This is a genomic window from Streptomyces ziwulingensis (genome assembly GCF_039542605.1).
GTDB classification, from domain to species: Bacteria; Actinomycetota; Actinomycetes; order Streptomycetales; family Streptomycetaceae; genus Streptomyces; species Streptomyces ziwulingensis.
The window spans coordinates 57,672-101,109 of the sequence record NZ_BAABIG010000071.1 but is presented as its reverse complement, the minus strand read 5'-3'; the positions used below and the strand labels follow the sequence as shown (position 1 = coordinate 101,109).

The 43,438-nt window shown below is 71.5% G+C and carries 41 protein-coding genes, 2 tRNA genes and 1 riboswitch; of the genes, 27 read left to right on the top strand and 16 right to left on the bottom strand.

Going from position 1 to position 43,438, the window contains the following annotated elements:
- From ABEB00_RS29330 to ABEB00_RS29320, 3 genes are all read left to right on the top strand, one after another.
- The coding region (locus ABEB00_RS29330) for an AIM24 family protein (protein ID WP_345623516.1) at positions 1–848 on the top strand (848 nt) is incomplete at its 5' end.
- Between the two features lie 13 nt (positions 849–861).
- A complete protein-coding gene (locus ABEB00_RS29325) occupies positions 862–1,542 on the top strand; it encodes an AIM24 family protein (RefSeq protein WP_345623514.1) in 681 nt (226 codons plus the stop codon).
- Positions 1,543–1,559: 17 nt separating this feature from the next.
- Complete coding sequence (locus ABEB00_RS29320; RefSeq protein WP_345623513.1) at positions 1,560–2,315, top strand: AIM24 family protein; 756 nt, start codon at positions 1,560–1,562, stop codon at positions 2,313–2,315.
- 84 nt (positions 2,316–2,399) lie between these two features.
- Here ABEB00_RS29320 and ABEB00_RS29315 read toward each other — a convergent pair whose 3' ends face one another.
- Together ABEB00_RS29315 and ABEB00_RS29310 are read right to left on the bottom strand one after the other, a co-directional pair.
- Entirely contained in the window at positions 2,400–2,915 is a 516-nt protein-coding gene (locus ABEB00_RS29315) for an NUDIX hydrolase (RefSeq protein WP_345623512.1), read from the bottom strand.
- Positions 2,912–4,330, bottom strand: coding sequence for a zinc-dependent metalloprotease (locus ABEB00_RS29310; RefSeq protein ID WP_345623511.1), 1,419 nt, complete (start codon positions 4,328–4,330; stop codon positions 2,912–2,914). Before ABEB00_RS29310 ends, ABEB00_RS29315 begins: the two co-directional genes overlap by 4 nt.
- Positions 4,331–4,523: 193 nt before the next feature.
- Here ABEB00_RS29310 and ABEB00_RS29305 point away from each other — a divergent pair, with 193 nt between their 5' ends.
- The 4 genes from ABEB00_RS29305 (at position 4,524) to ABEB00_RS29290 (ending at position 7,655) form a co-directional block, all read left to right on the top strand.
- Positions 4,524–5,648 (top strand): SDR family oxidoreductase, encoded by a 1,125-nt coding sequence (locus ABEB00_RS29305; protein WP_345623510.1) that lies wholly within the window; start codon positions 4,524–4,526, stop codon positions 5,646–5,648.
- A gap of 55 nt (positions 5,649–5,703) precedes the next feature.
- On the top strand, positions 5,704–6,165 hold the full coding sequence (locus ABEB00_RS29300; protein ID WP_345623509.1) for a molybdenum cofactor biosynthesis protein MoaE: 462 nt from the start codon (positions 5,704–5,706) through the stop codon (positions 6,163–6,165).
- Between the two features lie 131 nt (positions 6,166–6,296).
- On the top strand, positions 6,297–6,470 hold the full coding sequence (locus ABEB00_RS29295; RefSeq protein ID WP_345623507.1) for a hypothetical protein: 174 nt from the start codon (positions 6,297–6,299) through the stop codon (positions 6,468–6,470).
- Between the two features lie 90 nt (positions 6,471–6,560).
- Positions 6,561–7,655: a YlbL family protein gene (locus ABEB00_RS29290; RefSeq protein WP_345623505.1), complete on the top strand. Its 1,095-nt coding sequence runs from the start codon at positions 6,561–6,563 to the stop codon at positions 7,653–7,655.
- 49 nt (positions 7,656–7,704) lie between these two features.
- On the opposite strand, the gene ABEB00_RS29285 is transcribed toward ABEB00_RS29290, so the two are convergent.
- Complete coding sequence (locus tag ABEB00_RS29285; RefSeq protein ID WP_345623503.1) at positions 7,705–8,247, bottom strand: PPA1309 family protein; 543 nt, start codon at positions 8,245–8,247, stop codon at positions 7,705–7,707.
- Between the two features lie 165 nt (positions 8,248–8,412).
- Here ABEB00_RS29285 and ABEB00_RS29280 point away from each other — a divergent pair, with 165 nt between their 5' ends.
- From ABEB00_RS29280 to ABEB00_RS29265, 4 genes are all read left to right on the top strand, one after another.
- Positions 8,413–11,370 carry a UPF0182 family membrane protein gene (locus tag ABEB00_RS29280; protein ID WP_345623566.1) on the top strand — a complete coding sequence of 986 codons (2,958 nt, stop codon included), beginning with the start codon at positions 8,413–8,415 and terminating at the stop codon, positions 11,368–11,370.
- A 52-nt stretch (positions 11,371–11,422) separates the two neighbouring features.
- A tRNA-Met gene (locus ABEB00_RS29275) sits at positions 11,423–11,496 on the top strand.
- A 230-nt stretch (positions 11,497–11,726) separates the two neighbouring features.
- Positions 11,727–13,544: a tetratricopeptide repeat protein gene (locus ABEB00_RS29270; protein ID WP_345623502.1), complete on the top strand. Its 1,818-nt coding sequence runs from the start codon at positions 11,727–11,729 to the stop codon at positions 13,542–13,544.
- A 60-nt stretch (positions 13,545–13,604) separates the two neighbouring features.
- Positions 13,605–13,678: transfer RNA gene (locus ABEB00_RS29265), tRNA-Met, on the top strand.
- A 131-nt stretch (positions 13,679–13,809) separates the two neighbouring features.
- Here ABEB00_RS29265 and ABEB00_RS29260 read toward each other — a convergent pair.
- On the bottom strand, positions 13,810–14,226 hold the full coding sequence (locus tag ABEB00_RS29260; RefSeq protein ID WP_345623501.1) for a Fur family transcriptional regulator: 417 nt from the start codon (positions 14,224–14,226) through the stop codon (positions 13,810–13,812).
- A 144-nt stretch (positions 14,227–14,370) separates the two neighbouring features.
- Between ABEB00_RS29260 and ABEB00_RS29255 the strand changes: the two genes are divergently transcribed.
- Positions 14,371–15,822 carry a catalase gene (locus ABEB00_RS29255; RefSeq protein WP_345623500.1) on the top strand — a complete coding sequence of 484 codons (1,452 nt, stop codon included), beginning with the start codon at positions 14,371–14,373 and terminating at the stop codon, positions 15,820–15,822.
- A 73-nt stretch (positions 15,823–15,895) separates the two neighbouring features.
- On the opposite strand, the gene ABEB00_RS29250 is transcribed toward ABEB00_RS29255, so the two are convergent.
- Together ABEB00_RS29250 and hisN are read right to left on the bottom strand one after the other, a co-directional pair.
- On the bottom strand, positions 15,896–16,294 hold the full coding sequence (locus tag ABEB00_RS29250) for a CBS domain-containing protein (RefSeq protein ID WP_345623499.1): 399 nt from the start codon (positions 16,292–16,294) through the stop codon (positions 15,896–15,898).
- Between the two features lie 164 nt (positions 16,295–16,458).
- On the bottom strand, positions 16,459–17,259 hold the full coding sequence (gene hisN, locus ABEB00_RS29245) for a histidinol-phosphatase (protein ID WP_345623498.1): 801 nt from the start codon (positions 17,257–17,259) through the stop codon (positions 16,459–16,461).
- Positions 17,260–17,411: 152 nt separating this feature from the next.
- Here hisN and ABEB00_RS29240 point away from each other — a divergent pair, with 152 nt between their 5' ends.
- The gene (locus ABEB00_RS29240; RefSeq protein WP_345623497.1) at positions 17,412–18,020 is read left to right on the top strand and encodes a TetR/AcrR family transcriptional regulator; all 609 of its coding nucleotides are present in this window, start codon (positions 17,412–17,414) and stop codon (positions 18,018–18,020) included.
- Positions 18,021–18,030: 10 nt separating this feature from the next.
- On the opposite strand, the gene ABEB00_RS29235 is transcribed toward ABEB00_RS29240, so the two are convergent.
- The 4 genes from ABEB00_RS29235 to ABEB00_RS29220 form a co-directional block, all read right to left on the bottom strand.
- The gene (locus ABEB00_RS29235) at positions 18,031–18,354 is read right to left on the bottom strand and encodes a DMT family transporter (RefSeq protein WP_345623495.1); all 324 of its coding nucleotides are present in this window, start codon (positions 18,352–18,354) and stop codon (positions 18,031–18,033) included.
- Between the two features lie 278 nt (positions 18,355–18,632).
- A complete protein-coding gene (gene rsgA / locus ABEB00_RS29230) occupies positions 18,633–19,643 on the bottom strand; it encodes a ribosome small subunit-dependent GTPase A (protein WP_345623494.1) in 1,011 nt (336 codons plus the stop codon).
- 11 nt (positions 19,644–19,654) lie between these two features.
- Positions 19,655–20,971, bottom strand: coding sequence for a 3-phosphoshikimate 1-carboxyvinyltransferase (aroA, locus tag ABEB00_RS29225; protein WP_345623492.1), 1,317 nt, complete (start codon positions 20,969–20,971; stop codon positions 19,655–19,657).
- Between the two features lie 204 nt (positions 20,972–21,175).
- Positions 21,176–21,898 (bottom strand): M50 family metallopeptidase, encoded by a 723-nt coding sequence (locus ABEB00_RS29220; RefSeq protein WP_345623490.1) that lies wholly within the window; start codon positions 21,896–21,898, stop codon positions 21,176–21,178.
- 50 nt (positions 21,899–21,948) lie between these two features.
- On the opposite strand from ABEB00_RS29220, the gene ABEB00_RS29215 reads away from it, so the two are divergent.
- The 10 genes from ABEB00_RS29215 (at position 21,949) to ABEB00_RS29170 (ending at position 31,948) form a co-directional block, all read left to right on the top strand.
- Positions 21,949–22,764 carry an SOS response-associated peptidase gene (locus tag ABEB00_RS29215; RefSeq protein ID WP_345623489.1) on the top strand — a complete coding sequence of 272 codons (816 nt, stop codon included), beginning with the start codon at positions 21,949–21,951 and terminating at the stop codon, positions 22,762–22,764.
- Position 22,765: 1 nt separating this feature from the next.
- Positions 22,766–23,449, top strand: coding sequence for an alpha/beta hydrolase family protein (locus ABEB00_RS29210; RefSeq protein WP_345623488.1), 684 nt, complete (start codon positions 22,766–22,768; stop codon positions 23,447–23,449).
- A gap of 257 nt (positions 23,450–23,706) precedes the next feature.
- On the top strand, positions 23,707–24,393 hold the full coding sequence (gene sigR / locus ABEB00_RS29205; RefSeq protein ID WP_345623565.1) for an RNA polymerase sigma factor SigR: 687 nt from the start codon (positions 23,707–23,709) through the stop codon (positions 24,391–24,393).
- Positions 24,390–24,725, top strand: a complete 336-nt coding sequence (gene rsrA, locus ABEB00_RS29200) for a mycothiol system anti-sigma-R factor (RefSeq protein ID WP_345623487.1) — start codon at positions 24,390–24,392, stop codon at positions 24,723–24,725. The genes sigR and rsrA overlap by 4 nt, the downstream gene beginning before the upstream one ends.
- A 112-nt stretch (positions 24,726–24,837) precedes the next feature.
- Positions 24,838–26,172 carry an HD-GYP domain-containing protein gene (locus ABEB00_RS29195; protein WP_345623485.1) on the top strand — a complete coding sequence of 445 codons (1,335 nt, stop codon included), beginning with the start codon at positions 24,838–24,840 and terminating at the stop codon, positions 26,170–26,172.
- Positions 26,169–27,425 carry an HD-GYP domain-containing protein gene (locus ABEB00_RS29190; RefSeq protein ID WP_345623483.1) on the top strand — a complete coding sequence of 419 codons (1,257 nt, stop codon included), beginning with the start codon at positions 26,169–26,171 and terminating at the stop codon, positions 27,423–27,425. The genes ABEB00_RS29195 and ABEB00_RS29190 overlap by 4 nt, the downstream gene beginning before the upstream one ends.
- A gap of 104 nt (positions 27,426–27,529) precedes the next feature.
- Complete coding sequence (locus ABEB00_RS29185) at positions 27,530–28,510, top strand: tetratricopeptide repeat protein (RefSeq protein WP_345623482.1); 981 nt, start codon at positions 27,530–27,532, stop codon at positions 28,508–28,510.
- A gap of 69 nt (positions 28,511–28,579) precedes the next feature.
- On the top strand, positions 28,580–29,230 hold the full coding sequence (def, locus tag ABEB00_RS29180; protein ID WP_345623480.1) for a peptide deformylase: 651 nt from the start codon (positions 28,580–28,582) through the stop codon (positions 29,228–29,230).
- Between the two features lie 259 nt (positions 29,231–29,489).
- A complete protein-coding gene (cyc1, locus tag ABEB00_RS29175; protein WP_345623479.1) occupies positions 29,490–30,575 on the top strand; it encodes an epi-isozizaene synthase in 1,086 nt (361 codons plus the stop codon).
- Complete coding sequence (locus ABEB00_RS29170) at positions 30,572–31,948, top strand: bifunctional albaflavenone monooxygenase/terpene synthase (RefSeq protein WP_345623477.1); 1,377 nt, start codon at positions 30,572–30,574, stop codon at positions 31,946–31,948. The genes cyc1 and ABEB00_RS29170 overlap by 4 nt, the downstream gene beginning before the upstream one ends.
- Positions 31,949–31,984: 36 nt before the next feature.
- On the opposite strand, the gene ABEB00_RS29165 is transcribed toward ABEB00_RS29170, so the two are convergent.
- Positions 31,985–32,950 (bottom strand): GlxA family transcriptional regulator, encoded by a 966-nt coding sequence (locus ABEB00_RS29165; RefSeq protein ID WP_345623475.1) that lies wholly within the window; start codon positions 32,948–32,950, stop codon positions 31,985–31,987.
- A gap of 102 nt (positions 32,951–33,052) precedes the next feature.
- Between ABEB00_RS29165 and ABEB00_RS29160 the strand changes: the two genes are divergently transcribed.
- Entirely contained in the window at positions 33,053–33,280 is a 228-nt protein-coding gene (locus ABEB00_RS29160) for a hypothetical protein (RefSeq protein WP_345623474.1), read from the top strand.
- Here the strand turns inward: ABEB00_RS29160 and ABEB00_RS29155 are convergent.
- The 5 genes from ABEB00_RS29155 to ABEB00_RS29135 form a co-directional block, all read right to left on the bottom strand.
- Positions 33,193–34,209, bottom strand: a complete 1,017-nt coding sequence (locus ABEB00_RS29155) for a ribonucleotide-diphosphate reductase subunit beta (RefSeq protein WP_345623473.1) — start codon at positions 34,207–34,209, stop codon at positions 33,193–33,195. The genes ABEB00_RS29160 and ABEB00_RS29155 overlap by 88 nt on opposite strands.
- On the bottom strand, positions 34,200–36,587 hold the full coding sequence (locus ABEB00_RS29150) for a ribonucleoside-diphosphate reductase subunit alpha (RefSeq protein ID WP_345623472.1): 2,388 nt from the start codon (positions 36,585–36,587) through the stop codon (positions 34,200–34,202). Before ABEB00_RS29150 ends, ABEB00_RS29155 begins: the two co-directional genes overlap by 10 nt.
- A gap of 122 nt (positions 36,588–36,709) precedes the next feature.
- A riboswitch (cobalamin riboswitch) is annotated at positions 36,710–36,834 on the bottom strand.
- Positions 36,835–37,012: 178 nt separating this feature from the next.
- Positions 37,013–38,623 carry a monocarboxylate uptake permease MctP gene (gene mctP / locus ABEB00_RS29145; RefSeq protein WP_345623470.1) on the bottom strand — a complete coding sequence of 537 codons (1,611 nt, stop codon included), beginning with the start codon at positions 38,621–38,623 and terminating at the stop codon, positions 37,013–37,015.
- Entirely contained in the window at positions 38,620–38,913 is a 294-nt protein-coding gene (locus ABEB00_RS29140) for a DUF3311 domain-containing protein (RefSeq protein WP_345623468.1), read from the bottom strand. Before ABEB00_RS29140 ends, mctP begins: the two co-directional genes overlap by 4 nt.
- 128 nt (positions 38,914–39,041) lie before the next feature.
- Entirely contained in the window at positions 39,042–39,806 is a 765-nt protein-coding gene (locus tag ABEB00_RS29135) for a GntR family transcriptional regulator (protein ID WP_345623466.1), read from the bottom strand.
- A 453-nt stretch (positions 39,807–40,259) separates the two neighbouring features.
- Here ABEB00_RS29135 and ABEB00_RS29130 point away from each other — a divergent pair, with 453 nt between their 5' ends.
- The 3 genes from ABEB00_RS29130 (at position 40,260) to ABEB00_RS29120 (ending at position 43,438) form a co-directional block, all read left to right on the top strand.
- A complete protein-coding gene (locus ABEB00_RS29130; protein WP_345623465.1) occupies positions 40,260–41,537 on the top strand; it encodes an extracellular solute-binding protein in 1,278 nt (425 codons plus the stop codon).
- 87 nt (positions 41,538–41,624) lie between these two features.
- Positions 41,625–42,611: a carbohydrate ABC transporter permease gene (locus ABEB00_RS29125; RefSeq protein ID WP_345623464.1), complete on the top strand. Its 987-nt coding sequence runs from the start codon at positions 41,625–41,627 to the stop codon at positions 42,609–42,611.
- Complete coding sequence (locus ABEB00_RS29120) at positions 42,608–43,438, top strand: carbohydrate ABC transporter permease (protein ID WP_345623462.1); 831 nt, start codon at positions 42,608–42,610, stop codon at positions 43,436–43,438. The genes ABEB00_RS29125 and ABEB00_RS29120 overlap by 4 nt, the downstream gene beginning before the upstream one ends.

The following is a 43,438-nucleotide window of genomic DNA, read 5'->3' as shown; positions in this document are numbered from 1 at the left end:
CACCGCCCCCCGGCTACGGCCAGCCCCAGGCCCCCCAGGCGCCCCACCCCCCGGGGCCGCCCGCCCCGCCCCCCGGCTACGGTCAGCCCCCGGTCCAGCAGGCCCCCTACGGCGCGCCCCAGGTGCCGCCGCAGGGCACGCCGCCCCAGGGCGTCCCGCAGAGCATCCCCCAGGGCGCACCGCAGGGCGCCGGCGTGGCCGCCGCGCTCCAGAAGTACCGGGAGACGCCCACCGGACAGCGCTGGACGCAGCAGAACCGCAAGCTCGTCCGCGTCGACCTCGGTCTCGGCGACCAGCCGGTGCTAGCCCGGCAGGGCAGCATGGTGCTCTACCAGGGCAAGGTCGACTTCGGCTACAAGGGCGCGGGCTTCGCCGGCCGTGTCGCGGGCAACGCCACCGGCCAGGAGATGCAGCTCATGCGCTGCACCGGCAAGGGGCAGGTCTTCTTCGCCGAGCAGTCCACGATGCTGCACCCCATCGAGCTCCAGGGGGACGCCCTCTGTGTCTCCGCCGAGAACGTCCTCGCCTTCGACGAGAGCCTGCGGTACGAGGTCCGGCGCATCGAGGGACACGGCATCCCCGGCGGCGCGCTGTTCACGATGCAGTTCCAGGGCACCGGCACCATCGTGGTGAAGACCCACGGCATGCCCGTGGTCCTGCCGGTCACGCCCACCACCTTCGCCGACTGCCACGCGGTCGTCGCCTGGTCGGCCGCCGCCCAGGTCGTCGTCTCCAGCCAGGTGCGGATGCGCCGCAACTCCTACCCCGGCGACACCGGCGAGAGCGTGAACCTGCAGTTCAGAGCCGCTCCCGGCAGCTTCGTCGTCGTTCAGCCGTACGAGATCTGAGGGAGCGCCCGACATGAACCAGCCGCTCGCGGACCACGCCCCCGCCCCGGTCTCCGCCCGCATGGAGAACCACGGCAACCACATGCTGAAGGTCGCCATGCAGACCGGGCACGACCTGTTCGCACGCGTGGGGTCGATGATCGCCTACGAGGGGTTCGTCCAGTACGAGCCCAACCCGCCCGCGGTCCGGCAGATCGCCAAGGACTGGATGACCGGCGAGGGCGCCCCCCTGATGAAGTGCTCCGGGGACGGCCTGCTCTACCTCGCCGACTACGGCGCCGACGTGGTCGTGATCAACCTCAACGGGGACGGCATCTCGGTCAACGCCACCAACCTGCTCGCCTTCGACGCCCACCTCACCTGGGGCGTGGAGCGGGTCAAGGGCCTGGCGAAGTTCGCCGGGCAGGGCCTGTGGAACACCAAGATCTCCGGGCCGGGCTGGGTCGCGCTGACCTCCCGGGGCAAGCCGATCGTCGTGGACTGCGGCGGCGGCGAGGACGAGACGTACGTCGACCCTGACGCGCTCGTCGCCTGGTCCCCGAACCTGAAGGTGAAGGGCAAGCGCAGCTTCAAGGCGCAGTCGCTGATCGGCCGCGGCAGCGGCGAGGCCTACCAGATGGCCTTCTCCGGTCAGGGCATCGTCGTCGTCCAGCCCAGCGAGGACAGCACCGACCGTCTCCGGGTCCGGGGCTGAGGGGGAGTACCGCCACCATGCAGAGCCCGATTTTCGCCTACAACGACCAGCAGACCCAGGAGCGCTGGAGCCTGCAGAACAAGCAGATGCTCCGCGTCACCCTGGAGGGCCACGACGACATCCTCGCCCGCAAGGGCACGATGGTCGCCTACCAGGGGCTCGTCGAGTTCGACGCCGAGTTCCAGGGCGGCAACCAGCGCCGCTCGCGGGCGCGCACCGGCGAGGGCCTGGACCTCATGCGCTGCCACGGACAGGGCACCGTCTTCTTCGCCAACCTCGCGCAGCACATCCATGTGATGGAGGTCGACCACGAGGGCCTCACCGTCGACAGCAGCTACGTACTGGCGATGGACTCCTCCCTGCACCACGAGGTCATCGCCGTCGACAGCCTGTACGGCATCTCCGGTTCGGGGAAGTACCAGCTCAACATCACCGGCAGCGGCCGGGTCGCGCTGATGACCTCGGGTGCCCCGCTGCTGATGCGGGTGACGCCCGACAGGTACGTCAACTGCGATGCCGACGCGATCGTCGCCTGGTCCACCGGGCTGCGCGTCCAGATGCAGGCCCAGACGCACTCCTCCGGGGTGTGGCGGCGCCGCGGCAGCACCGGCGAGGGCTGGGAGCTGAGCTTCATGGGCAGCGGCTTCGCCCTCGTCCAGCCCAGCGAGCTGCTGCCGCCGCAGAACGCCGCGATCGGCTCGGGCGCGGCCGCGCAGTTCGGCATGGGCCGGCAAGGGGCCCGCGGCCAGAACCAGGGCAACGCCTGGAGCTGAGCACAGCCGCCGGGCACAGAGAATCCGGACGGGCCGGGTAAGGGGCGACCGCCGTGGCGGTCGCCCCTTACCCGGCCCGGGGACTCAGAGCCTGGCGCGGGTCGCCGCCAGCAGGCGGACCACCGAGGCGTCCGCCACGTCCGCCACCTCCCCGTACCCGAACCAGCGCAGGTCGAGGGACTCGTCGCTGATCGCCTCGACGGCGTCCGGCGGGGCCACGGCCGCGTACTGGACGTCCAGGTGCCAGGCGCAGGGCGTGTGGTGCCGGTCCAGCCGCACCGGCCCACCGGGCAGCAGGGCCAGGCCCGCGATCCCCGACTCCTCGGTGCCCTCGCGCAGGGCGGACGCCGCCAGCGTCGGATCGCCCGGCTCGCAGTGGCCGCCCATCTGCAGCCACTTGCGCAGCTTGCGGTGCAAGGTCAGCAGGACCCGCTCGCGCGGCGGGTCGACCACCAGGGCGCTCGCCGTGAGGTGGCCGTCGCCGCACGCCTTCCACATGCCGTCCGGACGGGTCGCCAGATGGTCCAGGTAGACCTGGCGCAGTTCGTCCTGGCCCTCGTACCCCTTCAGCACGAGGACCGCGTCGTCGTACAGGCTCACTCCGTGCCGTCGCCCTCGGCCTCGCCCTTCTTACGCAGGTCGGGCTTGTCGGCGGCCTCGCCGAGCATCTTGTCCAGCTCGGAGAAGTCGAGCTGCTCGCGGTGGACGAAACCGTCCGGGTCGTCCAGGTCGGTGGCGGTCGGCAGCATGTCCGGGTGGGCCCACAGGCCGTCCCGGCCGTCGACACCGCGCGCGTCCGTCAGGGACGCCCACAGCCGGGAGGCGTCCCGCAGCCGGCGCGGGCGCAGCTCCAGGCCGATCAGCGTGGCGAAGGTCTGCTCGGCCGGTCCGCCCGAGGCGCGGCGGCGGCGCAGCGTCTCGCGCAGCGCGTCGGCGGAGGACAGCCGCGGCTTGGCGGCGGCGTGCACCACCGCGTCCACCCAGCCCTCCACCAGCGCCAGGGCCGTCTCCAGACGGGCCAGCGCGGCCTTCTGCTGCGGGGTGTCCTCCGGCTGGAACATGCCCTGCTGGAGAGCTTCCTGCAACTGCTCCGGGTTCTGCGGGTCGAACTGGCCGACCACGTCCTCCAGCTTGGCCGTGTCCACCTTGATGCCGCGGGCGTAGCCGTCGACCGCGCCGAACAGGTGCGAGCGCAGCCACGGCACATGGGCGAACAGACGCTGGTGGGCGGCCTCGCGCAGGGCGAGATACAGCCGCACCTCGTCCTTCGGCACGCCCAGGTCCTTGCCGAACGTCTCGATGTTCGCCGGCAGCAGCGCGGCCTTGCCGGCCGGGCCCAGCGGAAGGCCGACGTCGGAGGAGCCGACCACCTCACCGGCGAGCACTCCGACGGCCTGGCCGATCTGGGTGCCGAACATGGCGCCGCCCATGGAGCGCATCATGCCGATCAGCGGGCCGGCCATGGCCTGCATCTCCTCGGGCAGGACGTCGCCCATGGCCGCGCCGACGCGCTCGGCGACCGGGTCGACCAGTTCCTTCCAGGCGGGCAGGGTCGCCTCGACCCACTCCGCGCGGCTCCAGGCCAGCGCGGTACCCGCGCCGGAGGGCAGGGCGGTCGCGTCGTCCAGCCACAGGTCGGCCAGGCGGACGGCCTCCTGGACGGCGCTGCGCTCGGCGAGGCCGACGCTCGAGTCCTTCGTGCCGTCCGGGGCGCCCTGGGCCACGGTCTGGCGGGCGATCTGCTTGGCCATGTCCCAGTTCACCGGGCCGCCCTCGTAGGAGAGCATCTGGCCGAGCTGCTGGAACGCGGCCCCCAGGTCGTTGGGGTTCAGCGACCCGAACATGGCGGCGAACGGATTGTCCGCACCGGCGCCACCCGGGCCACCGGGCAGCCCGAGACCGAACGGGTTGGCCGGTCCCTGACCACCACCGCTCTGCTGGTCCTTCTTCTTGCCTTCGTCGCCGTCGTCCGGCTCCTCCGGCGGAAGGCCGAATCCGAATGGGGTGTCACTCACGGGGTTCCTCGGCTGGTAGGGCCGCCGGTTCTCTCCGGCGGCACGGCTGCCCGACATTCACCACCCAGCGTAGACACCCTGGGCGGATCGGGCCTCGGTGCTTCGCCGACTGACGGCCTGCGGCAGGATGGATGCCACCTGGTACGTACGCGTCACTCGCGACGGTACTGAAGACAACCGCTGGAGACGCCCGGTGAGTTCCCCAGATCCGCAGGTTCGCGCAGCGCGAAACCAGTCAACCGGCCCCGCCGGCCCCGCGGCGCGCGGGCCCGTCGTCGCGGTGACCGGCGCCGCCTCCGGCGTCGGCGCCCTGCTCACCGCGCGGCTCGCCGCGTCGGCGGAGGTCAGACAGGTCGTCGCCATCGACGAGCGGCGCGGGGAGTGCGCGGCGGCCCAGTGGCATGTCCTGGACGTACGGGACCCGGCCATCGCCGAGAAGCTGCGCGGCGCCGACGTGGTCGTCCACCTGGCGCTCGACCTCGACCTGGAGACCGACGCGGCCGCCCGGACGGCGTACAACGTCCGGGGGACGCAGACCGTCCTGACCGCCGCCGCGGCGGCCGGCGTGCACCGGGTCGTGCTGTGCACCTCCGCGATGGTCTACGGCGCGCTGCCGGACAACGAGCTGCCGCTGTCGGAGGACGCCGAGCTGCGGGCCACGGCCGAGGCCACCGGCGTCGGGGACCTGCTGGAGATCGAGCGGCTGGCCCGGCGGGCCCCGCGCGCCCACCCGGGGCTGAACGTCACCGTGGTCCGCCCCGCCGTCCTGGTGGGTGGCGGCGCCGACACCGCGCTGACCAGGTACTTCGAATCTCCCCGGCTGCTCGTGGTGGCCGGGTCGAGGCCCGCCTGGCAGTTCTGCCACGTCCACGACCTGTGCGGCGCGCTGGAGTACGCCGCGCTGGAGAAGGTCGACGGGGAACTCGCCGTCGGGTGCGACGGCTGGCTGGAGCAGGAGGAGGTCGAGGAACTCACCTCGATCCGGCGGATGGAGCTGCCGTCCGCCGTGGCGCTCGGCGCGGCGGCCCGGCTGCACCGCATCGGGCTCACCCCGTCCCCGGCCGGTGACCTGGCCTACACGATGTACCCCTGGGTGGTGAGCGGGAGCCGCCTGCACGACGCCGGGTGGCGGCCGAAGTACACCAACGAGGAGGTGCTCGCCGAACTGCTGGCCGAGGTCTCCGGGCGGCACACGGTCGCCGGGCGCCGCCTCGGCCGCAAGGACGCCACCGCGGCCGGCGCCGCGGGCGCGACGGTGGCGCTGCTGGGCGCGGCCGCGGTGGTGCGCCGGGCCCGCAAGGCCCGGCGGCGCATCTGAGGCACGGGCGGCGACGCTGTTCCTCGGCAGGCCGGCCGTGGGGCACGATGGAGGCATGGCACCCATGAACGACCACCCAGGTGAGCAGGTTGCGCAGGACCCCGTGAAGCTGGTCGCGGTCCGCGACACGCCGCTCTCCCTGGACGAGGTCTTCCGGGCCGTCGGGGACACCGCGGCCGGCGGCACCGCGCTGTTCGTGGGAACGGTGCGCGACCACGACGGCGGAGCCGACGTCGACAAGCTCGGGTACTCCTGCCATCCCAGCGCCGAGGCCGAGATGCGGCGGATCGCCGAGAAGGTCGTCGCCCGGTACCCGGTGCGCGCCCTGGCCGCCGTGCACCGGGTGGGTGACCTGGGCGTCGGCGACCTCGCCGTCGTCGTGGCCGTGTCCTGCCCGCACCGCGGGGAGGCGTTCGAGGCGTGCCGGATGCTGATCGACGACCTCAAGCACGAGGTGCCGATCTGGAAGCACCAGACGTTCTCCGACGGGACCGAGGAGTGGGTCGGCGCCTGCTGAGCGTCCCCGGGCCCGCACCCGCGTCGTTTCCCCCGGTTGCGTAACCGCACCCCCGGTACGAGCGTTGTCACTGTGAATGGTTAATCTGCTGATCAGTCAGTCGCGGACGCTCATGGGGTTGGGAGGTCGGCATGGCGGCTCTCGCCTGGTTGCTGATTCCGCTGGTGGCCGCGATCGCCGCGGGTCTGTGGGGCAGTTGGGCCCACCGGACCCGCAGGGCGCGCGGCGACGGCCCGGAACTGGACGGGTACGCCCGGTTCCGGGAAGCCATGGAGAAGCCCCCGCGCACCTCCTCACGCACCTGAGCGACGTGCCCGCCCGGCCCGTGCCCGGCACCGGCCGTGCTCGCACCGCCCTGACGGAGCGCTGACAGACCCGTCCCGTACTGTCGTGACATGCCACGCCGCACCGCGACGATGCTCGCCTCCACCCTGATGCTGATCGCGCTCCTGTGCGCGGGAGTCTTCATCCCCGTGCCGTACGCGGAGATGTCCCCGGGGCCGACGGTGAACACACTCGGTGACCACGACGGCGAGCCGGTGCTGCAGATCTCCGGGCGCAAGACGTACGAGGCCGGCGGCCACCTGAACATGACCACCGTCCGCGTCACCAGCGCCGACTACAAGATGAACCTCGTCGAGGCCGTGTACGGGTGGCTGGCCCACGACAACAAGGTCGTGCCGCACGACACGCTCTACCCGGACGGCAAGACGGAGGAGCAGTCCACCCAGGAGAACGCCGAGGAGTTCAGCCAGTCCCAGGAGAGCGCCAAGGTCGCCGCCCTGAAGGAGCTGGACATCCCCGTGCAGTCCTGGGTGGTGGTCTCCACCGTCGTCAAGGACTCCCCGGCCGAGGGCACGCTGCACGCCGGCGACGTGATCAAGGCGGTCGACGGCACCGCGGTCAAGCAGCCCGCCGACGTCGCGAAGCTGGTGACCGAGCACAAACCCGGCGAGGACGTCGTCTTCACGGTCGTGCCCGCCAAGGAGCAGGCCGCCGCCGAGAAGGAGAACCGGAGGACGACCGGCACCGAGGACATCAGGATCACCACGACCGCCTCCGCCGACACCGGCGAGAAGCGGGCCGTCGTCGGGATCTCGGCCGGGACCGACCACACCTTCCCGTTCACCATCGACATCAAGCTCGCCGACGTCGGCGGGCCGAGCGCCGGTCTGATGTTCGCGCTCGGCATCTACGACAAGCTCACCCCGGGCGACCTGACCGGCGGCGCCTTCGTGGCCGGCACCGGCACCATCGACGACGCCGGCGAGGTCGGCCCGATCGGCGGCATCGAGATGAAGACCGTCGGCGCCCGTGACAAGGGCGCCCAGTACTTCCTGACGCCCGCCGACAACTGCGCGGCCGCCGCCGAGGACACCCCCGACGGACTCACCCTGGTCAAGGTGGGCACGATCGACGACGCCCTCGGCGCGCTGAAGGACATCCGCGCCGGGGACACCGCCGACCTGCCGACGTGCGCCGCCGGGTGACCGCGCGGGCCGCGGCCCGCGCCGCCGTCCCGGGCGGCGTTTGGGAGGGCTACTCCTCGAACGTCGCCGTCAGCGCCTGAGCCAGCCCCGGCACCAGCTCGGAGCCGGTCAGGACCTCCGTCACGGAGTCCTTCTCCCGCAGCCGCAGCGCCGAGTCCCGGGTGCCGTCCCGCAGCACCGCGACCGTCAGCCGCACCTCCTGGCGGTCCGGGTGCCCGGCCACCCACGCCGTCAGCCCGGCCTCGTCGAGGCCGTCGGGGACCTGGGCCTCGGCCGACGGGGGCAGCATCAGGCGCTCCACGCTGAGCGCGCAGCCGGCCACCGCGTCGGGCCAGGCGATCGTGGCGAGGAACTCGTCCAGCGGCCGGTCCGCGGGAACCTCGTCCTGCTCGATGGGGGTGAGCCCGGCGGACTCGCCCTCCGTGTCGAGGCCGAGCTTGCGCGCCAGGGAGGGCTGCTCGGACTGGAGTCGTGCGGTGTCTACGAGAGCGAAGAAGCGGGCGGGCTGGTCCCAGCCGAGGCCGGAGACGTACTCGTCGATCTCGAGCACGGCCCGGGTGAGCGGGCTCGCCGCCATGGGGGTGTTGGACATGGTCACAATCCTCTCTCGTTCGGGGCCGGAATCGGGAACCGAGTAAACGATGAGTAAGTTGCATAAGTGTGGGTCCGGGAGTACGGGCCCGCGCGAGAGGCCCACGGACCCGAGGGCCAGACGGATTCAACAGCGAACTTCGAGGTGCGCACCTTGGCTTTCCAGATGCCGGACCGCGGCGGAGGCCCGACGGGGCCACGGATCAGAGTGGGCCGCCCGTCCCGGCGTGTCCGGACCCTGCTCATGACGCTGGGCGTGCTGGCCGTGCTGGCCATGGCGTTCACCATGTTCGCGGGCTTCTGGACGGACTGGCTGTGGTACCGGTCGGTCGACTACTCGTCGGTGTTCACGACAACCCTGTGGACCAAGATCGGGCTGTTCTTCGTCTTCGGCCTGCTGATGGCGCTCGCCGTCGGGTTCAACATCTGGCTGGCCCACCGCATGCGGCCGCCGCTGAGCGCGATGTCGATGGAGCAGCAGAACCTCGACCGCTACCGGATGGGCATCGCGCCCTACAAGAAGTGGCTGCTGCTCGGCATCACCGCCCTGGTGGGCCTGATCGCCGGCGCCTCGGCGTCCGGCCAGTGGCGGACCTGGCTGATGTGGGTCAACGGCGTGTCCTTCGGCCAGAAGGACCCGCAGTTCAAGCTGGACGTCGCCTTCTACGCCTTCGACCTGCCCTGGTACCGGTTCCTGCTCGGCTTCGGCTTCGCCGCCGTGATCCTCTCGGTGATCGCCGCCGCGCTCACCCACTACCTGTACGGCGGGCTGCGCGTCACCAGCCCCGGCGCGCGGGCCACGTCCGCGGCCACCGGCCATCTGTCGGTGCTGATCGGTGTCTTCGTCGCGTTCAAGGCGGTCGCCTACTGGCTGGACCGCTACGGACTGGCGGTGAAGTCCAGCGACTTCAAGGCCACGGACAACTGGACCGGCCTGCGGTACGTCGACGCCAACGCCTACCTGCCCGCCAAGACGATCCTGTTCTGCATCGCGGTCATCTGCGCGCTGCTGTTCTTCGCCACCATCTGGCGGCGCACCTGGCAGCTTCCCCTGATCGGCTTCGGCCTGATGGTGCTCTCCGCGATCCTGATCGGCGGCCTCTACCCGGCCATCGTGCAGAAGTTCCAGGTCCAGCCGAACGAGCAGGCCAAGGAAGCCCCGTACGTCGAGAAGAACCTCGCGGCCACCCGGGACGCCTACGGCATCGACGGCACCCAGGTCACCGACTACGACGGCAAGAGCGACACCAAGGACCTGACCAAGCTGCGGGACGACGTCGGCGACGCCGCCTCGGTCCGGATCATGGACCCGAACATCGTCTCGCCGACGTTCCAGCAGCTCCAGCAGATGCGTAAGTACTACGCCTTCCCGAACAACCTGGACGTCGACCGCTACACCGCCGAGGACGGCGCGGACCAGGACACCGTCATCGGCCTGCGCGAGCTGAACCTCGCCGGCGTCGACAAGCAGAACTGGATCAACAACCACTTCCGCTACACCCACGGTTACGGCGTCGTCGCGGCCAAGGGCACCGAGGTGGACGCCGAGGGACGCCCGGTCTTCACCGAGTCCAACCTGCCGTCCGAGGGCGACCTGCCCCGGTACGAACAGCGGATCTACTACGGCGAGAAGACCGGTACGTACTCGATCGTCGGCGGTCCCCAGAAGGAGATCGACTACTCCGACGACAGCGGGGAGAAGACCACCAGCTACAAGGGCGACAGCGGGGTGAACCTCTCCAACCCGGTCAACCGGGCCGCGTACGCGGTGGCGTTCAACGAGCCGCAGATCCTGTACTCCGGGGCGATCGGCGAGGGTTCGCGCATCCTGTACAATCGCACTCCCAAGGACCGCGTCGAGGCGGTCGCCCCGTGGCTGACCATCGACGGCGACGCCTATCCGGCGGTGGTGGACGGCCAGATCCAGTGGATCGTGGACGCGTACACCACCACCAACGGCTATCCGTACGCCTCCCGCACCACGCTCGGCGACACGACGGCCGACTCGCTGACCGCGGTCAACGACAACCGCGCGGTGGTCGCCCAGCAGAACCAGGTCAACTACATCCGCAACTCGGTGAAGGCGACCGTCGACGCGTACACCGGAGACGTCAAGCTCTACCAGTGGGACACCAAGGATCCCGTCCTGAAGACGTGGATGAAGGCGTTCCCCGGCACGGTGGAGTCCAAGAGCAAGATCTCCGGCGACCTGATGGCGCATCTGCGCTACCCGCAGGACCTGTTCAAGGTCCAGCGCGAGCTGCTCACCCGCTACCACGTGAAGGACGCCGAGACGTTCCTCAGCGGCAGCGAGGTCTGGCAGGTGCCGGACGACCCGACCAACAAGTCGGGCGACGCGGTGCCGCCGTACTACCTGAGCATGAAGATGCCCGACCAGCAGCAGCAGGCGTTCTCGCTGACGACCACGCTCACCCCCAACGGACGTGACAACCTCAGCGCGTTCATGGCGGTCGACGCCGAGGCGGGCACCGACGGCTACGGCAAGATCAGAATCCTGAAACTGCCGACCAGCACCACCGTCGACGGTCCCAAACAGGTGCAGAGCCAGTTCAACTCCGAACAGGACATCGCCGAGTCCATCAGGCTGCTCAGAGGCGGCGACTCGGAGGTGGAGTACGGCAACCTGCTGACCGTGCCGCTCGACGGCGGGCTGCTCTACGTGGAGCCGGTCTATGTGCGCGGCGGCGGACTGAAGTATCCGCTGCTGCGCAAGGTGCTGGTCACCTACGGAGGCCAGACGGCCTTCGAGGACACCCTGGACGAAGCCCTCAACAAGGTCTTCGGGGACGAGGGAGCCACCACCCCGGAGCCGCCCGACGAGGGCGACGACACCGGCGATCCGCCACCGACGTCCAGCGACCCCACGGTCCAGGAAGCGCTCGACGACGCCCAGGAAGCCTTCGACGCCGGCCAGAAGGCCCTGAAGGAGAACGACTGGACGGCGTACGGCGAGGCGCAGAAGGACCTGGAGGACGCGCTGAGCCGGGCCGAGGACGCCCAGGCCGAGGCGGCGAGCGGCGACGACAAGAACGGGGGCGGCAAGAGCGACCCGAGCCCCGCTCCGAGCGGCAGCCCCGGCAGCGGCGGCTCGGACAGCGGCTGACCAGGGCGTGAAGCACCCACCCCGCGCCGTGATACGGTTGTGAACACAACGGCGCGGGGTGGAGCAGCTCGGTAGCTCGCTGGGCTCATAACCCAGAGGTCGCAGGTTCAAATCCTGTCCCCGCTACTGAAGTCGATGCACATCGTGCAAGCGACAGCGAAGGCCCGGATCCCCCAGGGATCCGGGCCTTTGTGATGTGCGCACACATGTTCCGACGGGTGTGGACTGCCCTGTCGGCCACGGGAGTTGGGCGATCCGTGTTTGACTTGTCTCTCTGTGGGCATGTCGACAAAACGCTGAAGTGACCTCACTGACTGCGGTGTGCCGGGTGTACCCAGGTTGCGGGTGGTGCGACGATGGACGTTATGGGGGACATGGCAACTCTGTTCGAGACGGGGCGGTTTGTGCAGCCTTCCGGTCCCGAGAGGGCCGGGGACGAGGCCGGAGAAGCGGCCGACGAGGCTGCCGAGGAGGTGCGCCGGCGGTTCGCCGCCGGGGCCGGGGCCGGGGACGTCGAGGCGATGAGCGTCCTCGGGTCCATGCTGCTGCGCCGCGGCGATCTCGACGGAGCCGAGCCCCATCTGCGCGCCGCGACCGCGGCCGGCGACCGGGCCGCGGCCAACAACCTGGGCGTCCTGCTCCACCAGCGCGGATACGCCGACGAGGCGGCCGGCTGGTGGCGGATCGCCGCCGTCGCCGGCTCCGCCGCGGCGGCGCACGCGCTGGGCCGCCACTTCCGTGAGCGCGGTGACGAACCCGCCGCCGAGTACTGGCTGCGCCAGGCCGCCGAACAGGGACACGCCCTCGGCGCCTACGCCCTCGCCGACCTGCTGGAGCACCGCGGGGACGCGGCGGCCGGGCGCTGGATGCGGGCGGCCGCCGAACGCGGGCACCGGGAGGCCGCGTACCGGCTGGCCCGGGCGCTGGACCGGCGTGCCCCCCGGCCCGGGGACGACGACCGGAGCGCGGCGGACGAGGCCGAGCAGTGGTACCGGCAGGCCGCGGCGCGCGGACACCGCCGGGCCGCGCTGCACCTCGGGACCATCCTGGAGCGGCGCGGCGAACTGAAGGAGGCGGGCCGCTGGTACCTGACGTCCGCCAAGGACGGCGAGACGCGGGCCGCCTGCGCGCTGGGCTTCCTGCTGCGCGACGCCGGGGACAGCGAGAGCGCCGCGGTGTGGTGGCTGCGCGCCGCCCAGCAGGGCGACGGCAACGCGGCCAACGCGCTGGGCGCCCTGCACGCCGAGCGCGGTGAACCCCAGACCGCCGAGCGCTGGTACCGGGCGGCCATGGACGCCGGCGACGAGAACGGCGCGTACAACCTCGGGCTGCTCTGCGCCGAGCAGGGCCGCACCGCGCGGGCCGAGCAGTGGTACCGGCGCGCGGCCTACGCCGGGCACCGCGAGGCGTCCAACGCGCTGGCGATCCTGCTGCTCCAGAACGGCGACCGCAGCGGCGCCGAGCCGTGGTTCTCCAAGGCCGCCGAGGCGGGCAGCGTCGACGCCGCCTTCAACCTCGGCATCCTGCACGCCGGCCGCGGGGAGGAGGAGCCCGCGCTGCGCTGGTACGAGATGGCCGCCGCCGCCGGGCACACCGAGGCGGCGCTCCAGGTCGGCATGGCCCGGCTGCGGGACGGCGACGAGCGGGACGCCGAGCGGTACCTGCGCTGCGCGGCGGGGGGCGGCAGCGCCGAGGCCGCCTACCGGCTCGCCACGCTGCTCGACGCGCGCCGCCCGCCGGAGCCCGCGCACGAACTGGGGGAGACGGCGCACGAGAAGACCGAGTGCGAGGAGTGGTACGAGCGGGCGGCCGGCCAGGGGCACCGCCGGGCCCAGGTGCGGGTCGGCATGCTGGCCGCGGCGCGGGGCGACATGGCGGAGGCCGCGCGCTGGTACCGCGCGGCGGCCGAGGCGGGCTCCCGCAACGGCGCGTTCAACCTCGGCCTGCTGCTGGCCCGCGAGGGCAGCGAGCCGGAGGCGGCCGCCTGGTGGACGCGGGCGGCCGACGCCGGCCATGGGCGGGCGGCGCTCCGCCTCGCCCTCGTCTACGCGCGTCGGGGGGAACTGGCGGAGGGGAAGCGCTGGGCGGACCGCGCGGTCACCCTCGGCCCCCCCGAGGTGGCCAAGCGGGCGGCCCGGCTGCGGGACGCGCTGCGCGAGGAACTGTCGGCCTGACCGGCCATGACCACTGATTTGCCTCTCTCCGCGTCCTTGACGTAATGTTGCGTTCATCGCCGCGGGGTGGAGCAGCTCGGTAGCTCGCTGGGCTCATAACCCAGAGGTCGCAGGTTCAAATCCTGTCCCCGCTACTGAAGATCGAGGGCCGGAATCCGAAAGGGTTCCGGCCCTCGATCTGTCTGTCGCGCGTACCGGAGCCGCCGTGCGCACCCGGACATGAGAAACCCCGGCACGTGGGACGTGCCGGGGGGGGAGCGGGTCGTCAGGCCGTCGCGCAGTTCGGGCAGACGCCGCGGTACGTCACCTCGACGTCCGAGACCGCGAAGCCGAAGCGCTCCGAGTCCGGGAGGTCGGCCAGCGGGTTCCCCGCCGGATGCACGTCACGGATCGTGCCGCACTGGGCGCAGACCAGGTGGTGGTGCGGACGGTGCGCGTTCGGGTCGTAGCGCTTGGCGCGCTTGTCCGTCGCCACCTCAAGCACCTCGCCCAACGTGACCATCTCGCCCAGGGTGTTGTAGACGGTGGCCCGGGAGATCTCCGGCAGCTTGCCGACCGCCCTCGCGTGCACCTCGTCGGCGGTCAGATGGACGTGTTCACCGTCGAGCACCTCGGCCACGACGCGTCGCTGCGCGGTCATCCGCCATCCGCGTTCGCGCAGCCGTTCCAGAAGGTCGCTCATACGAACCAGCCTAACAGCAAGGGGAACGAGTCCCGAATGAGTGTGACTTTGGAGCCTTACTTGACTTAGACAATGTCCATTGTAGGATCGGTTACGGCTTCGGCCAAGGGACAGGAACAGCAAGTTATGGCGCAGGAGGCCCACGTGACTCAGGGACCGCTCACGACGGAGACCGGTGCTCCGGTAGCCGACAATCAGAACAGCGAGACCGCGGGGGCCGGCGGCCCGGTGCTCGTCCAGGACCAGCTCCTCCTGGAGAAGCTGGCCCATTTCAACCGCGAGCGCATCCCGGAGCGTGTCGTGCACGCCCGCGGCGCGGGTGCCTACGGCACCTTCACGGTCACCGCCGACGTCACCGAGTACACGAGGGCCGCCTTCCTCTCCGAGGTCGGCAAGGAGACGGAGACCTTCCTCCGCTTCTCCACCGTGGCCGGCAACCTGGGCTCGCCGGACGCCGTCCGCGACCCGCGCGGCTTCTCGCTGAAGTTCTACACCGAAGAGGGCAACTACGACCTCGTCGGCAACAACACCCCGGTGTTCTTCATCAAGGACGCCATCAAGTTCCCCGACTTCATCCACACCCAGAAGCGCGACCCGTACACGGGCAGCCAGGAGGCGGACAACGTCTGGGACTTCTGGAGCCTGTCGCCGGAGTCGACCCACCAGGTGACCTGGCTGCACGGCGACCGGGGCATCCCGGCCTCGTACCGGCACATGGACGGCTTCGGTTCGCACACCTACCAGTGGAACAACGAGGCCGGCCAGGCCTTCTGGGTGAAGTACCACTTCAAGACGGACCAGGGCATCAAGAACCTGACCGCCGCTGAGGCCGAGGTCGTCGCGGGCAAGGACCCCGACTCCCACCAGCGCGACCTGCGGGAGGCCATCGAGCGCGGCGAGTACCCGTCCTGGACGGTCGGCGTGCAGATCATGCCGGTGGCCGAGGCGGCGACGTACCGCTTCAACCCGTTCGACCTGACCAAGGTCTGGCCGCACGCGGACTACCCGGTCATCGAGTTCGGCAAGCTGGAGCTGAACCGCAACCCGGAGAACGTCTTCGCCGAGGTCGAGCAGTCGGTCTTCTCCCCGGCGCACTTCGTGCCCGGCATCGGCCCCTCCCCGGACAAGATGCTCCAGGGCCGCCTCTTCGCCTACGGCGACGCCCACCGCTACCGCGTCGGCATCAACGCCGACCACCTGCCGGTGAACCGCCCGCACGCCACCGAGGCGCGCACCCACTCCCGGGACGGCCTGCTGTACGACGGCCGCCACAAGGGCGCGAAGAACTACGAGCCGAACAGCTTCGGCGGTCCGTTCCAGACGGACCGGGCGCTGTGGCAGCCGGTCGCGGTCACCGGGGTCACCGGCGACACCGAGGCGCCGGTGCACACCGAGGACAACGACTTCGTCCAGGCGGGCAACCTCTACCGGCTGATGACGGAGGAGGAGAAGGAGCGCCTGATCGCCAACCTGGCCGGCGGCATCTCCCAGGTTTCGCGCGAGGACATCGCAGAGCGCGCGATCAACAACTTCCGTCAGGCGGACGGCGACTTCGGCAAGCGGCTGGAGGCCGCGGTCCAGGCCCTGCGCGGCTGACAGCACTGGACCGCTTGTCGCGGCGGCGGGCCGGTCCCCTCGTACACCGAGGGGACCGGCCCGTTTCGCGCGGTCAGACGGGTGCGGGGGCCGGCTGCCGGGCCGGTGCCCAGCAGCGGATGAGGTCGCGGACCGAGACGATGCCGACGGGTTCGCCGCCGTCGAGGACGATGAGGTGGCGGAACCCGCCGTGCGCCATCGCCTGGGCCGCCTGCTCCAGGGTCCACGAGGGCGCCGCGAACACGACGTTGTTGGTGGTGTGGGCGTGGGTGTGCTCGGCGTTCGGGTCCTGGCCGAGGCCGACGGAGACCAGGATGTCGCGTTCGGTGAGGATTCCGGTGCCGTCGGCGTCGGGATCGTGCACGACGGCCGCGCCGACGCGCCGGGCGGCCATCAGGGCGGCGGCCTGCCGCAGGGTGTGGTCGGGGCCGATGGTGAGGACGACCGTGCTCATGGCGTCGCGGACCAGCATGGGTGGAGCCACCTCCTGGAGTGATCCATGCGGTAGTTCATGGATTCACAAGCGCACAAGTGGGGGGACTCTCAGAGTGGCAGGCAAAGAGCGGGTCAACAAGGGGCCGGTCGGGACCGGCCGGGGACTGTCGTGATCCGACCGGCAGGCCCCGGGGGCCTGCCTCAGCGGCGGTCGCCGACGTGGTCGAGCAGTTCGTCGTGGAGCAGGCCGTTCGAGGCGGCCGCGTTGCCGCTGTGCGGACCGGGCCGGCCGTCCAGGCCGGTGAAGGAGCCCCCGGCCTCGGTGACCACGATCGAGGTGGCCGCCATGTCCCACAGCGACAGCTCCGGTTCGGCGCACAGGTCGACCGTGCCCTCGGCGACCATCATGTACGGCCAGAAGTCACCGTAGGCGCGGGTGCGCCACACCGAGCGGGTCAGGTCCAGGAAGCCGTTCAGCCGGCCCTGCTCCTCCCAGCCGGTGAGCGAGGAGTACGCGAAGGAGGCGTCGGCGAGCCGCGAGACCCGGGAGACGTGCAGCCTGGAGGCGGAGGTCAGGCTGCGGCCGGAGAAGGCGCCGTTGCCCTCCGCCGCCCACCAGCGGCGGTTGAGGGCCGGCGCGGAGACCACGCCGACGACCGGCCGGAACCCGCCCTCGCCCGCCTCCATCAGCGAGATCAGGGTGGCCCAGACGGGCACGCCCCGGACGTAGTTCTTGGTGCCGTCGATCGGGTCGATCACCCAGCGGCGCGGGCCGGTGCCCGCCACGCCGTACTCCTCGCCGAGGACCGCGTCACGGGGGCGGGCGCGCTGGAGGTGGTTGCGGATCCGCTCCTCGGCCGTCTTGTCCGCCTCGCTCACCGGGGTCATGTCCGGCTTGGTCTCGACCTTCAGGTCAAGAGCCTTGAAGCGGTCCATGGTCGCCGCGTCGGCGGCGTCCGCGAGGACGTGGGCGAGACGCAGGTCGTCGAGGTAGTCCGGCATGCGGCCACCGTAGCCGCCGCGGTCGGTGCGCGGCCACACGGGGCGGCGGGGCCGGTGCGCCGCGCCGGGCGGGCGGCGGGGACGGCACCCCTTGACAGGGTGTCCGGGCGCGTCAAATCTGAGCGCAGACGCTCGCCTTGAGGGAGGCGATGATGCCTGCAGCGCGGGACTCCCTGCTCGACGCCGCCTACGCGGCGCTGACGCGCCGGCCGTGGTCGGCGGTGCGGATGGTGGACGTGGCGGCGGCCGCCGGAGTGTCCCGGCAGACGCTGTACAACGAGTTCGGCGGTAAGGAGGGGCTCGCGCGGGCGCTGGTGCGCCGGGAGGCCGACGGGTACCTCGCCGGCGTCGAACGCGCCCTCGCCGCGGCGGCCGAGCCCCGCGAGCGGCTCACCGCGACCGCCGAGTGGTCCGCGTCGGCGGCGCACGGCAACGCGCTGGTACGGGCCCTGCTCACCGGCTGCTGGAGCGCGCGGCTGCCGGCCCCGGCGCTGGCGGCGGTGGCGTCCACCTCCGCGGTGCCGGCCCAGCGCCGGGCGGACGGCCCACTGCCCTCGCCCGGCGACTTCGTGACGCTGGTCCGGGACCGGGCCGTGGCGTCCCTGGCCGGGCCCGGCACCCCGCGCGCGGAGGTCGCCGAACTCTCCCGCACCTGCGAACTCGCCGTCCGCCTCGCCCTGTCCTGCGTCGCCGCGCCGCCCGGCGAGGGAGGCGTCGCCGCTCTCGTACAAGCCTGCCTGCCTCGGCGGTTGACGCCGTGACGGCCCGGGGTCAGTGGGCCGAGCCGGAGATCTGGAGGCCGATCACGCCGAGGATGACCAGGCTGATCGAGACGAGCTTGAGGACGGAGACCAGGTCGCCGAGGAAGACCATGCCGTAGATCGCGGTGCCCGCCGCCCCGATGCCGGTCCACACCGCGTAGGCGGGACCCACGTCGAGCTTGCGCAGCGAGAGGGTCAGCAGACCGAAGCTGCCGAGCGCGAACACGGCGAAGGCGACGGTCGGCCACAGCCTGCTGAAGCCGTGCGACAGCTTCAGGCACACGGCGAAGCCGGTCTCCAGCAACCCGGCCACTATGACCAGCAGCCACGCCATGTGTCGTCCTCCCGTGGGTCACCGAGAGGGCGACCGCTTTCGTCTGGCTTTGCTCGGGCTTGGTTCCGGCTTGGTGCGATTATGCACTTGCCGATCTCGCGCCGGGGCAAACAACGCGGAGGTCGGACGGGTTCCTTCCGAAGCGGCGCCGGGCCCGCCGCGCGACCGGTACGGGAGGTGGGCCGCCCGCCGCGAGAGCGGACACGGCGGGTCGGTCGCCCGCCGCGAGAGCGGATACGGCGGGTCGGTCGCCCCCCCGCGCGAGCGGCCACGGCGGGTCAGTCGCCCTCCGTGGCCTCCCGCGTCGCCAGCAGCCGGCGCAGCGAGTACAGCCGTGCCGGGTCGGCGTGTCCCTCGGCCACCCACGCGTCCAGCGCGCAGTCCGGCTCGTCGTGGCTGCACGCGCGGGGGCAGCCCGCCGTGCCGGGCACCAGGTCGGGGAAGGCGAGGATCACCCGCGACGGGTCGATGTGGGCCAGCCCGAACGACCGTACGCCCGGGGTGTCGACGACCCAGCTCTCCGGGTCCGCGAGCGGCAGCGCGAGCGCCGAGGTGGTGGTGTGCCGGCCCCGGCCCGTCACCGCGTTCACCTGGCCCGTGCTGCGCCGCCGGTCCCGCGGCACCAGCGCGTTGACCAGGGTCGTCTTGCCGACACCGGAGTGGCCGACGAAGGCGGTGATCTTGCCGACCAGATGCTCGTGCACCCGGTCGGCGGCGGCGCCCTGCTCCAGCTCCGCGCGGCTGGTGACGACGTAGGGGATGTCCAGGTCGCCGTAGAGCTCCAGGAGTTGGTCCGGCGGGGCCAGGTCCGACTTGGTCAGCACCAGCAGCGGGGTGAGGCCGCCGTCGAACGCCGCGACCAGGCAGCGGTCGATGAGGCGGGGGCGCGGTTCGGGGTCGGCGAGGGCGGTGACGATGGCGAGCTGGTCGGCGTTGGCGACGACGACGCGCTCGTAGGGGTCGTCGTCGTCGGCGGTGCGGCGCAGCACCGAGGTGCGCTTCTCGATGCGGACGATCCGTGCCAGGCTGTCCTTCTTGCCGGACAGGTCACCGACGATCGCCACCCGGTCGCCGACGATCGCCGCCTTGCGGCCCAGTTCGCGGGCCTTCATCGCCATCACGATCTGGCCGTCGACGAGGCAGGTCAGCCGGCCCCGGTCGACGGTGAGGACCATGCCCTCGGCGGCGTCCTCGTGTTTGGGCCGGATGTTCGTCCGGGGACGGGTGTTGCGGCGGCCCGGACGGGTGCGGATGTCGTCCTCGTCGGTGTTCTTGCCGTAGCGGCGCATGGCGGTGACCCCTATGCCCCGAGCATCCCGGCCCACAGGTGGGGGAAGTCCGGCAGGGTCTTCGCCGTCGTCGCCACGTTCTCGATCTCCACGTCCTGGACCGCGAGGCCGATGATCGCGCCGGCCGTCGCCATGCGGTGGTCCTCGTAGGTGTGGAAGACGCCGCCGTGCAGCGGACGCGGACGGATGTGCAGGCCGTCGGCGGTCTCGGTGACGTCGCCGCCGAGTTCGTTGATCTCCTTGGTGAGGGCCGCCAGGCGGTCCGTCTCGTGCAGGCGCAGGTGGGCCACGCCGCGCAGCGTCGAGGGGGAGTCCGCGAGGGCGGCGACGGCCGCGATGCCCGGGGTCAGCTCGCCGACCTCGCCGAGGTCCACGTCGATGCCGTGCACCGCGCCCGAACCGGTGAACACCAGGCCGCGGTCGGTCAGTTCGCAGGAACCGCCCATCTCGGTGAAGATCTCGCGCAGCCGGTCGCCGGGCTGGGTGGTGCGGGCCGGCCAGTCCGGGATCACGACCCGGCCGCCGGTCACCAGCGCCGCCGCGAGGAAGGGCTGGGCGTTGGACAGGTCCGGCTCGACGGTCAGGTCGCGGCCGAGCAGCGCGCCCGCCGTCACCCGCCAGACGTTCGGCTCGCCGCCCGACTCGGGGGTGTCGACCTGGGCGCCGACCGCGCGGAGCATGTCCACCGTCATCCGGATGTGCGGCATCGACGGCAGTGTCGAGCCGGTGTGGCGGACCTCGACGCCCTGGTTGTAGCGCGGGCCGGAGAGCAGCAGCGCGCTGACGAACTGGGAGGACGAGGAGGCGTCGACACGGACCGTGCCGCCGTCGATGCCGCCGGCGCCGTGCACGGTCAGCGGCAGCGCGCCGCGGCTGTCGTCGTCGATGCGGGCGCCCAGCACGCGCAGGGCGTCGATCACGCCGTGCAGCGGACGCTCGTAGGAACGCGGGTCGCCGTCGAAGCGGACCGGGCCGTCGGCCAGCGCGGCGACCGGCGGCAGGAAGCGCATCACGGTGCCGGCGTTGCCCACGTCGATGGTGGCGGGACCGTGCAGGGCCGCCGGGATGACCCGCCAGCACTCACCGCTGCCGTCCGGGCCGACGCCCTCCTCGATGCCCACGCCCAGCTCACGCAGCGCGCCGGCCATCAGCAGGGTGTCGCGCGAGCGCAGCGGGCGGCGCAGCCAGCCGGGCTCGGAGGCGAGAGCGGCCAGCACCAGGGCGCGATTGGTGACCGATTTGGACCCGGGCACATGGACGGTCGCGTCGACGGCTCCGCTCGCGTGCGGGGCGGGCCAGTGGGCGGTGTGCGCGGGGTTCAGCGTCATGGGCCCCACTTTAGTGGCTGAGACCGAACGGAGATCCTGATAAAAAACGCTGAAACCGGACCGAAACAGCGGCATGGTATGTGCCGTGCATTTATGCGAGCGCCCCTGACCGCGCCCCCAGTCGCGCTCCCGGCCGCGCCCCTCTCAGGGACCCCGGCCGCACCCCTGGCGGCGGCCCGCACCGGACGCCTGCGACGGTCCGGTTCACCACTCCAGCAGCCAGCGGCCCCCGCCGATCAGCGAGCACAGCGACACCGCGTGGAACAGGAAGAACCAGATGCCGGCCGGGGCGTGCGTCAGCCGCGCCAACTGGTCGGCGTCCGAGTCCCCGGCCCCGCCCCGGGCCCGCTTCGCCTGGAGTTCGAAGGCCGGACGCACCCCGCCGAGCAGCAGGAACCACACCACCGCGTACGCGAACGCCGCCTGCACCTGCGGACCGGCCAGCCAGGACACCAGCACGAAGGTGGAACCGGCGAGGACCACGGTCAGCGCCCCGTAGGCGTTGCGGATCATCACCAGCAGGGCGACCAGCAGCCCGGTGGCCAGCCACAGCAGCAGTGTGATGCGCCCCATGGCGAGCAGGGCGGCGCCGCCGAGGCCGAGCAGCGGGGGAGCGGTGTAACCGGCGGCGGCGGTGAGGATCATGCCGAGGCCGTGCGGCTTGCCGCGGCTCACCGTCAGGCCGCTGGTGTCCGAGTGCAGCCGGATGCCGGTGAGCTGCCGTCCGGTGAGCAGCGCCACCAGGCCGTGGCCGCCCTCGTGGGCGATGGTGACGGCGTTGCGCGCTATCCGCCACAGGGTGTGCGGCACGACCACCGCGAGCGCGGCGACCAGCGTCGCGATCACCACCCACAGGTCGGGGTCGGGCTGGGTGCCGGAGACCTCGTCCCACAGCGAGGTGACTGAGGCGATGGCGGTGCTGTTCATGTGCGGTGCGGGCCCCTCCCGTGTGCGCGGAGTCTGGCAGTGTGGCACGTATGTGCGGACGGTTTGCAGCCAGTCGTGGGCCCGAGGATCTCGCGGCAGCCTTTGAGATCGAGAAGTGGGAGCCCGCAGAGACCCTTGAGCCCGATTACAACGTGGCCCCGACCAAGGAGATCCACGTCGTCCTGGACCGTCCCCTGAAGGACGCCGGCGACCCGCGGCCGGTTCGCCAACTGCGCAAACTCAGGTGGGGGCTGGTCCCCTCCTGGGCCAAGACACCCGAGGGCGCCGCCCGGATGATCAACGCCCGCGCGGAGACCGTGCACGAGAAGCCCTCCTACCGCCGCGCCTTCGCCACCCGGCGCTGCCTCGTGCCCGCCGACGGCTACTACGAGTGGGTCACCGGCGCCGAGGAGCGCGAACTGGAGGTCGAGGGCCGCCGCAAGCGGCCCCGCAAGCAGCCGTACTTCGTGACACCGGCCGACGGTTCGGTGTTCGCGATGGCCGGACTCTACGAGTTCTGGCGGGACCGGACCCTCCCCGACGACCACCCGTCGGCCTGGTGGGTGACGTGCTCGGTGATCACGACGGAGGCGGAACGGACCCCGCTGGCCGCCGCCCCCGCCGAGGGGCCCCGGTCACTGGCCGACATCCATCCGCGGATGCCGCTGATGCTGACCCCGCCGCAGTGGGACGACTGGCTCGACCCCGCCCGTACCGACCCCGGTGACCTGCTGCCCCTGCTGGCGCCGCCGCCCGCCGGACTGCTGCGCGCCTTCCCCGTCTCCACCGCCGTCAGCAACGTCCGCAACAACGGTCCGGAGCTGCTGAAGGAGCTGGCCGCGCCGGAAGCGGGCACACTCTTCTGACGTGAGGACCGAGAACACCGGGAACACCGGGAACGCCGGGAACGCCGGGAACGCCGAGAACACCGAGAACATCGACACGGATGCCGGCCCGGCCCGCGTCACCTGGTACGAGGCCCGGAACGCGCGGCTCGTCCTGGGCGTCTCGCACGGCGCCGGCGGCGGCATCGAGGCCCGCGACCTCCAGGCGCTGGCGCACACCCTGCCCGCCCACGGCGTCACCGTCGCCCTGGTGGAGCAGCCCTGGCGGGTGGCGGGAAAGAAGCTGGCACCCGCGCCCAGGACGCTGGACACCGGCTGGCGCGGCATCTGGCCCGCGCTCGCCGCACCCGGCCGGCCGGTCGTCTCCGGCGGGCGCAGCGCCGGCGCGCGGGTGGCCTGCCGGACCGCCGCCGAACTGGGCGCGCGCGCCGTCCTCGCCCTCAGTTTCCCGCTGCACCCCCCGGGCCGGCCGGAGAAGTCCCGGGCCGGTGAGCTGCTGGGCGCCGGTGTCCCCACCCTCGTCGTCCAAGGCGGCAAGGACCCCTTCGGCAGGCCGGCGGAGTTCCCCGACGGACCCCACGAACTGGTCGAGGTGCCCTACGCCGACCACGGCTTCGCCGTCCCCGAGCGGGCCCCGCTCACCCAGGACGAGGCCCTCGCACACCTCACCGACGCGGTCGTGAAGTGGACCGGGTCACTGGAGTGAACTCCAGGGAATGAGCGGCGTACCCCGGCTGTTGTGCGGGATGTACGTGCTGGGGCCACCAGCAGCCATGCCGTAGAGAGGAAGTCCGCCGCATGGGTTCCACCTTCTGCCCGGCCCGTGGCAGTCGTCCCGACCTGGAGTGGTCGGTGCTGCACGCGGCGACGACCGTCCCTGCCCGGGCGGCGGGCGGACCGGGAAGTCGTCTATCCTCCGATTCGAGTGGGACCGGTTTCGGCCCCATGACGGCATTCGAGGAGGTGGGTCCGGTCACCGGTACCGACGCAGGGACCGACAACGGCCAGGCGGAGCAGCCCGAGGGCCGGGGCGGCACGGGCACGGAGTCGACCGCGGAGCGCAGCGCGCGCTTCGAGCGGGACGCGCTCGAGTTCCTCGACCAGATGTACTCGGCCGCGCTGCGCATGACGCGCAACCCGGCCGACGCCGAGGACCTGGTGCAGGAGACGTACGCCAAGGCGTACGCGTCCTTCCACCAGTTCCGCGAGGGCACCAACCTCAAAGCGTGGCTGTACCGGATCCTCACCAACACCTTCATCAACTCGTACCGCAAGAAGCAGCGCGAACCGCAGCGCAGCGCGGCCGAGGAGATCGAGGACTGGCAGCTCGCCCGCGCCGAGTCGCACATGTCGACGGGGCTGCGCTCGGCGGAGTCGCAGGCGCTCGACCACCTGCCCGACTCGGACGTGAAGTCGGCCCTGCAGGCGATCCCCGAGGAGTTCCGGATCGCCGTGTATTTGGCGGACGTGGAGGGCTTTGCCTACAAGGAGATCGCGGACATCATGGGGACACCCATCGGGACCGTGATGTCGCGGTTGCACCGGGGTCGCCGCCAGTTGCGCGGCATGCTGGAGGACTACGCCCGGGACCGGGGTCTGGTCCCGGCCGGCGCTGGAGAGTCGAACGAAGCGAAAGGCTCGGCGTCATGAGCTGCGGAGAGTCGCACGAGACGGATTGCAGCGAAATCCTCGGTCATCTCTATGAGTTTCTCGACCGGGAGATGCCGGACACGGAGTGCAGCAAGTTCGAGGTGCACTTCGAGGAGTGCTCGCCCTGCCTGGAGAAGTACGGGCTGGAGCAGGCCGTCAAGAAGCTGGTCAAGCGCTGCTGCGGCCAGGACGACGTCCCCGGTGACCTGCGCTCCAAGGTCATGGGCCGGATCGAGCTGATCCGCAGCGGCGAGGCCGTGCCCGACCACGACGTCACGGCCGGAACCGACCACGACGTCACGGCCGCTCCCGCCACGCCCCGCGAGTCCTGAGCGACGCCCGGCGTCACTCGAACGTGCTAACGCGGGCCGTCGGCCCGCTCACCCCCCTCGGTCCGTCCTAGGCTCTGCGGAGCCTGACGGGAGCATGTCCGGGGAGGGGCTCATGGAGGCGGTACCGGCACGGGCACGTGTGTACGTCGCCGGTGTCGCCCTCGGTGCCCTCGTCTGTCTGTGTCCGCTGCCGGCGGTGCACACGCCCTGGTGGGCGGTGGCACTGCCGGCCGCGCTGTACACGGGCTGCGAGTGCCTCACCCGGTCCCGCGCGGCCGGCCCCTGCTACCCGGTGCTGCTCGCCGCGGCCTTCCTGCTGGCGCCGCCCGCCGCCGCCCTCGCCCCGCTGGCCGGCGCGCTGCTCTCGCCCGTCGAAGGGCGGGCCCGCGCGCTGCGGCGGGTGTGGCGGGCCGCGCGGCTCTCGCTCGCCACCTGGGCGGCGGCCCGGGTGCACTGGGGACTGGGCGGGCGCGACGCGGTGGTGGCGCCCGACTTCCCGTACGCCCTCGGTTCGGCCACGGCCGCCGTGCTCGCCTTCTGCCTGGCGCTGACCCTGCTGGACGGCGGCCTGTCGGCACTCGGCGTGCGGAGCCCGGCCACGCGGCCCGCGCGCCGCGCCCGGCCCCGGCCGTCCGCCGGGTCACTGGTCCCGTCCGCCGGGTCGCTCGCCCCGCTCGCCGTGCACGGCCTCGCCGGTCTGATGATGGCCGTGCTCTGGCGCAGCCCCTACGGCCCGGTCGCCGCACTGCTGGTGCTGCTGCCGATGTACGTGGCGTGGTGGGCGCTGGCCCAGTACCACCGGGAGCGCGCCGCCCACCGGGCGACCATCCGGGCGCTGGTGCACGCCGTCGACATCAAGGACGGGTACACGCGCGGGCACAGCGAGCGGGTCGGGCACGCCTCGATGATGATCGCCCGTGAGCTGGGCATGGACGACGAACGGGTGGAGACGCTCCGCTTCGCCGGGATCCTGCACGACGTGGGCAAGCTCGGGGTCCCCACCCGGCTGCTCCGCAAGGACGGGCCGCTGACCCCCGAGGAGCGGCGCGTGATCGAACTCCACCCCGAGTACGGCCACGAGATGGTCCGCGGCATCCGCTTCCTCGGCGAGGCCCGCGCCGCCGTGCTCCACCATCACGAGCGGCTGGACGGCAGCGGCTACCCGTACGGGCTGGCCGGGGCCCAGATCCCGGAGTCGGCACGGGTGGTGGCGGTCGCGGACGCGTTCGACGCGATGACCTCCAACCGCTCCTACCGCAGGGCCCGCCCGGTGCCGGCGGCCCTGACGGAACTGCGGCGCTGCGCGGGCGCGCAGTTCGATCCGCGGATGGTCGCGGCCCTGGTCCGGGCGCTCGGACGCTGGGGGTGGCGACCGGCGGTCACACAGCCCCCGCCGGTCCCCGGCCCAGGTGAGCCGCGGGACGGCGCCGCACGGAAGGCGCCATGACATCGGCGCCCTCCACCCGCCCCCCGCCCGCCGTCCTGACGGTCCGCGCCCTCGCGGTCCTCGTCGCCGTCGGCTGCCTCGCCCGCGTCCTGGGCGACGGAGTGGCCGAACGCCCCGTCGCCCTCGCCTTCGGCGCGCTCGTCGTCCTCGGCGAGCTGCTCCGCCGCCCCGGCGCCGGGGTCCGGGAGGCCGCGCCGCTCGGCGCGGCCGGCGCGCTCGCCTACGCGCTGCTCGGCGAGGTCGCCGGACACCCCACCCACCACGGCGTCGCCCAGACCGTCACCGTCGTGGTCGCCGCCTCGCTGCTCGGCAGCGTGCCGCACCTCGCCCTGGGCCCGGAGCCCGGAGCGGACGAGGCGGCCCGGCGCGTGCTCACCGTCGCCTTCGCCGCGGTCTGCTTCCAGCCCCTCTACAACCGGGGCGCCTTCCAGGGCTGGGAGGGCCCGGCCTACCCGCTGCTGCTCCTGGCGCTGCTCGCGCTGACCGTGCTCTGCGACGCCGTGCTCGCCGCCGGGACCGCCCGCGCCCGCACCGGCCGGCCCTTCGGCCCGCTGCTGCGCGAAGAACTGCGCGGCCGGGTCGGGATCACCGCCGCGGTCTGCGCCACCGGCGCGGTGATGGCGCTCGCGGTGGCCGTCGTCGGGCTGTGGGCGCTGCCCGTCTTCTCCGTGCCGCTGCTGCTCGCCCAGCTCTCCTACCGGCGCTGCGCCGCGGTCCGCGCCACCTACCGGCAGACCATCGCCTCGCTGGCCCGGGCCACCGAGGTCGCCGGACACACACCGGCCGGGCACGCCCACCGCGTCGCCGCGCTGAGCGGGGCGGTGGGGCGGGAGCTGGGACTGTCCGGACCCGAGCTGACCGTGCTGGAGTACGCGGCGCTGATGCACGACATCGGGCAGCTCAGCCTGGTCGACCCGGTGCCGGCCGGGGCCACCGCGCGGCTGCCCGCCGCCGAACAGCGCCGGATCGCGCGGCTCGGCGGCGCGGTCGTCCGCCGGACCGGCGTGGCCGACGCGGTGGCGGTGGTGGTGGAGCGGCAGGCCGACCCGCACCGCGAACAGCCGGTCGCGGCCCGGATCGTGCGCGCGGTCAACGCCTACGAGGAGCGGGCGCGGGACGCCGGACCCGGCGGCGGCCCGGCCGCCCTGGCGGAGCTGCGCCTGGCCCCCGCGGGCGACTACGCTCCCGAAGTCGTGGCCGCACTGGCCCGGGTGGTGTCCCGAGGCGGCCTTACCTCTCCCCCGGTGGGGTAACCCATGGGTAATGAGCGACGTTCCGGCCGTACATGGTTGGATGCGAAGAAGAGGGTGTCCGGGGGCATGGCCAGCCCACTGAACGGAACTGGCAGGCGGGAATCGTGAGGATCTTCGGCAAGGGACGGCACCGGCCCTCCGCCTCCTGGCGGCAGGCCACGGACCGCGCGTTCACGCTGATCGGCGACGGACGGTACGAGGACGCGGGGGCGCTGCTGACGCGGGCCGCCGATCTGGAGCCGTGGCTGTCGGAGTCCTGGTTCAACCTCGCGCTGCTGCACAAGTTCCGGCACGACTGGGAGCAGGCCCGCACCGCCGGGCTGCGAGCCGTGGCCCTGCTGGACCGCGACGCCGGGGCCCCCGACTGGTGGAACGTCGGCATCGCCGCCACCGCGCTGCAGGACTGGCCGCTGGCCCGCCGGGCCTGGCAGGCGTACGGGCTGCGGCCGCCGGGCGGTGCCACCGACGCCGGTGAACCGCTCGGCATGGAGCTGGGCAGCGCGGCGGTGCGGCTCTCCCCCGAGGGGGAGGCCGAGGTGGTGTGGGGGCGGCGCCTGGACCCCGCCCGGATCGAGGTGCTGTCGATCCCGCTGCCGTCCTCCGGGCGGCGCTGGGGCGAGGTCGTGCTCCACGACGGAGTACCGCACGGCGAGCGGACCACCGCCGCCGGGCACGCCTACCCGGTCTTCGACGAGATCGAGCTGTGGGCGCCCTCGCCGGTGCCCACCTGGGTGGTCCTGCTGGAGGCCGCCACCGAGACCGACCGGGACGCGCTGGAGCAGCTCGCCGCGGACGCGGGCTTCGCCGCCGAGGACTGGTCGTCGTCGGTGCGGCTGCTGTGCCGGATGTGCTCGGAGTCGCGGATGCCCTCCGACGAGGGCGACGGCGAGCACCTCGACCCGCACGACCACAGTGAGCCCGGTCACCCCGGTCCGCTCGGCCACCGCACCGACGGGCAGCTCTGGGTGCCCGAGCGCGAGTGCGGGGTGGCGGCGCCGGCCGCGCTGGTACGGGGGCTGCTGGACGGGTGGGTGGCGGACTCGCCGGAGTCCCGGGACTGGCGGGATCTCGAAGAGGTCTGCTGAGCGGATTCCGCCCGGCTTTAGGCTGTACCTTGCATATTTCTCCAGTTTGACGGAAGGCGTACGTCGGTCATGGCGCAGCAGGACACCGATCAGCAGCACGCGGGCGTGCTCCCCGTGGACGACGAGGGGTACGTCGTCGACACGGCGGAGTGCGAGGAGCGCGAGGCGGCCTGGCGCGGGCGCGGCACCTCGCGGCCGATCACCGTGGTCGGCAACCCCGTGCTGCACAAGGAGTGCCGGGACGTCACCGACTTCGGCGAGGAGTTCCAGCAACTGGTCGCGGACATGTTCGCCAGCCAGCGCACCGCCGAGGGCGTGGGCCTGGCCGCCAACCAGATCGGCGTCGACCTCAAGGTCTTCGTCTACGACTGCCCCGACGACGAGGGCGTCCGCCACACCGGCGTGGTCTGCAACCCCCGCATCGTCGAACTGCCCGCCGAGTCGCGCCGGCTCGACGACAGCAACGAGGGCTGCCTGTCCGTACCGACCGCCTACGCCCCCCTCGCCCGCCCCGACTACGCCGAGGTGACCGGCCAGGACGAGCGGGGCAACCCGATCAAGGTGCGCGGCAGCGGGTACTTCGCGCGGTGTTTGCAGCACGAGACCGACCACCTGTACGGCTACCTCTACATCGACCGGCTCTCCAAGCGGGAGCGCAAGGACGCCCTGCGGCAGATGGCCGAGAACGAACCGCGTTATCCGGTGGTCGCGAACGACTGAGGCACACCGGCCGCCCCTCGCACCCCCCTCGTACGGCGCCTGTTCGGGAACCCCACCCGCAACAGGCGCCGTTCGTGCGAATTTGCCCCGAAAGGTGTTACACACCAGGAGAATTCCGGCACCCTGAGGTGGCGAATGGAGCAAATCCGTTCCCCCAGTGGTCAGTTGTGGTGCTGAATAGGCAGTGCGGGGATACGCAACGGCGCACACCCAGCCCAGCGGGAGGAGTGCGTCACCGGCGGCTGAGAGGGGTTTGTCCGTGCATGCTTTCCCACCCGGCACCACATCGACACCGATGGCGATCGCGGTCCCACCCGCACTCTCCCTTCCGGTGATCGAGGCGGCCTTTCCGAGGCAACTGCACCCCTATTGGCCGAGGCTCCAGGAGCAGACCCGTACCTGGCTGCTGGAAAAGCGCCTCATGTCCGCGGACAAGGTGGCGGAATATGCCGATGGCCTGTGCTACACGGACCTCATGGCCGGGTTCTATCTCGGTGCCGCCGAGGAGGTGCTCCAGGCCATAGCGGACTTCAGCGCCTGGTTCTTCGTCTGGGACGACCGGCACGACCGCGATGTCGTCCACCACCGTCCCGGCGCCTGGCGACGGCTGCGCGGCCTGCTGCACACCGTGCTGGAGTCCCCCCGGCACCACCTGCACCACGAGGACGCCCTGGTCGCGGGGTTCGCCGACAGTGTGCTGCGGCTGTACGCCTTCCTGCCGGCCACCTGGAACGCGCGGTTCGCCCGCCACTTCCACGAGGTGATCGACGCGTACGACCAGGAGTTCCACAACCGCACCCGCGGCATCGTGCCGGGCGTCGAGGAGTACCTCGCGCTGCGGCGGCTCACCTTCGCGCACTGGATCTGGACCGATCTGCTGGAGCCGAGCGCGGGCCGTGAACTGCCGGACACCGTGCGGAAACACCCGGCCTACCGCCGGGCGGCGCTTCTCAGCCAGGAATTCGCCGCCTGGTACAACGACCTCTGTTCGCTTCCCAAAGAACTGGCGGGCGACGAGGTCCACAATCTCGGAATCAGTCTCATCACCCATGAGGGACTGACCCTGGAACAGGCGATCGCGGAACTCAGGCGGCGTATCGAGGAATGCATCAGCGAATTCCTGATCGCCGAGGAGGAGGTACTGTGGTTCGCCGAAGAACTCACCGACGGAACGGTACGCGGAAAGGAACTCGGGACTGCCGTGCAGTCCTGTGTGACCAATATGCGGAACTGGTTCAGTTCGGTCTACTGGTTCCACCACGAGTCCGGCCGGTACATGGTCGACAACTGGGAGGACCGGGCCACGCCCCCGTACGTCGACAACGAAGCGGCAGGTGAGAAATGACCGTCGAGTCCGTCCACCCGGAGCCCCGAACCGGAGCCGCGGCCGAGCTGCGCGAACCCCCCGTGGCGGGCGGTGGCGTCCCCCTCCTCGGCCACGGCCTGAAACTGGTCCGCGACCCGCTGGCCTTCATGTCCCAACTGCGCGACCACGGCGACGTGGTCCGCATCCGGCTCGGCCCGAAGACGGTGTACGCCGTCACCACCCCCGACCTGACCGGCTCGCTGGCGCTCAGCCCCGACTACATCATCGCCGGCCCGCTCTGGGAGTCCCTGGAGAGCCTGCTCGGCAAGGAGGGCGTGGCCACGGCGAACGGCCCGCTCCACCGGCGCCAGCGGCGCACCATCCAGCCCGCCTTCCGGCTCGACGCGATCCCCGCCTACGGGCCGATCATGACCCAGGAGGCGTACGCGCTCGTCGAGCGCTGGGGGGCCGGCCAGGTCCTCGACATCACCGACGAGTCCTTCCGCGTGGCCGTCCGGGTCGCCGCCCGCTGCCTGATGCGCGGCAGCTACATGGACGCCCGCGCCGAGCGGATCTGCGCCGACCTCGCCACGCTGTTCAGCGGCATGTACCAGCGCATGGTGGTGCCCCTCGGGCCGCTTTATCGCGTCCCCCTGCCGAGCAACCGCGAATTCAACCGCGCCTTGGCTGATTTGCATCTCCTGGTCGACGAGATCGTCGCCGACCGGCGGGCCGGCGACCGGAAACCGGACGATTTGCTGACGGCTTTGCTGGAGGCGAAGGACGAGAATGGCGAGCCCATTGGGGAACAGGAGATCCACGATCAGGTCATCGCGATTCTCACCCCGGGCAGCGAAACGGTCGGTTCCACGATCATGTCACTCCTCCTGGTTCTCGCCGAGCACCCGGAACTGGGTGACAAGATCCGCGACGAGGTGAAAGCGGTCGTCGGGGACCGGCCGGTCGCATTCGAGGACGTACGAAAGCTGACGTACACCGCGAATGTCGTCGTAGAGACAATGCGGCTGTATCCCGCCGTATGGATTCTCACCCGGCGGACGGTCGCCGACACGGACCTCGGCGGGTACCGCATTCCGGCGGGGGCGGACGTCATCTACAGCCCGTACGCCATACAGCGCGATCCGCGGTCCTACGAGCGGCACGAGGAGTTCGACCCCGACCGCTGGCTCGCCGGGCGGGCCGAGGCGGTGCCCAGGTACGCGATGAGCCCGTTCAGCGTGGGCAACCGCAAGTGCCCGAGCGACCACTTCTCGATGGCGGAGCTGACGCTGCTCAGCGCGGTGATCGCCACCGCCTACCGTTTCGAGCAGGCGCCCGGCTCGGACGCCCGGCCCCGGATCGGCATCACGCTCCGGCCGCGCGGGCTGAAGCTGCGCGCGCTGCCCCGCTGACCGGGCGGCGTACGGCGCCCGGCGTACCACGCGCGTTCAGGCGGCCTCGGGGCCCCTGAACGTGCGCCGGTAGGCGTGCGGGGTGGTGTCCAGCGTCCGGACGAACTGGTGCCGCAGGGCCGCCGCCGTGCCGAACCCGGTACGCCAGGCGATCGCGTCCATCGTCTCGTCGGTCGCCTCCAGGAGGCGCTGGGCCAGCAGCACGCGCTGGCGCAGCAGCCAGCGGTAGGGCGTGGTGCCCGTCTCCTGCTGGAAGCGGCGGGCGAAGGTGCGCGGGGACATGTGCGCGCGGGCCGCGAGCCGCTCCACCGTGACCTCCTGGTCCAGGTGCTCCTCCATCCAGGCCAGCACCTCGCCGACGGTGTCGCAGGAGGAACGCGGCAGGGGACGCTCGATGTACTGGGCCTGGCCGCCGTCCCGGTGCGGCGGCACCACCATGCGCCGGGCGATGCCGTTGGCCACCTCCGGGCCCTGCTCCTTGCGTACCAGGTGCAGGCAGGCGTCGATGCCGGCGGCCGTGCCGGCCGACGTGATCACCGGGTCCTCGTCGACGTAGAGCACGTCCGGCTCGACGCTCGCCCGGGGGAACTGCCGGGCCAGTTCGCCGGCATGGCGCCAGTGCGCCGCGCAGCGCCGCCCGTCCAGCAGACCGGCGGCACCGAGCACGAAGACGCCGGAACAGACGCTCAGCACCCGGGTGCCCCGGCCGACGGCCCGGCGCAGCGCGGCCAGCAGCTCCGGCGGGTACTCCCGGCGGGCGTACTCGCGGCCGGCCGGCACGGCGATCAGGTCCGCCTCCTCCAGCCGGTCCAGGCCGTACGGCGTGGAGAGCGTCAGTCCGCCGACATGGGTGCCCAGCGACGGGCCCTCGGCGGAGACCACCGAGAAGTCGTAGACCGGCAGCCCCTCGTCGCTCCGGTCGATGCCGAAGACCTCGCACAGGACGCCGAGTTCGAACGGGTGGGCGCCGTCCAGCAGGACGGCGGCGACGTTGCGCAGCATGCTGCCAGTGTGCACCCGCCGGGACTCGCCGTGGCAGGAATTCAAGGTTCTGCGGCAGTCCTGCCACTGCCGGTAAGCAGTCTCCGGCAGGACAGTGGTGTCATGACCGGAAACCAGATCGAAGCACTCGTCGGCATGCTCGTCACCTTCGGACTTCTCGTCCTGATGATCCTCCCCTCGCTGTTCGGCCTGGCGCACGAGCGCCGAATGGACCGTCAGGTCAGGGAGGCCCAGGCACGGGCTCAGAAGTCCTCGGACAGGTCCACGGTGCCCTCCACCGCCACCTGGTACGCCGAGGGGCGCCGCTCGAAGAAGTTGGTCAGCTCCTGAACCCCCTGCAACTCCATGAAGGCGAAGGGGTTCTCGGAGCCGTACACCGGGGCGAAGCCGAGGCGGGTGAGGCGCTGGTCGGCCACGCACTCCAGGTACTGCCGCATCGAGTCGGTGTTCATGCCCGGGAGGCCGTCCCCGCACAGGTCGCGCGCGAACCGCAGCTCGGCCTGGACGGCCTCGTCCAGCATGGCGGTGACCTCCCGCCGCAGCGCGTCGTCGAAGAGGTCCGGCTCCTCCTCGCGGACGGTGTCGACCACGTCGAAGGCGAAGGACATGTGCATCGTCTCGTCGCGGAACACCCAGTTGGTGCCGGTGGCCAGGCCGTGCAGCAGGCCCCGGCCGCGGAACCAGTAGACGTAGGCGAAGGCGCCGTAGAAGAACAGGCCCTCGATACAGGCCGCGAAGCAGATCAGGTTGAGCAGGAAGCGGCGGCGGTCGGACCTGGACTCCAGCCGGTCGACCGACTCGACGGAGTCCATCCACTTGAAGCAGAACCCGGCCTTCTCGCGGATCGAGGGGATGTTCTCGACGGCGGCGAAGGCGGCGGCGCGGTCCTCGGGATCGGGGAGGTAGGTGTCCAGCAGCGTCAGATAGAACTGGACGTGCACGGCCTCCTCGAAGAGCTGGCGGGACAGGTAGAGGCGGGCCTCGGGCGAGTTGATGAACCTGTAGAGGGTCAGCACCAGGTTGTTCGCCACGATCGAGTCACCGGTGGCGAAGAACGCGACCAGGCGGCCGATCAGGTGCTGCTCCTCGGGGGAGAGCCGGGCCAGGTCGGCGACGTCGGAGTGGAGGTCGACCTCCTCCACGGTCCAGGTGTTCTTGATGGCGTCCCGGTAGCGCTCGTAGAAGTGCGGGTAGCGCATGGGGCGCAGCGTCAGTTCGAAGCCGGGGTCGAGCAGTTTCGGGGCGGTGGTCACTGGCATGCCTCGCAGGACTCGGGGTTCTCCAGGGAGCAGGCGACGGCCTCGTCGGGGGCCGGCCGCCGCAGGGGGACGGTGGCGCGCGCGGCGGCGCGGGCGATGCGGGTCGCCGGGCGCGAGCGCAGGTAGTACGTGGTCTTCAGGCCCTGTTTCCAGGCGTAGGCGTACATCGAGGAGAGCTTGCCGATGGTCGGCGTCTCCAGGAACAGGTTCAGCGACTGGGCCTGGTCGAGGTACGGGGTGCGGGCGGCGGCCAGGTCGATCAGGCCGCGCTGCGGGATCTCCCAGGCCGTGCGGTACAGCCGCCGCACCTCTTCCGGGAGCCAGGCGAAGCCCTGGACCGAGCCGTTCGCCTCGCGCAGCGCCTCGCGGGTACCGGCGTCCCAGCTCCCGAGCCGCTTGAGGTCGTCCACCAGATACGAGTTGACCTGGAGGAACTCGCCCGACAGCGTCTCGCGCTTGAACAGGTTGGAGACCTGCGGCTCGACGCACTCGTAGACACCGGCGAGGGAGGCGATGGTGGCGGTGGGCGCGATCGCGAGGAGCAGGGCGTTGCGCAGACCGGTGGTGGCGAGGCGCTCGCGCAGCGCGGCCCAGCGCTCCGGCCAGTGCCGCTCGACGCCGTAGTGGTCGGGGTGGAGCACGCCCCGCGCGGTACGGGTCAGCTCCCAGGCCGGCAGCGGGCCGTGGCGCTCGGCGAGGCCGGCCGAGGTCTCGTAGGCGGCGAGCATGATCCGCTCGGCGATCCGCGTCGACAGAACCTTCGCCGCGGGGGAGTCGAAGTCCAGCCGGAGCCGGAAGAAGACGTCCTGGAGGCCCATCACGCCGAGGCCGACCGGCCGCCAGCGGGAGTTGGAGCGGCCGGCCTGCTCGGTCGGGTAGAAGTTGATGTCGACGACCCGGTCCAGGAAGGTCACGGCGGTGCGGACGGTGGCGTCCAGGCGCTCCCAGTCGAGAGCGCCGCGGGCCGGGTCGACGAACGCGGCGAGGTTCACCGACCCCAGGTTGCAGACCGCCGTCTCGCCGTCGTCGGTGACCTCCAGGATCTCCGTGCAGAGGTTGGAGGAGTGCACGACGTGGCCGGGCTCGGCGGTCTGGTTGGCGGTGCGGTTGGCGGTGTCCTTGAAGGTCAGCCAGCCGTTGCCGGTCTGCGCGAGGGTACGCATCATGCGGCCGTACAGCTCACGGGCCGGGAGGGTCCTGCGCGCCAGGCCCTTGCGCTCGGCGTCCCGGTACGCGGCGTCGAACTCCGCGCCCCACAGGTCGACCAGCTCCGGCACGTCCGAGGGCGAGAACAGCGACCACGGGCCGTCGGCGTCGACGCGGCGCATGAACTCGTCCGGGATCCAGTGCGCCAGGTTCAGATGGTGGGTGCGGCGGGCGTCCTCGCCGGTGTTGTCCCGCAGCTCCAGGAACTCCTCGATGTCCGCGTGCCAGGTCTCCAGGTAGACCGCGGCGGCACCCTTGCGCCGGCCGCCCTGGTTGACGGCGGCGACGGAGGCGTCGAGCGTCTTCAGGAACGGCACGATGCCGTTGGAGTGGCCGTTGGTGCCGCGGATCAGCGCGCCGCGGGAGCGGATGCGGGAGTAGGCGATACCGATGCCGCCGGCGTGCTTGGAGAGCCGGGCCACCTGGAGGTAGCGCTCGTAGATCGAGTCCAGCTCGTCCCGGGGGGAGTCCAGGAGGTAGCAGGAGGACATCTGGGGGTGCCGGGTGCCCGAGTTGAACAGGGTGGGGGAGGAGGGCAGGTAGTCCAGGCGGCTCATCAGCCGGTAGAGGGCGGCGACCTCGTCCACCGAGCGGGCGGTGTCGTCCTCGGCCAGCCCTGCGGCCACGCGCAGCAGGAAGTGCTGGGGCGTCTCGACGACCTTGCGGGTGAGCGGGTGCCGCAGCAGGTAGCGGCTGTGCAGGGTGCGCAGGCCGAAGTAGCCGAAGCGGTCGTCCGCGGACCCGTCGACCAGCGCGTCCAGGCGCGCCGCGTGCAGGCGGACGAACGCTGCCGTGCGGTCGGCGATCAGGCCCTCGCGGTGGCCGGCGGCGACCGACCCGGTGAAGGTGGTGACGCCCTGCGAGGCGGCCTCGGCGCGCAGGGTGCGGGTGAGCAGCCGGGCGGCGAGCCGGGAGTACGCCGGGTCCTCGGAGATCAGGCCGGCCGCGGCCTCGGTGGCCAGCTCGCACAGTTCCGCGAGCACCTCGGCGGCGGTTCCCCGGGCGGACCGGCCGCGCAGCGCGGCGGCGGCGACCCGGCCGGGGTCGGCGTCGGGGAGATCGGCGGTCAGTTCGGTCAGGGTCCGCAGCAGCGCGGCACCGGGGCCGTCGGGCGCCTCGGACACCTCGGGCACCGGGGTCGCCGCGGCCGGGTCGGCTGGCGCGATGGTCACGTGGGGCACTCCCTCGCTAGGCACGGGGCCTGGCGGAGGGCAGCGGGCAGCTCACGAACGCCCACGGCGTCGCGTCCACCGGCCCATTCCGCGAGGCCCGGACGTCAGGCGCCCGGGCCGGACGGCCGGGCGCACCGTCGGCAGGTACTCGGACTGGACAGGCGTGCGCGAACACGCGTGTACACCGTTGCGGGACAGTTCCGGATTCGCACCGGATTCCCCTGCGGTCGACAGCGAGCATGAGCATACATCTTGTGTCGCGTTCTGATGACACCCCCAGATGTAGTGTCCGCGGGCTCCGGAGCGGAGTGACGAGGGGGTGGGGGAAGCGGAGTGACGAGGACGAGGGGGAAGCGGTGGGGCGGCATGCCGACGGGCCGCCGGACGGCTCCCGGCGGCCCGTCGTGGGCGGTGGTCGGACCGCCTCAGTGCGCGGAGCCGGAGGTCGCCGGCGGCAGTTCCACCTTCACCCCCGGGTCGCCGGCGTCCGCCGTGTAGTCCTCGGGGCGGGTCTCGTCGATGCCGTCGGGCGCCTTGAACGCCCTCAGGACGAAGGTCAGGACCACCGTGACCGCGGCGTTCAGCACGATGGCCGTGAGGCCGATGTAACCGATCTCGCCGATGCCGGGGATCTCCTTGTTGGAGCCGCCGAAGTGGTCCTGCGTCGGCGAGGCCACCCCGTACGCGGCGAGCGTGCCGTACACCATGCCGACCGCCCAGCCGGCCAGCAGCGCCCAGCGGTGGAACCACCGGGTGAACAGGCCGCCGACCAGCGCGGGGAAGGTCTGCAGGATCCAGATGCCGCCGAGGAGCTGGAAGTTGATCGCGACCGTCTTGTCCATGGTGAGGACGAAGGCCAGGGCGCCCACCTTCACCAGCAGCGACACCAGCTTGGAGACGCGGGTCTCCTGCGCGGGGGTCGCGTCGGGCTTGATGAAGTCCTTGTAGATGTTGCGGGTGAAGAGGTTGGCCGCCGCGATCGACATGATGGCGGCGGGTACCAGCGCGCCGATGCCGATCGCCGCGAAGGCCACGCCCGCGAACCAGTCCGGGAACATGTCCTCGAAGAGCTGCGGGATCGCGAGCTGGCCGTTGTCGACCTTGATCCCGGCCGCGATGGCCATGAAGCCGAGCAGCGCGAGCAGGCCCAGCATCAGCGAGTACAGCGGCAGGATCGTGGTGTTGCGGCGGATCACCTCACGGCTGCGCGAGGAGAGCGTCGCGGTGATCGAGTGCGGGTACATGAACAGCGCGAGCGCCGAGCCCAGCGCCAGGGTGGCGTACGTCCACTGGCCCGCCTCGGGCGGCACCAGCGCGCCGCTGCCCGACGAGGTGAACTTCTCGCCCGCCTTGGCGAAGATGTCGTCGAACCCGCCCAGCTTGATCGGAATGTAGATGATGGCCACCGCGATCACCAGGTAGATCAGCGTGTCCTTCACGAACGCGATCAGCGCGGGCGCCCGCAGCCCCGACGAATAGGTGTACGCGGCCAGCACCCCGAAGGCGATCAGCAGCGGCAGGTCCTTGAGGAACCAGTTGGTGTCCTCGCCGCCGCCGACGCCCATCACGTCGAGGACCGCCTGGATGCCGACCAGTTGGAGCGCGATGTACGGCATCGTCGCCAGGATGCCGGTGACGGCCACCGCCAGCGAGAGCCCCTTGGAGCCGAACCGGCCCCGCACGAAGTCCGAGGTCGTCACATAGCCGTGCTTGTGGGAGACCGACCACAGCCGCGGCAGGAAGGTGAAGATCAGCGGGTAGACCAGGATCGTGTACGGCACCGCGAAGAAGCCGGAGGCGCCCGCCGCGTAGATCACCGCGGGGACCGCGACGAAGGTGTACGCCGTGTACAGGTCGCCGCCGAGCAGGAACCAGGTCACCCAGGTGCCGAACGACCGGCCGCCCAGCCCCCATTCGTCCAGGCTCTGTTCGTTCTCGGCCCGGCGCCAGCGCGCGGCCAGGAAGCCCATCGCGGTGACGAGCGCGAAGAAGAGGATGAAGACGGCGAGCGCCACGCCGTTCACGCCGTCGTTCACCGGCCCGCACCTCCCTCGGGCGAGTGCGGGGCGCGCGGGGGGTGCGGGGCGCGCCGGGCGCGCTGGTCACGCCGCCAGAGCTGATACGCGGTCATCGTGAGCACCGTGGAGATCAGCACCCAGGCCATCTGGTACCAGTAGAAGAACGGGATGCCGATGAACGCGGGGTCCGTCCTCGCGTACGAACCGACCCACAGCATGGCCACGAAGGGCGCGACGAGGCAGAGGCCGATGACGACGCGCGTCGGCGTCACCACCGGCCCGCTGCTGGTTGGTGGGGCTTGTGACATGCGGCGGCTCCGTCCCTCACTGATCACCCGGTGCGATGCGCAGGCAATGTAGGTGACGGCTTCAGGACAGCGGAAGCCCTCGTCCGCATATCGGTCCGCAACCGCAACCTCGCGGGCGGACGCTCCCTTCAGTCCTGCGGCCGCTTCAGCCGGGCCACGAACTTGTACCGGTCGCCCCGGTACACCGAGCGCACCCACTCCACCGGCTGCCCGTCCCGGTCCAGCGAGTGCCGGGAGAGCATGAGCATCGGCAGGCCCACGTCGGTGCCGAGCAGCCCGGCCTCGCGCGGGGTGGCCAGCGAGGTCTCGATGGTCTCCTCGGCCTCGGCCGGCCGGACGTCGTAGACCTCGGCGAGCGCCGTGTAGAGGGAGGTGTACTTCACCAGGGAGCGGCGCAGCGCCGGGAACCGCTTGGCGCTCAGGTGCGTGGTCTCGATGGCCATCGGCTCGCCGTTGGCCATGCGCAGCCGCTCGACGCGCAGCACCCGGCCGCCGGCGGTGATGTCCAGCAGCCCGGCCAGCCGCTCGTCGGCGGTGATGTACCCGACGTCGAGGAGCTGCGAGGTGGGCTCCAGGCCCTGCGCCCGCATGTCCTCGGTGTACGAGGTGAGTTGCAGCGCCTGCGAGACCTTGGGCTTGGCGACGAAGGTGCCCTTGCCCTGGATGCGCTCCAGCCGGCCCTCGACCACCAGTTCCTGCAGCGCCTGGCGCACGGTGGTGCGCGAGGTGTCGAACTCGGCCGCCAGCGTGCGCTCCGGCGGCACCGGCGTGCCCGGCGCCTGGGTGCGCGTGATGTCGAGGAGATGCTTCTTCAGGCGGTAGTACTTGGGCACGCGCGCGGTACGGACGGTCGCCCCACCCTCGTTCTCCGCACTGCTGACGTCGGTGCTCATGTTCTGCCTTCCCGGCTCCGGGTGCCGAAGCGGCCGACATCCGCTATCGGCCACGGCTCACATCGTGGCACGGCTGTCGTACGGGAGGATCCCGCGCGGTCCGTGATCCCCTTTGTATACCTCCGAGACCCCCGTTGGTCTAGTCCACCGCGCCACGCGAGTCCTTTGGTACGCGAGGTCGGCACCGGAGGGCGAGGCCCCGCGCGGGCCGGTGGTACACCTCCCGGGGAGGCTCCCGGCCGCCGCCCGCGGAATGCAGGAACCCTGCATATCTCGGTCCCATCACGGAGGTCGGGAGGGTGGTGGAACACCCTTGACAGCCCTATTGGTCTGGGCCAAGCTCCCGGTACTGGTCTACACCATTGGTCCAGGTCCCGGCCCCAAGGGCGGTCACGCGTAACCGAGTTACCGCGGGGAGGCAGGGGGGTTTGTGGCATCCCTGAGGAGGGTGGCGTGAAGCGCAAGCTGACAGCCGCGATCGGTATCGCGGGCATGATGGTCTCCATCGCGGCGTGCGGGGGCGACAGCGGTGACGACGGGGGCAAGGCCGGGGCGGACGGCTACAAGGGCGAGACGCTCACGGTCTGGGTGATGGACGGCTCCTCGCCGGACCCGTGGCAGAAGGAGCTGACCGCCGCCTTCGAGAAGAAGACCCAGGCGAAGGTCAAGTTCGAGGTCCAGCAGTGGAACGGCATCCAGCAGAAGCTGACCACCTCGCTCTCCGAGGAGAACCCGCCGGACGTCTTCGAGATCGGCAACACCCAGACGCCGGCCTACGCCAAGACCGGCGGCCTCGCCGACCTCGCCGACCTCAAGTCCGAGATCGGCGGCGAGTGGACCGAGTCCCTGAACAACTCGTCCGTCTTCGAGGGCAAGCAGTACGCGGCGCCCTGGTACTTCGCCAACCGCGTGGTCCTCTACAACAAGAAGATCTGGGCCGACGCGGGCATCAAGGGCACCCCGAAGACCCGGGACGAGTTCTACGACGTCCTGAAGACGATCGGCGAGAAGACCGACGCCGAACCGATCTACCTGCCCGGCCAGAACTGGTACCACTTCGTCGGCCTGGTGGTCGGCGAGGGCGGCGAACTGGTCAAGAAGGACGGCGACACGTACGTCTCCAACCTGGACGACCCCAAGGTCGCCGCCGCCATGGAGACGTACAAGAAGTTCCAGGCCCTCTCCAAGGCGCCCAAGGACAAGGACGAGGCCACCCCGCAGCAGGGCGAGGTCTTCGCCAAGGGCGACGTCGGCGCCTTCATCGGCATGGGCTGGGAAGCCGGCATCGCCATCGAGGCCAACCCGGAGATCGAGAAGGAGATCGGCTACTTCACGATCCCCGGCGCCGCGGCCGACAAGCCCGAGGGCGTCTTCCTCGGCGGCTCCAACCTCGCCGTCGCCGCGGGCAGCCAGAAGCAGGACCTGGCCAAGGAGTTCCTGAAGCTCGCCCTCTCCGACAAGTTCGAGGGCCGGCTCGCCAAGCTCAACGGCGTCATCCCGAACAAGGAGTCGCTGCAGACCAGCCTGAAGGGCAACGCCGCCGCCGAGGCCGCCGCGCCCGCCGCGGCCGGCGGTGGCACCACGCCGCTGATCGCCCAGTGGGCGGCGGTCGAGAACGCGCCCAACCCGATCAAGACCTACATGACCGCCGTGCTGGGCGGTAAGTCGCCGGCCGAGGCGGCCAAGCAGGTCGAGGGCGAGTTCAACAAGCGCCTGGCGCAGCAGCAGTAGGAGCGCGACGCTCCAGCGGGAGCGGGGGCCGGTCACGCACCGGCCCCCGCCCCGGCGTCGAGTAGGCCGAGAAGAGAGATCGCGAGCATGACCGTGCAGACCGAACGGCCGCCCTCCGGCCCGGTGGACGTCAGCAAGACGGACGGCGGGGCATCCGACGGCCCGAGACCGCGCGCCGCGTCCCGGGCCGGCGCGCTCATCCCGTACCTGTTGCTGCTGCCCGCCGCCGCGGCCACCGTGCTGCTGCTCGGCTGGCCGCTGGTGAAGGACGTACTGCTGTCCTTCCAGAACCTCAACATGTCGCAGCTCATCCAGCACGTCACCGAGTGGAACGGCTTCGAGAACTACCGGACGGTCCTCACCGGTGCGGACTTCTGGCGCGTCACCCTGCGCTCGATCCTCTTCACGGCGGCCAACGTCGTCCTGATCATGGTCCTGGGCACGCTGGTCGGCCTGCTCCTCGCCCGCCTCGGCAGGCGGATGCGGGTGCTGCTGCTGTTCGGCCTGGTACTGGCCTGGGCCATGCCCGTGGTCGCCGCGTCCACCGTCTACCAGTGGCTCTTCGCCCAGCGCTTCGGCGTCGTCAACTGGGTGCTGGACAAGCTCGGCTGGCACTCGATGGCCGACTACAGTTGGACCAGCAGCCAGATGTCGACCTTCTTCGTCGTCACCCTGCTGGTCGTCTGGATGTCGATCCCGTTCGTCGCGATCAACCTCTACGCGGCGACCACCACCATCCCCGGCGAGCTGTACGAGGCCGCGGCCCTCGACGGCGCCGGCGCCTGGCGCAGCTTCACCACGGTCACCATGCCGTTCCTGCGGCCGTTCCTCTACGCGACGACGTTCCTGGAGATCATCTGGGTCTTCAAGGCGTTCGTGCAGGTCTTCACTATCAACGGCGGCGGCCCGGACCGCCTCACCGAGATCCTGCCCGTCTACGCCTACGTCGAGGGCGTCGGCAACCAGCACTACGGCATGGGCGCCGCGATCGCCGTGCTGACCATCCTGATCCTGCTCGGCCTCACCGCCTACTACCTGCGGATCGTGCTCAAGCAAGAGGAGGACGAGCTGTGAAGCGCTCGCTCTTCGGCCGCCTGTGGCCCAACGTCACGGCCGTCGTGTTGTTCATCGGCTTCGTCTTCCCCGTGTACTGGATGTTCGCCACGGCCTTCAAGCCCACCGGCGACATCCTCTCCGAGGACCCGGTCTGGTTCCCGACGGACGTCACCCTCCAGCACTTCAGGACCGCGATCGGCGCCGACCACTTCTGGACGTTCGTCACCAACTCCCTGACCGTCACGGTCCTCGCCGTGGTCTTCTCCCTGGTCATCGCGCTGGCCGGCTCGTTCGCCCTGGCCCGGATGCGCTTCCGGGGGCGGCGCGGCTTCGTCCTCGGCTTCATGGTCGCCCAGATGGCACCCTGGGAAGTCATGATCATCGCGATGTACATGATCGTGCGCGACGCGTCGATGCTGAACAGCCTCGTGCCGCTGACGCTCTTCTACATGATGATGATCATGCCCTTCACCATCCTGACCCTGCGCGGCTTCGTCGCCGCCGTGCCCAGGGAACTGGAGGAGGCGGCGATGGTGGACGGCTGCACCCGCGTCCAGGCGTTCCGCCGGGTCATCCTGCCGCTGCTCGCCCCAGGCCTGATGGCCACCTCGATGTTCGGCTTCATCACCGCCTGGAACGAGCTGCCGCTGGTCCTGGTGCTGAACAAGGAGGCCGAGGCGCAGACCCTGCCGCTGTGGCTGACCAGCTTCCAGAGCGTCTTCGGCAACGACTGGGGCGCCACCATGGCCGCCTCCTCCCTCTTCGCCGTTCCGATCCTCATCCTTTTCGTCTTCCTCCAGCGCAAGGCCGTCAGCGGTCTGACCGCCGGCGCCGTGAAGGGATAA

What these genes read in the sequence shown, in the direction of transcription:
- ABEB00_RS29170 (WP_345623477.1), top strand. Translation starts at nt 30,572, where the DNA reads ATGACCGTCGAGTCCGTCCACCCGGAGCCCCGAACCGGAGCCGCGGCC.
- ABEB00_RS29320 (WP_345623513.1), top strand. Translation starts at nt 1,560, where the DNA reads ATGCAGAGCCCGATTTTCGCCTACAACGACCAGCAGACCCAGGAGCGC.
- ABEB00_RS29135 (WP_345623466.1), bottom strand. Translation starts at nt 39,806, where the DNA reads ATGAGCACCGACGTCAGCAGTGCGGAGAACGAGGGTGGGGCGACCGTC.
- ABEB00_RS29215 (WP_345623489.1), top strand. Translation starts at nt 21,949, where the DNA reads ATGTGCGGACGGTTTGCAGCCAGTCGTGGGCCCGAGGATCTCGCGGCA.
- ABEB00_RS29280 (WP_345623566.1), top strand. Translation starts at nt 8,413, where the DNA reads ATGCCGGACCGCGGCGGAGGCCCGACGGGGCCACGGATCAGAGTGGGC.
- hisN (WP_345623498.1), bottom strand. Translation starts at nt 17,259, where the DNA reads ATGCCGGACTACCTCGACGACCTGCGTCTCGCCCACGTCCTCGCGGAC.
- rsrA (WP_345623487.1), top strand. Translation starts at nt 24,390, where the DNA reads ATGAGCTGCGGAGAGTCGCACGAGACGGATTGCAGCGAAATCCTCGGT.
- ABEB00_RS29140 (WP_345623468.1), bottom strand. Translation starts at nt 38,913, where the DNA reads ATGTCACAAGCCCCACCAACCAGCAGCGGGCCGGTGGTGACGCCGACG.
- ABEB00_RS29240 (WP_345623497.1), top strand. Translation starts at nt 17,412, where the DNA reads ATGCCTGCAGCGCGGGACTCCCTGCTCGACGCCGCCTACGCGGCGCTG.
- ABEB00_RS29260 (WP_345623501.1), bottom strand. Translation starts at nt 14,226, where the DNA reads ATGAGCGACCTTCTGGAACGGCTGCGCGAACGCGGATGGCGGATGACC.
- ABEB00_RS29125 (WP_345623464.1), top strand. Translation starts at nt 41,625, where the DNA reads ATGACCGTGCAGACCGAACGGCCGCCCTCCGGCCCGGTGGACGTCAGC.
- ABEB00_RS29220 (WP_345623490.1), bottom strand. Translation starts at nt 21,898, where the DNA reads ATGAACAGCACCGCCATCGCCTCAGTCACCTCGCTGTGGGACGAGGTC.
- ABEB00_RS29290 (WP_345623505.1), top strand. Translation starts at nt 6,561, where the DNA reads ATGCCACGCCGCACCGCGACGATGCTCGCCTCCACCCTGATGCTGATC.
- rsgA (WP_345623494.1), bottom strand. Translation starts at nt 19,643, where the DNA reads ATGCGCCGCTACGGCAAGAACACCGACGAGGACGACATCCGCACCCGT.
- def (WP_345623480.1), top strand. Translation starts at nt 28,580, where the DNA reads ATGGCGCAGCAGGACACCGATCAGCAGCACGCGGGCGTGCTCCCCGTG.
- ABEB00_RS29300 (WP_345623509.1), top strand. Translation starts at nt 5,704, where the DNA reads ATGGCACCCATGAACGACCACCCAGGTGAGCAGGTTGCGCAGGACCCC.
- ABEB00_RS29155 (WP_345623473.1), bottom strand. Translation starts at nt 34,209, where the DNA reads ATGCCAGTGACCACCGCCCCGAAACTGCTCGACCCCGGCTTCGAACTG.
- ABEB00_RS29325 (WP_345623514.1), top strand. Translation starts at nt 862, where the DNA reads ATGAACCAGCCGCTCGCGGACCACGCCCCCGCCCCGGTCTCCGCCCGC.
- ABEB00_RS29160 (WP_345623474.1), top strand. Translation starts at nt 33,053, where the DNA reads ATGACCGGAAACCAGATCGAAGCACTCGTCGGCATGCTCGTCACCTTC.
- ABEB00_RS29235 (WP_345623495.1), bottom strand. Translation starts at nt 18,354, where the DNA reads ATGGCGTGGCTGCTGGTCATAGTGGCCGGGTTGCTGGAGACCGGCTTC.
- ABEB00_RS29295 (WP_345623507.1), top strand. Translation starts at nt 6,297, where the DNA reads ATGGCGGCTCTCGCCTGGTTGCTGATTCCGCTGGTGGCCGCGATCGCC.
- ABEB00_RS29190 (WP_345623483.1), top strand. Translation starts at nt 26,169, where the DNA reads ATGACATCGGCGCCCTCCACCCGCCCCCCGCCCGCCGTCCTGACGGTC.
- ABEB00_RS29250 (WP_345623499.1), bottom strand. Translation starts at nt 16,294, where the DNA reads ATGCTGGTCCGCGACGCCATGAGCACGGTCGTCCTCACCATCGGCCCC.
- aroA (WP_345623492.1), bottom strand. Translation starts at nt 20,971, where the DNA reads ATGACGCTGAACCCCGCGCACACCGCCCACTGGCCCGCCCCGCACGCG.
- ABEB00_RS29195 (WP_345623485.1), top strand. Translation starts at nt 24,838, where the DNA reads ATGGAGGCGGTACCGGCACGGGCACGTGTGTACGTCGCCGGTGTCGCC.
- ABEB00_RS29270 (WP_345623502.1), top strand. Translation starts at nt 11,727, where the DNA reads ATGGACGTTATGGGGGACATGGCAACTCTGTTCGAGACGGGGCGGTTT.
- ABEB00_RS29165 (WP_345623475.1), bottom strand. Translation starts at nt 32,950, where the DNA reads ATGCTGCGCAACGTCGCCGCCGTCCTGCTGGACGGCGCCCACCCGTTC.
- ABEB00_RS29285 (WP_345623503.1), bottom strand. Translation starts at nt 8,247, where the DNA reads ATGTCCAACACCCCCATGGCGGCGAGCCCGCTCACCCGGGCCGTGCTC.